Annotated in this window: 41 protein-coding genes, 1 pseudogene and 1 riboswitch; of the genes and pseudogenes, 8 read left to right on the forward strand and 34 right to left on the reverse strand. The window is 40.5% G+C overall.

The genetic code is table 11. The features are described from left to right. Positions 1-115 precede the first annotated feature (115 nt). The 19 genes and pseudogenes from H4683_RS17330 to H4683_RS17420 form a co-directional block, all read right to left on the reverse strand. Positions 116-250 (reverse strand): annotated as a pseudogene (locus H4683_RS17330) (DUF72 domain-containing protein); the annotation flags it as partial. Between the two features lie 328 nt (positions 251-578). Beyond that, a complete protein-coding gene (locus H4683_RS17335; RefSeq protein WP_192600090.1) occupies positions 579-1,157 on the reverse strand; it encodes a Fic/DOC family protein in 579 nt (192 codons plus the stop codon). Beyond that, positions 1,154-1,318 (reverse strand): Zn-dependent hydrolase, encoded by a 165-nt coding sequence (locus H4683_RS17340; RefSeq protein ID WP_192600091.1) that lies wholly within the window; start codon positions 1,316-1,318, stop codon positions 1,154-1,156. The genes H4683_RS17335 and H4683_RS17340 overlap by 4 nt, the downstream gene beginning before the upstream one ends. Before the next feature lie 165 nt (positions 1,319-1,483). Continuing rightward, on the reverse strand, positions 1,484-2,881 hold the full coding sequence (sufB, locus tag H4683_RS17345; protein WP_192600092.1) for a Fe-S cluster assembly protein SufB: 1,398 nt from the start codon (positions 2,879-2,881) through the stop codon (positions 1,484-1,486). A 15-nt stretch (positions 2,882-2,896) separates the two neighbouring features. Further along, positions 2,897-3,340, reverse strand: coding sequence for a Fe-S cluster assembly sulfur transfer protein SufU (gene sufU, locus H4683_RS17350; protein ID WP_192600093.1), 444 nt, complete (start codon positions 3,338-3,340; stop codon positions 2,897-2,899). Continuing rightward, the gene (locus tag H4683_RS17355; RefSeq protein WP_192600094.1) at positions 3,330-4,559 is read right to left on the reverse strand and encodes a cysteine desulfurase; all 1,230 of its coding nucleotides are present in this window, start codon (positions 4,557-4,559) and stop codon (positions 3,330-3,332) included. The genes sufU and H4683_RS17355 overlap by 11 nt, the downstream gene beginning before the upstream one ends. Continuing rightward, a complete protein-coding gene (gene sufD / locus H4683_RS17360; protein WP_192600095.1) occupies positions 4,559-5,866 on the reverse strand; it encodes a Fe-S cluster assembly protein SufD in 1,308 nt (435 codons plus the stop codon). The genes H4683_RS17355 and sufD overlap by 1 nt, the downstream gene beginning before the upstream one ends. 19 nt (positions 5,867-5,885) lie before the next feature. Next, entirely contained in the window at positions 5,886-6,665 is a 780-nt protein-coding gene (gene sufC, locus H4683_RS17365) for a Fe-S cluster assembly ATPase SufC (protein ID WP_225942183.1), read from the reverse strand. Positions 6,666-6,911: 246 nt separating this feature from the next. Next, positions 6,912-8,117, reverse strand: coding sequence for a dicarboxylate/amino acid:cation symporter (locus tag H4683_RS17370; RefSeq protein WP_192600096.1), 1,206 nt, complete (start codon positions 8,115-8,117; stop codon positions 6,912-6,914). 912 nt (positions 8,118-9,029) lie between these two features. Further along, the gene (locus H4683_RS17375) at positions 9,030-9,839 is read right to left on the reverse strand and encodes a MetQ/NlpA family ABC transporter substrate-binding protein (protein WP_192600097.1); all 810 of its coding nucleotides are present in this window, start codon (positions 9,837-9,839) and stop codon (positions 9,030-9,032) included. A gap of 73 nt (positions 9,840-9,912) precedes the next feature. Next, a complete protein-coding gene (locus H4683_RS17380; RefSeq protein WP_192600098.1) occupies positions 9,913-10,581 on the reverse strand; it encodes an ABC transporter permease subunit in 669 nt (222 codons plus the stop codon). Further along, positions 10,574-11,599: a methionine ABC transporter ATP-binding protein gene (locus H4683_RS17385; protein ID WP_192600099.1), complete on the reverse strand. Its 1,026-nt coding sequence runs from the start codon at positions 11,597-11,599 to the stop codon at positions 10,574-10,576. The genes H4683_RS17380 and H4683_RS17385 overlap by 8 nt, the downstream gene beginning before the upstream one ends. Before the next feature lie 638 nt (positions 11,600-12,237). After that, positions 12,238-12,343, reverse strand: a riboswitch (SAM riboswitch). A gap of 52 nt (positions 12,344-12,395) precedes the next feature. Then, positions 12,396-12,695, reverse strand: a complete 300-nt coding sequence (locus tag H4683_RS17390; RefSeq protein WP_192600100.1) for a thioredoxin family protein — start codon at positions 12,693-12,695, stop codon at positions 12,396-12,398. A 12-nt stretch (positions 12,696-12,707) separates the two neighbouring features. Then, a complete protein-coding gene (locus tag H4683_RS17395; RefSeq protein WP_192600101.1) occupies positions 12,708-13,049 on the reverse strand; it encodes a toprim domain-containing protein in 342 nt (113 codons plus the stop codon). Positions 13,050-13,131: 82 nt separating this feature from the next. Then, complete coding sequence (gcvH, locus tag H4683_RS17400; protein ID WP_192600102.1) at positions 13,132-13,515, reverse strand: glycine cleavage system protein GcvH; 384 nt, start codon at positions 13,513-13,515, stop codon at positions 13,132-13,134. Between the two features lie 75 nt (positions 13,516-13,590). After that, the gene (locus tag H4683_RS17405; RefSeq protein WP_192600103.1) at positions 13,591-13,950 is read right to left on the reverse strand and encodes an arsenate reductase family protein; all 360 of its coding nucleotides are present in this window, start codon (positions 13,948-13,950) and stop codon (positions 13,591-13,593) included. A gap of 77 nt (positions 13,951-14,027) precedes the next feature. Continuing rightward, positions 14,028-15,800: an acyl-CoA dehydrogenase family protein gene (locus H4683_RS17410; protein WP_192600104.1), complete on the reverse strand. Its 1,773-nt coding sequence runs from the start codon at positions 15,798-15,800 to the stop codon at positions 14,028-14,030. Positions 15,801-15,843: 43 nt separating this feature from the next. Beyond that, positions 15,844-17,019, reverse strand: coding sequence for an acetyl-CoA C-acetyltransferase (locus H4683_RS17415; protein ID WP_192600105.1), 1,176 nt, complete (start codon positions 17,017-17,019; stop codon positions 15,844-15,846). 27 nt (positions 17,020-17,046) lie between these two features. After that, a complete protein-coding gene (locus tag H4683_RS17420) occupies positions 17,047-19,431 on the reverse strand; it encodes a 3-hydroxyacyl-CoA dehydrogenase NAD-binding domain-containing protein (RefSeq protein ID WP_192600106.1) in 2,385 nt (794 codons plus the stop codon). Positions 19,432-19,653: 222 nt separating this feature from the next. Between H4683_RS17420 and H4683_RS17425 the strand changes: the two genes are divergently transcribed. Both H4683_RS17425 and H4683_RS17430 read left to right on the forward strand, forming a co-directional pair. Further along, positions 19,654-19,974 carry a thioredoxin family protein gene (locus tag H4683_RS17425; RefSeq protein WP_192600107.1) on the forward strand — a complete coding sequence of 107 codons (321 nt, stop codon included), beginning with the start codon at positions 19,654-19,656 and terminating at the stop codon, positions 19,972-19,974. Between the two features lie 75 nt (positions 19,975-20,049). Then, entirely contained in the window at positions 20,050-20,574 is a 525-nt protein-coding gene (locus H4683_RS17430; protein ID WP_192600108.1) for a C39 family peptidase, read from the forward strand. Between the two features lie 45 nt (positions 20,575-20,619). Here the strand turns inward: H4683_RS17430 and H4683_RS17435 are convergent, their stop codons facing one another. The 5 genes from H4683_RS17435 to H4683_RS17455 all read right to left on the reverse strand — a co-directional run bounded on the left by H4683_RS17435 (position 20,620) and on the right by H4683_RS17455 (position 25,764). After that, positions 20,620-21,504 (reverse strand): 5'-3' exonuclease, encoded by an 885-nt coding sequence (locus tag H4683_RS17435; protein ID WP_192600125.1) that lies wholly within the window; start codon positions 21,502-21,504, stop codon positions 20,620-20,622. Positions 21,505-21,823: 319 nt separating this feature from the next. Next, positions 21,824-22,855, reverse strand: coding sequence for a serine hydrolase (locus tag H4683_RS17440; protein WP_192600126.1), 1,032 nt, complete (start codon positions 22,853-22,855; stop codon positions 21,824-21,826). Between the two features lie 397 nt (positions 22,856-23,252). Further along, positions 23,253-23,756: an NUDIX hydrolase gene (locus H4683_RS17445; protein ID WP_192600109.1), complete on the reverse strand. Its 504-nt coding sequence runs from the start codon at positions 23,754-23,756 to the stop codon at positions 23,253-23,255. Positions 23,757-23,855: 99 nt separating this feature from the next. Further along, a complete protein-coding gene (locus tag H4683_RS17450; protein WP_192600110.1) occupies positions 23,856-24,299 on the reverse strand; it encodes an NUDIX hydrolase in 444 nt (147 codons plus the stop codon). A gap of 160 nt (positions 24,300-24,459) precedes the next feature. Then, positions 24,460-25,764 (reverse strand): serine hydrolase domain-containing protein, encoded by a 1,305-nt coding sequence (locus H4683_RS17455; RefSeq protein WP_225942185.1) that lies wholly within the window; start codon positions 25,762-25,764, stop codon positions 24,460-24,462. Positions 25,765-25,950: 186 nt separating this feature from the next. Here H4683_RS17455 and H4683_RS17460 point away from each other — a divergent pair, with 186 nt between their 5' ends. Together H4683_RS17460 and H4683_RS17465 are read left to right on the forward strand one after the other, a co-directional pair. Beyond that, positions 25,951-26,970, forward strand: a complete 1,020-nt coding sequence (locus H4683_RS17460) for an ankyrin repeat domain-containing protein (protein WP_192600111.1) — start codon at positions 25,951-25,953, stop codon at positions 26,968-26,970. Positions 26,971-27,138: 168 nt separating this feature from the next. Further along, a complete protein-coding gene (locus H4683_RS17465) occupies positions 27,139-27,528 on the forward strand; it encodes an AAA family ATPase (RefSeq protein ID WP_192600112.1) in 390 nt (129 codons plus the stop codon). A gap of 498 nt (positions 27,529-28,026) precedes the next feature. Here the strand turns inward: H4683_RS17465 and H4683_RS17470 are convergent, their stop codons facing one another. Both H4683_RS17470 and H4683_RS17475 read right to left on the reverse strand, forming a co-directional pair. Next, the gene (locus H4683_RS17470) at positions 28,027-28,305 is read right to left on the reverse strand and encodes a hypothetical protein (RefSeq protein WP_192600113.1); all 279 of its coding nucleotides are present in this window, start codon (positions 28,303-28,305) and stop codon (positions 28,027-28,029) included. A gap of 147 nt (positions 28,306-28,452) precedes the next feature. Beyond that, positions 28,453-28,797 (reverse strand): hypothetical protein, encoded by a 345-nt coding sequence (locus H4683_RS17475; protein ID WP_192600114.1) that lies wholly within the window; start codon positions 28,795-28,797, stop codon positions 28,453-28,455. A 636-nt stretch (positions 28,798-29,433) separates the two neighbouring features. Between H4683_RS17475 and H4683_RS17480 the strand changes: the two genes are divergently transcribed. The 3 genes from H4683_RS17480 (at position 29,434) to H4683_RS17490 (ending at position 36,074) form a co-directional block, all read left to right on the forward strand. Continuing rightward, on the forward strand, positions 29,434-31,785 hold the full coding sequence (locus H4683_RS17480) for an InlB B-repeat-containing protein (protein WP_192600115.1): 2,352 nt from the start codon (positions 29,434-29,436) through the stop codon (positions 31,783-31,785). 118 nt (positions 31,786-31,903) lie between these two features. After that, positions 31,904-34,981 (forward strand): sensor histidine kinase, encoded by a 3,078-nt coding sequence (locus tag H4683_RS17485; protein ID WP_192600116.1) that lies wholly within the window; start codon positions 31,904-31,906, stop codon positions 34,979-34,981. Beyond that, entirely contained in the window at positions 34,962-36,074 is a 1,113-nt protein-coding gene (locus H4683_RS17490) for a response regulator (protein ID WP_192600117.1), read from the forward strand. Before H4683_RS17485 ends, H4683_RS17490 begins: the two co-directional genes overlap by 20 nt. 101 nt (positions 36,075-36,175) lie before the next feature. Here H4683_RS17490 and hutH read toward each other — a convergent pair whose 3' ends face one another. From hutH to H4683_RS17515, 5 genes are all read right to left on the reverse strand, one after another. Further along, entirely contained in the window at positions 36,176-37,654 is a 1,479-nt protein-coding gene (hutH, locus tag H4683_RS17495; RefSeq protein WP_192600118.1) for a histidine ammonia-lyase, read from the reverse strand. 28 nt (positions 37,655-37,682) lie between these two features. Beyond that, positions 37,683-38,942 carry an imidazolonepropionase gene (hutI, locus tag H4683_RS17500; RefSeq protein WP_192600119.1) on the reverse strand — a complete coding sequence of 420 codons (1,260 nt, stop codon included), beginning with the start codon at positions 38,940-38,942 and terminating at the stop codon, positions 37,683-37,685. Next, positions 38,939-40,615 carry a urocanate hydratase gene (gene hutU / locus H4683_RS17505; RefSeq protein ID WP_192600120.1) on the reverse strand — a complete coding sequence of 559 codons (1,677 nt, stop codon included), beginning with the start codon at positions 40,613-40,615 and terminating at the stop codon, positions 38,939-38,941. The genes hutI and hutU overlap by 4 nt, the downstream gene beginning before the upstream one ends. 162 nt (positions 40,616-40,777) lie before the next feature. Next, the gene (locus tag H4683_RS17510; protein WP_192600121.1) at positions 40,778-42,106 is read right to left on the reverse strand and encodes a DUF5643 domain-containing protein; all 1,329 of its coding nucleotides are present in this window, start codon (positions 42,104-42,106) and stop codon (positions 40,778-40,780) included. After that, a complete protein-coding gene (locus tag H4683_RS17515) occupies positions 42,099-42,620 on the reverse strand; it encodes a sigma-70 family RNA polymerase sigma factor (RefSeq protein ID WP_225942187.1) in 522 nt (173 codons plus the stop codon). The genes H4683_RS17510 and H4683_RS17515 overlap by 8 nt, the downstream gene beginning before the upstream one ends. 250 nt (positions 42,621-42,870) lie before the next feature. Between H4683_RS17515 and H4683_RS22230 the strand changes: the two genes are divergently transcribed. Next, entirely contained in the window at positions 42,871-43,752 is an 882-nt protein-coding gene (locus H4683_RS22230; RefSeq protein ID WP_338062494.1) for a mediator complex subunit 15 domain-containing protein, read from the forward strand. Between the two features lie 343 nt (positions 43,753-44,095). Here the strand turns inward: H4683_RS22230 and galU are convergent, their stop codons facing one another. From galU to H4683_RS17535, 3 genes are all read right to left on the reverse strand, one after another. Further along, positions 44,096-44,986, reverse strand: a complete 891-nt coding sequence (gene galU, locus H4683_RS17525; protein WP_192600122.1) for a UTP--glucose-1-phosphate uridylyltransferase GalU — start codon at positions 44,984-44,986, stop codon at positions 44,096-44,098. 19 nt (positions 44,987-45,005) lie between these two features. Beyond that, on the reverse strand, positions 45,006-46,133 hold the full coding sequence (locus H4683_RS17530; protein ID WP_225942189.1) for a glycosyltransferase family 4 protein: 1,128 nt from the start codon (positions 46,131-46,133) through the stop codon (positions 45,006-45,008). A 193-nt stretch (positions 46,134-46,326) separates the two neighbouring features. Further along, positions 46,327-47,832, reverse strand: a complete 1,506-nt coding sequence (locus tag H4683_RS17535) for a lipopolysaccharide biosynthesis protein (protein WP_192600123.1) — start codon at positions 47,830-47,832, stop codon at positions 46,327-46,329. Positions 47,833-48,537: the final 705 nt, after the last annotated feature.

Below are 48,537 nucleotides of genomic sequence, written 5' to 3' on the forward strand. Positions count from 1 at the left end.
TTCAGTGGTAAACACGTTGGCAATGAGTGGTACAATTCGTGGCAATCGCTGGTACAAACTATGGCAGAAGTGGTACATTCTCTTGGCTGTAATCATTCTCCCATACCCAGGTGTACAATGCATAAAAGGTAGAATCTAATTCGACGATTGGAAAGTGGGCGCTATAATCAATCAACTTTTCTTTCGCTGATGAAGATGGATGGTACACATCCGGATGATCTCCCCAACCTGTCAATCCAATTTGAATCATACCCACTCCCCCTTTCTTATGCTATGATAGTACTATCATAGCATAAGAATCCTAACTATTTATTACTGTATTGCCTTACCAGTAACCTTCACGACACTAATCCAACCGATTTATTTCAAACAAAAAACCGACCATAAATGTCGGTTTTTCTTTATGTTTTTATCCAATAGAACCTTCCATCTCGAATTTAATGATTTTCATGTACGAAAACACTGATGAATATAAGGTTTCCGAAAAATCACTACCGATATCAAACGATTCACAGCGAAACGCAATAGGCAAAAAATAGGCACAGAATCATTGTCGAGAAAGTATAAGAAAATAACCATTAATGAGGATTCAATGTGTCTTCTAAAAGCTTTTTCAAGAGAGATTCATCTGTTACCGATTGAATCATTGCTTGCATATATATTCGTGGGTCTATATTTTGAAAATTCCAATCAAATCCGTGACTACGTGCAACTTCTCTGATCACGATACGGAGAGTTCTCCCGTTTCCTTCTCGAAACAGATGAATGATATTGAGTTCCGTTTTGTAGTATGTAAGACGTTCAGCAGCTTGTTCGATACTTTCCCATCTCTGTTCTTTTTGGAGTTGCTCTGTTAAAGCTTTTAAGTTAGATTCAATGTCCTCAGCTTGGCAAAATCGGGTGTGTCCCTTCATCAATTGAACATCCCGTATTTGTCCTGCAAAAGGATATACATCTTGAAATAAAAAGAAATGTAATTGCTTTATAGTTTTAGTTTTTAGGGGAAGTAACCATTCAAAACCGTCTACTTCAAGTTGTGAAGATCGAATAGAAAAAGCAACTGTTTCAAGTTGCTCTAATTGTTCGTGCGAAGTAGCACCAAATAAATTATGCTTTAGTAAATAATCTCCTTGATCCTCGGTATTATACTTACTCATCTTGAAATTAGCCCTTGAATCAATTCAGACGTTATTTTTTGTTTACTTTGAACCACCTCAACGACTTTATGTTGAAGTTCTAATGGGAGTGACATATTTTCTAAACGAAGATTATGCAGAATTTGTTGAAACTCTTTCGATTCTACTGATAATTTCAACATTCGAAGTCCTCCTCTTCTCTTGATTGTTAAGCTTATTATATCATATGTACCTTAGAGATAAATAAACAGATGACTTATTTTCATAGCAAAGTTGTTTTACCATTATCGATACTTCGAATGAAAATACCCCGTCACAAATATTGATGTGACGGGGTTTATTAATGTTTATCCAATAGAACCTTCCATCTCGAATTTAATGAGACGATTCATCTCTACTGCATATTCCATCGGTAATTCTTTTGTAAACGGTTCAATGAAGCCCATGACAATCATTTCAGTTGCTTCTAGTTCAGGAACACCACGGCTCATTAAATAGAAGAGTTGCTCCTCTGAAACTTTAGAAACTTTTGCTTCATGCTCAAGTGAAACGTTATTATTCAAGATTTCATTATACGGAATCGTATCAGATGTCGACAGATTATCCATGATCAACGTGTCGCACTCGATGTTGGCGCGTGCGCCGTCTGCTTTTCGTCCGAAATGAACGATACCGCGATACGTCACTTTTCCACCATGTTGAGAAATCGATTTCGATACGATTGTGGAAGACGTATTCGGAGCCAAGTGCATCATTTTCGCACCCGCGTCCTGATGTTGCCCTTTTCCAGCAAGTGCAATCGACAATGTCATTCCACGTGAGCCTTCCCCTTTAAGGATGACTGCAGGATACTTCATCGTCAATTTCGAACCGATGTTACCATCAATCCATTCCATCGTTGCATTCGCATCACATACTGCACGCTTCGTAACGAGATTATAGACGTTGTTCGCCCAGTTTTGGATTGTTGTATAGCGGCAATAAGCGTCTTTTTTGATAATGATTTCTACAACCGCACTATGAAGTGAGTTTGTCGTGTAAACAGGTGCCGTACATCCTTCGACGTAATGCACACTCGCTCCTTCATCGACAATAATCAGTGTACGTTCAAACTGACCCATGTTTTCCGAATTAATGCGGAAATAGGCTTGTAATGGTGTATCTACTTTTACGCCTGGTGGTACGTAAATGAATGATCCACCCGACCAAACAGCCGAGTTCAATGCAGAAAACTTGTTATCAGAATTCGGGATGATTGTACCAAAATACTTTTTGAATAACTCTTCATTTTCCTTAAGTGCCGAATCCGTATCCTTGAAGACAATCCCTAAGTCTGTAAGTTCTTGCTTCATATTATGATAAACAACTTCTGATTCATATTGAGCGGAAACGCCTGCAAGGTATTTTTGCTCTGCTTCTGGAATTCCGAGTTTATCAAACGTACGCTTGATTTCTTCCGGAACTTCATCCCACGACTTTTCTGTCGCTTCAGAAGGTTTTACATAATAAGTAATTTCGTCGAAATTGAGTGAGTTAAGATCTCCACCCCATTGTGGCATTGGCATTTTGTAGAACATTTCCAATGATTTTATACGGTAGTTGAACATCCATTCAGGCTCTTCTTTCATCCGTGAAATCGTTTCAACAATTTCACGCGTCAAGCCACGTTTGGAACGAAAAACAGATACGTCTTTGTCAGCAAAACCATATTTGTAATCGCCGATATCCGGCATTTTTTTAGCCATCACTATTCCTCCGTTCTATAGTTGTTCGGAGTCATTGGCGACCCCTTTTTCCATCGCTTTCCATGCAAGTGTCGCGCATTTGATGCGGGCTGGGAATTTGGCAACACCGGCTAGTGCTTCAATATCCCCAAGGTCGATGGAGTCATCATATTCTTTACTCAGCATCATATTAGATATTACAGTGGCAAGAGACTGTGCTTCTTCAACAGTACGCCCTTTAATCAACTGCGTCATCATCGATGCGGATGCCATGGAAATCGAACAGCCTTCCCCTTCGAATTTCGCATTGTGAACAATGCCATCTTCTACTTGAAGTGTTAAGTGAATAACATCTCCACATGTTGGGTTGTTCATATCGATTGTGACATTACTTTCATCGATAATACCCTTATTTCTCGGATTTTTATAATGATCCATAATAACCGAGCGATATAATTGATCTAGATTTTTAATAGACATCGTTGAAATACTCCTTTGCCATGCGGAGTCCGTCCATGAGGCTATCAACGTCCGCTTCCGTATTGTAAATATAGAAGCTAGCACGTGCCGTAGCTGATACGTCAAGCCACTTCATGAGCGGTTGTGCACAGTGGTGACCTGCTCTAACTGCGATACCGTTCATATCAAGTACAGTCGCAAGATCATGTGGATGGACGTCATTCAGGTTGAACGTGACAAGCCCCGCACGTTTTTCGGGATCGAGTGGACCGTAAATCGTCAGTCCGTCAATTTCTGACATTCTTTGCATAGCATACCCAGCAAGTTCATGTTCATGCCGCTCAATATGATCCAGACCGATTTCCTCAAGATAATCGATTGCAGCACCCAGACCAACCGCACCTGCGATAATCGGAGTGCCTCCTTCAAACTTCCACGGGAGCTCTTTCCATGTGGAATCATACAAGCCGACGAAGTCAATCATCTCGCCGCCGAACTCAATTGGCTCCATAACAGTAAGCAATTCTTTCTTCCCGTAAAGGACACCGATACCGGTCGGACCACACATCTTATGCCCAGAGAAAGCAAAAAAGTCACAGTTAAGCTTTTGCACATCTATTTTCAGATGGGGTGCAGCTTGAGCACCATCGACAACCATGACAGCTCCGTGGGCATGTGCAATTTCTGTGATTTCTTTGATTGGGTTCATTGTGCCAAGTACGTTAGAAACATACATCATAGCGACGATTTTCGTGCGGTCAGTAATGACTTCACGCACTTTATCAAGCGACAGTGTTCCATCTTCCTCAAGGTTGATGTATTTCAACACTGCCCCCTTTTCCTTCGCTAATTGCTGCCAAGGAATGATATTCGAATGGTGTTCCATATAGGTGATGACAATTTCATCGCCTTCGCCCACATTCGCTCGTCCGTAACTTTGAGCAACCATATTGAGTGCCGTAGTCGTCCCACGCATGAATATGATTTCTTCTGTAGACTTCGCGTTAATGAATTTACGCACTTTCTCGCGAGCGCCTTCATAAGCTTCTGTCGCTCGGTTTCCAAGTGTATGCACACCACGGTGGACGTTTGAATTATCCAAGTTGTAATAGTTGCTTATTGCTTCTATTACCTGCCGTGGCTTTTGAGAAGTTGCGGCACTATCGAGATAAACGAGTGGATGCCCGTTTATCTCCTGGTCAAGTATCGGAAAATGGTTGCGGATCTCTTTACTGAGCATTAGCGCACTTTCCTTTCGATGACCTCCGTCAACTGTTTCTTAACGCCCTCAATTGGTAATTTACTAACGACAGGCGCAAGGAAACCGTGGATGACGAGGCGTTCTGCTTCATGTTGTGAAATGCCGCGGCTCATTAAATAGAACAATTGCAGTGGATCTACACGACCTACAGAAGCTGCATGTCCCGCTGTAACATCATCCTCATCAATGAGAAGAATCGGGTTCGCATCCCCACGTGCTTTTTCACTCAACATAAGCACACGTGATTCTTGGACAGCATTCGATCTTGTTGCCCCTTTTGCAATTCTACCAATACCGTTGAAGATGGAAGATGCTTCATCTTTCACGACACCGTGCTTCAAAATGAAACCTTCTGTATCTTGTCCCCAATGGACGATTTCAGTCGTGAAGTTTTGGCGTTGTTTACCACGCCCCACTACAACTGTCTTCATATCACAATGTGAACCATTTCCAACAAGATGTGTAATGTTTTCAGAAATCGTATCACTATCATTCATCAAGCCGAGTGCCCAATCAAGCCGGCTATCTCGCCCAGCAATCCCGCGGCGATTTACATAAGTCGTAAATCCTTTCGCAAGTACATCTACCGCACCATAAGTGATCTGTGCGTTATCGCCTGTGAACACTTCAGAAATGATATTTGCTAAGCCGCTCGCTTCTTCCACAGTCGACAAGTAGTTTTCTACATATGTCACTGAACTATTCGCTTCAGCAACGATTAGAACGTGGTTGAAAAGGGATGCTTGCTCATTATCATGTAAAAAGAGGACTTGAAGTGGTTCCTCCACAACAACATTTTTCGGAATGTAAACGAAAACGCCGCCATTCATAAGTGCCGCATGAAGTGCAGTTAACTTATGCTCATCCACTTTCACACCATCTGTCATGAAATATTTTTTCACAAGGTCGCCATGTTCGCGTGACGCAGTGAAAATATCCGTCATGATAACACCTTGAGCTTTCAATTCATCTGCTAATGAAAGGTAGGCTGGCGTGTTGTTATGCTGTACATAAATGTTTTTTTGTTGAGCTGAGTCAACAAGTGCGCGTGCTTCTTCAGGAAGTTCATCTAATAAAGTATAAACTGCTGATTCTACCGCATGTATAGGGAAATTCGTGAAATTCCATTTGTTGATTTTGGTTTTATCAGGTTTTGGCAATGGTAACTGCTCTACTTTTAACAGTGCATCAGCACGAAAATCTGCCATCCAATTTGCTTCGTTCATCTTGGCGGAATAGGAGCGGACGTCCTGTTCGGTCAATGCCACTTTAGTTTCAACCGTCATTTTGAATCGTCCCCCTCTCTTAAGCTTCCTGCCCGACAGTCTCGTCTTCAATACCTAGTTCTTCTTTAATCCAGTCGTATCCTTGCTCTTCAAGTTTACGTGCTAATTCAGCACCACCTGATTTAACGACTTTCCCTTGCATCATTACATGTACATGGTCTGGCGTAATATAATCAAGAAGACGTTGATAGTGCGTGATAATCAAGCAGCCAAAGTCTTCCCCACGCATTTCATTGATGCCTTTTGAAACGATTTTCAATGCATCAATATCGAGACCAGAGTCAATTTCATCTAGGATTGCAAATTTAGGTTTTAACATAGTAAGCTGAAGAATTTCGTTACGCTTTTTCTCTCCGCCTGAAAAACCTTCATTCAAATAACGCGTTGCCATATCTTCGTCCATTTCAAGTATTTCCATTTTCTTGTCAAGTTCGCGGATGAATTTCATCAATGGAATTTCATCGCCTTCTTCACGTTGTGCATTAATAGCCGAACGCAAGAAATCAGCATTCGTAACACCTGTAATTTCACTTGGGTATTGCATTCCCAAGAAGATGCCGGCACGAGCACGCTCGTCCACAGCCATTTCAAGTACGTCTTCACCGTCAAGTGTAACCGTTCCTGCTGTCACTTCATATTTAGGATGCCCCATAATCGCTTGGGCGAGGGTAGATTTACCTGTACCGTTCGGACCCATGATCGCATGAATCTCATTCGTATTGATCGTCAAATTGACGCCTTTCAATATTTCCTTGCCTTCGATTTCGACATGAAGACCTTTAATGTCTAAAACTGTCATTCCAATACCTCCAATATGCTACAGATGAATGGAAATCCATTCTCAATTAGTATCATTCTAATCTTAGCTTATTAAACAGTGCCTTGCAAATCATTGAGAATCGCTTAAATTTGTCTGAACGCACTCACTCCAATACTTCTCACTACCTTTCCTATAATTTAAATTTATTTTCAATTATCTTTGGCTTATTGAGAATTAAGGCAATGTAAAAGCCGGCACACAAGGTACCGGCCTTTATTTATTCGTTTATTCTAGTTTTGGGTTACTACCCTTTTCTTCTTTTGTAAAGCTATCTACGACGATTGCAAGTGCTCCGTCGCCTGTCACGTTTGTTGCTGTGCCAAAACTATCTTGCGCCATGTATAGCGCAATCATAAGTGCAATCATTGTTTCATCGAAATCGAGCATTTTAGCAAGAAGACCCACTGCCGCTATAACCGCGCCACCGGGAACTCCTGGTGCCGCTATCATTGTAACGCCAAGCATCAGTATGAACGGTAAAAATTTGGTGAATTCAATCGGCACCCCATTCATGAGCATGACCCCAATTGAACAAGATATAAGCGTAATCGTACTTCCCGATAAGTGAATCGTCGCAAAAAGCGGAATTGTAAAACCAGACACCCTCTCAGATACACCCGCTTTACGAGCCTGCCTTAGTGTAACTGGAATCGTTGCGGCAGACGACTGCGTGCCGATTGCCGTCATATAAGCAGGAGCCATTGTCTTCATTAAAGAAAATGGATTCCGTTTGGATATAGAGCCAGCAATCGAATACTGAATCAGCAACATAATGAAATGGAGACCAATAATCATAATGAATACCATCGCAAATACGGAAAGAACTTTTGCAACCTGACCACTGTACGTCATGTTGAGGAATATTCCGAAGATATGGAACGGTAAAAGTGGAATAATAACAAATGATATCACTTTTTCAATCAATACATTAAATTCATCAAACACAGCAAGTAATGATTTACTGCCGATGGAAGCCATCCCAATTCCGAAAATAAATGCGAGTAATAACGCTGACATGACCCCCATAATCGGAGTCATTTCTAATTCGAAAAATGTTAGCGCAGGATTCCTTCCTGTATTTCCAACAATTGAATCCTTAACTCCCCCAACAAAATTCGGCAACAAGGTTGTTGCTGCAAGGTATGCAAGAATCCCTGCCGTAATTGTTGATATGTAAGCAAAAACTGTCGCAAGACCAAGAAGCTTCCCGGATCCTTTTCCGAGTTTAGCAATCCCGGGTGCGATGAACGCGATAATAATAAGGGGCACAACAAAGTTTAGAAATCCACCAAAAATCATATTGAATGTCGCAAAAAACCTAACAAATCCTTTTGCGAACCCTTCATGTATCTCCGGCACAAGTAATCCCAGTCCGACTGCCAGTGCGATAGCAATTACAATACGCCATATGAGGCCGATTTTGAACTTCATTCCATCATCCTCCTCATGATTCTTTTCTCATTTGTGAGACAACTCAACACTATCACAATGAATATACTATGTGAATGATAATTTTATTTTTCAGTGAATCTATTTCCTAACACAACTTGATTTTTTAATTGGTCGCTTGTCTGCTTAATTGGTCGCTCAGCTAGTGAAATCGGTCGCTTGTTTTCTTAATTGGTCGCTTCGCTAGCGGAATCAGTCGCTTGATTTCTTAATTGGTCGCTTCGCTAGTGGAATCAGTCGCTTGATTTCTTAATTGGTCGCTTCGCTAGTGGAATCAGTCGCTTGATTTTTTAATTGGTCGCTTCGCTAGTGGAATCAGTCGCTTGATTTTTTAATTGGTCGCTTCGCTAGTGGAATCAGTCGCTTGATTGCTTAATTGGTCGCTCAGCTAGTGAAATCGGTCGCTTGTTTTCTTAATTGGTCGCTTCGCTAGCGGAATCAGTCGCTTGATTTCTTAATTGGTCGCTTCGCTAGTGGAATCGGTCGCTTGATTTTTTAATTGGTCGCTTCGTTTGCGGAATCAGTCGCTTGATTTCTTAATTGGTCGCTTCGCTAGTGGAAACGGTCGCTTGATTTTTTAATTGGTCGCTTCGCTAGTGGAATCAGTCGCTTGATTGCTTAATTGGTCGCTTCGCTAGTGGAATCGGTCGCTTGTTTGCTTGATTGGTCGCTTCGCTAGCGGAATCAGTCACTTGCTTTTTTAATTGGTCGCTTCGCTAGCGGAATCAGTCGCTTGATTTTTTAATTGGTCGCTTCGCTAGTGGAATCAGTCACTTGATTGCTTAATTGGTCGCTTCGCTAGTGGAAACGGTCGCTTATACTACAAATTAATGGATTCTCGCAGACAAAAAAACTCCGACGATCAACTAACAATCGACGGAGCAGGCAGTATTATTATTTTACAGGAACAACCGAGCCGCCCCACTCTTCTAGGATGAAGTCTTGAATTTCTTTTGACCTCAACACTTCGACTAATGCTTTGATCGCATCGCTGTTTTCGTCGCCTTCTTTAACAGCAATGATGTTGACGTAGGGCGAGTCAGTATCTTCGATGGCGATCGAATCTTTGCGTGGATTCAAACCTGCGTCAATTGCATAGTTCGAATTGATTAATAGTGCATCGCCTTCGTCATTCTTGTAAAGCTGTGACATAAGGGCAGGGTCGTAGTTTGCATCGAATTTCAAGTTTTTTGGATTATCGACGATATCTTTCACTTCGGCTTTTACTTTATCTATTCCATCGGCTAGTTTAATAAGCCCTTTTGATTCAAGCATTGCTAAGACTCGTCCATGGTCAGCTACCGAGTTGCTGATTAGAATTACTGCTTCTTCAGGTAGTTCTTCAATCGATTTGTATTTTTTCGAATATAGACCAATTGGCTCAATATGGATAGCACCTGCATTTGCAAATTTATATCCATGATCTGCAATTTGTGCTTCAAAATACGGAATGTGCTGGAAAAAATTCGCTTCAATTTCTCCGGAGTCAAGATCCGGATTCAAAAAATTATAATCTGGGTATGACTTGATAACAAGCTCGATTCCTTTTTCCTTCAATAGTGGTTTTACTTTTTCAAGGATGATTGTGTGTGGTGTATATGAAGCACCTATGATAATTTTATCGTCGCTACCACTTTTCCCACCGCACGCCACTAATGCAAGTGCACTTACAGCCAATAAAATTCCAAATGTAAATTTCTTCATCTTATATACTCTCCTTTTCTAATAGCAAAATTTAATATTTTTTTTGGCAAACTCTGGAGTTAAAACCTTTTCATTATCTTTTATCGAATCTTTTTATCAAAACGTCCCCAATGAACTGGATAATGAAAACAATAATTAAGATGAGGATTGTTGCCATTATTGTTATGTCATTACGATTTCGTTGGAATCCCTCGAAATATGCAAGTGTGCCAAGTCCTCCTGCGCCAATTGCCCCTGCCATTGCCGTATACCCAACGAGTGCAATCGCCGTTACCGTGATACCCGAAAGTAGCGCAGGCATTGATTCAGCAAGCAGCACTTTAAAAATAATAGTCCTTGTCTTAGCTCCCATCGATTTAGCAGCTTCAATAACGCCTTTATCAATCTCTTGTAGCGCAATCAATACCATCCGAGCATAAAACGGTGCAGCACCAATAATCAATGCGGGTAAAGCTGCGTCAGGTCCCCGAATCGTACCAATTAAAAACTTCGTGAATGGGATAAGCAAAATAATTAAAATGATGAATGGAATCGACCGATAAACGTTGACAATCGCACCGATAATCACGTTGACGATTTTATTTGACCATAGTTGACGCGGTCCTGATAGGAAGAGCAGTACGCCGAGTGCAAGTCCAATAACAAAAGTAAAAAATGTCGAAACGGCCGTCATATACAACGTCTGTTGCGTCGCTTCCCACATTTTCTCCCAATCGACATGTGGGAAAAGGTTTTCAATCACTACCAATCACCTCCGTCTTAACATCTTCTTCATGAAGGTAATTGATTGCTTTGGCGATAACATCCGCATCCCCGACAAGCTGGAGAAGAAGCGTTCCGTATGCCCCACCGTGCGTGTGCGATATGTTCCCCTGTACGATATTAACATCGATATCGTATTTACGGATGAGGCTGGCAAGTACCGGTTGTTCCGTCCGTTCACCGACAAAGATGAGCTTTATCAGAGAGCCGGAAGGGTACTCTTCCTTGATATGCGCAATTGCCTGTCTCGTTTCCACCGGTTCCGTCACCTGTAAGACGAATCGTTTGGTGATTGCCTCTCGCGGAGCTTGGAATACATCTAGCACATTTCCGATTTCGACGACCTTACCCGCTTCCATAACAGCAACTCGATGACAAATCTTTCGTATGACATGCATTTCATGTGTGATCAATACGATTGTCAATCCGAGCCGTTCGTTGATGTCGGTCAAAAGATTGAGTATCGAATCCGTCGTTTCTGGATCGAGTGCAGATGTGGCTTCGTCGCAAAGGAGCACTTCTGGGTCATTTGCAAGTGCGCGGGCGATACCGACACGCTGTTTCTGACCACCCGACAATTCAGAAGGATAGGCATTTTCACGACCACTCAATCCAACAAGTTCAATCAGTTCAGCCACTTTCCGTTCACGCTCTACTTTTCGCACGCCGGCAATTTCAAGCGGAAACCCGATATTTTCTTTCACCGTGCGCGACCATAGTAAATTGAAGTGTTGGAAAATCATACTCACTTTTTGACGTGCTTCTCTCAACTCTCCGCCTCTGATGGCAGATATCTCACGACCACCGATTTTTACACTACCCGATGTCGGCATTTCGAGACCATTCAAGAGTCGTATCAAGGTACTTTTCCCAGCGCCACTGTAGCCGATGATACCGAATATTTCACCCTTGGCAATTTCAAGTGATACGCCCTCGACTGCCGATATACTTGTTGTTCCTATTCCAAATCGTTTATTGACATCCGATAAATGAATCATTTATATCACCTCTTATAGTAAATACTTGGGCATTCTGTTCATTGTCTTGAGCGGGCGCCTTTCGCTTTTCATTGTTGTCTAGCTACAGGCGCCAACCCCTCGAGTCGCTTCACCCCTGTTGATAAAGGCAAAGGAACGCCTTTTTCCTCAGGGCTTCCAGCGCTTTTCGGGGCTGAGCGGGCGGCTTTCGCTTTTCATTATTGTCTAGCTACAGCGGCCAGACGCTCAGGTCATAAGTCAGCCCAGTTATGCGGCAAAGGACGCCGCTTCACCGGTCCGTCTTATGCCGGTCGCATCTTGGCAGGCCGCTTTCGCTTTTCATTGTTGTCTAGCTACAGCGGCAGACGCTCGGGTCATAAGTCAGCCCAGTTATGCGGCAAAGGACGCCGCTTCACCGGTCCGTCTTATGCCGGTCGCATCTTGGCAGGCCGCTTTCGCTTTTCATTATTGTCTAGCTACAGGCGCCAACCCCTCGAGTCGCTTCACCCCTGTTGATAAAGGCAAAGGACGCCTTTTTCCTCAGGGCTTCCAGCGCTTTTCGGGGCTGAGCAGGCGCCTTTCGCTTTTCATTATAAAAAGCCTTCCCGCGGATAAGCAGAAAGGCTTGACGTTATCAAAAATAAGAACGTTCATCCGATCTCTCATCTTTCAAAGCATATGCTTTGTGTGACTTGGCACCATTTCACTTTCGTGACGGTTGCCGGGCTTCATAGGGCACTATCCCTCCACCTCTCTTAATAAGAGCGAGCTATTTAATTAATGTAAAATACAACCTATCATATGCACGTCCTGTCTGTCAACTTATTTTTTCAAGAAGATAGGGAACTGAGCGGAATGCATAGATTTTATCGGTAATAATTCCGTCCTTCTGAATAAGTAGGCAAGGGACGCTTTCTATCTCGTAGTTTCGCGCGATACTTTGGACATAATTCAAATCCGCCTTGCCAATCGGCAGTTCCGGCTTCATCGTATGAATAACTTCTACCATTTTAGACGCTACAGCACATGTCCCGCACATTGGTGTGTATAGATAGTACGCAGCTATGGGAGACTCTTTCAAAGTTGTTTCCCAATCTTCACGTGTCCATGTTTCCATTCAAATCATCCTTCAATGTAAAAATTCGGGACGGACTTTGAAATCCGCTCCAAGTAGTATAGTTGCAAGTACTTCATATGGAGTTGTTTCTACTTCCTTGTATACTTTTTCCGTATACAGATGGACGGCGGTAGGAAACTCCCTTTTGAATAAAGCACGAATTTTTTCTCCCGAAGCATCCGCATCCAAAAAAACGAAAAGATGCCATCCTTCATACGGCATAAGTAATTCTTCAAGTCTGTATGGGCTTACCGTACCATTCGTACAAATGATTTCGACAGACTCGGCAAGTATCCGACGAAGACGCTTCCTGTCCGAACCGCCCTCCACTATAATTAATCTTTCTTCACTCACAAGGATTTCACCTCGCAATGTCTACTATACTAGTTGATAGATTTAAAAAACGCCGGAGCTATACCGGCGTTTTTTTAAACAATTATTCTCCGACAGTCATCTTCTCGTATGCTTCCGAAGTCATGAGTGCATCGACTTCAGACTTATCAGAAGGCTCAACAACAATCATCCATGCTTTTTCATATGGCGATTCGTTAACGAATTCTGGATTGTCTTCAAGTTCTTCGTTCATTTCAATTACTTTACCGCTAATTGGTGCGTAAAGTTCAGAAACCGTTTTAACGGATTCAACGCTTCCGAAAGGCTCGTCCGCTTTAATGTCATCGCCAACTTGTGGCAGTTCAACGAAAACGATATCGCCAAGTTCAGATTGTGCAAAGTGTGTGATTCCGATGCGATAATTACCGCCTTCATCTTTTACCCATTCGTGCTCTTCAGAATAACGCAAGTCTTTTGGTGTGCTCATTCCGTACCCCTCCAAGAAATTAGTTTCATTCAATTCAATTTTGGCACATTTCATGTATAAAAACAAGGCAGGAAATCAGTTTTTCCATACGTTCTCGAAATCTTCCTCATTGAATCCAACAGTCACTTTTCCATCTCCATAGACAAGTGGTCTCTTAATCAGCATACCATCGGATGAAAGTAGACTGATCTTCTCTTCATCTGTCATTGTTAGCAGTTTATCTTTCAAGTTCATTTCCCTATATTTCGTCCCGCTGACGTTAAAAAACTTTTTTAATTCCAACCCAGACACGGCGATGATTTCACTTAGCACGTCTTCTGCCGGAGGGTTCTCTGTAATATTCACCTCTTCGAAATCTACGCCATTCATTTCAAGCCAATTCTTTGCTTTCCTGCATGTCCCACACTTCGGGTATGCGTAATATGTAAGTCCCATTTCTTCAGCACCTCCATTTTCCCCAGTATAACAAAAAAAACATCCGAATACCGCAAAGGCATCCGGATGTTCAATAATCAAACGATAAATTTCTCTGCTTCAATCAATTTCACTGAAGCTTCACGTTTTTTCATAATAATATTATACGGATTCGAACGAGTCAATTTGCGTAATGCGGACAGCATCATGCGCTGATTATCGCCGTCGACAGCTGCAAAAAGTGTTTCTTTCGCGTCTTTTTCAATCGCTTCGAATGCTTCTTGGCAGAAGATTTCTGTATAGAGAATCTTTTGTTGCGCTTTTTCTTCCCCGCTACGTGCAATCGCTTTTTCTGTACGAAGAAGCGCAGATTCCATTGCAAATACATTATTTGCGATATCCGCGATGTTTACAAGTACTTCTTGTTCAGTTTCAAGCTTTGTGCCAAAACGTTGTGCAGCAAGCCCAGCAACGAGAAGGCCTATTTTCTTAGCATTTTTCACAAGTACTTTCTCTTGTGCAAGTGCTTCATCGCCAATTTCTTCAGGCATCATCATTAGAAGCTCGTCTTGCAATGCTTGCGCTTGTTGAAGAAGTGGCAATTCACCTTTCATCGCTTTTTTCAGGAATGTTCCTGGAACGATCATGCGGTTTATTTCATTTGTTCCTTCAAAAATGCGGTTGATACGTGAATCACGATAAATGCGCTCGACTTCGTATTCTTGCATGAAGCCATATCCACCATGTAATTGAACAGCTTCGTCGACGATGTAATCCAATACTTCAGAACCAACGACTTTATTAATAGAGCATTCGATTGCGTATTCTGCGATAGCAGCGGCGATTGCTTTACCGTCTTTTTGCTCTTCAGGAGTCATTTGACTTTGACGTTCTTCAAAGTAGCCTACTGTACGGTAAATCAAGCTTTCTGTCGCATACAATTTAGATGCCATTGTCGACAACTTTTCTTTCGTCAAGTTGAATGAAGAAATGGGTGTTTTAAACTGTTGACGTTGGTTGGCATATGTAATCGCCAATTCAAGCGCACGTTTCGATCCGCCAATTGTACCCACACCCAATTTGTAACGGCCAATGTTCAAAATATTGAACGCAATGATATGACCGCGACCAATTTCACCTAATAGGTTTTCAACTGGAACTTCAGCATCTTGAAGGATAAGTGTACGAGTTGAAGAGGATTTAATACCCATCTTCTTCTCTTCTGCTCCAACAGAAACGCCTGGGAATTCTTTTTCTACGATGAAAGCTGAGAATTTATCGCCGTCAATTTTTGCATAAACAATAAATAAATCAGCAAATCCTGCGTTCGTAATCCATTGTTTTTCACCATTAAGGACATAATGTGTTCCAGCCGAATTTAGTTTAGCAGCTGTTTTTGCACCGAGAGCGTCAGAACCTGATCCTGGCTCAGTCAATGCGTATGCCGAGATTTTCTCTCCTGATACGGAGTTCGGCAAATACTTTTTCTTCTGTTCTTCATTACCGAAAAGAACAATTGGCAACGTACCGATACCGACGTGCGCGCCATGTGTAATCGAGAATCCACCTGCAACAGCCATCTTTTCAGCAATCAATGCAGATGAGATTTTATCGAGACCTAGACCATCATATTCTTCAGGTACGTCCGCACCAAGAAGTCCAAGGTCACCTGCAGATTTCAATAGTCTTACAGAGTGCTCAAATTCATGGTTTTCAAGATTTTCAACAACAGGAAGTACTTCGTTTTTCACATAGTCCTCTGTCGTTTTTGCAATCATTTTTTGTTCATCGGAAAAGTCCTCTGGTGTAAATACACGATCCAACTCGATATCTTCAACTAGGAATGCTCCACCTTTAATTAATTCAGTCATTATTTTTTCCTCCTCTTTCTCTACTAAACTTCAGGCTTTTCTTTTAAAGCATTTCAAACACACCAGCTGCACCCATGCCGCCGCCAATACACATTGTAACGACGCCGAACTGTTTACCTTGGCGTTTTAATTCATTCATCATACGGATTGTCAAAACGGAACCTGTCGCCCCAAGTGGATGCCCGAGAGCAATTGCTCCACCGTTGACGTTTACTTTGTCCATGTCAAGGCCTAAGTGTCGGATAACTTGCAGTGATTGGGAAGCGAATGCTTCGTTTAATTCCCAAAGGTCGATATCATCGATTGACAATCCCGCTAGTTTAAGAGCCTTCGGAACAGCCACGATTGGACCAATTCCCATCACTTCAGGTGGTACGCCGCCAACTGCAAACGAACGGAATTTCGCGATGGGTTTCAGACCTTGTGCCTCTGCTACTTCACGATCCATAACAAGTAACGCTCCTGCCCCGTCAGAAGTTTGTGACGAGTTCCCCGCAGTTACACTCCCTCGGACGTTAAATACTGGACGGAGTTTCGCAAGTCCTGCCATGCTCGTTCCATGACGGACACCTTCATCCATCGTGAACATGAATTTTTTCTCGCTATACTTACCGTTGTCATCCACGATACGTTTTACGACTTCGACAGGTACGATTTCATCATCGAATTTCCCTGCCGCAATTGCCGCGCCTGCTTTTTCATGTGAGCGGACTGCAAATGCATCCTGATCTTCACGGCTGACTCCGTATTTCACAGCAACCTGTTCAGCTGTATGCCCCATGCCCATATAGTACTCGGGTGCAGTTTCTGCTAAATGAGCGTTCGGCCTAATTGTATTCCCCATCATCGGCACCATGCTCATCGATTCCACTCCGCCCGCAATTATCGCTTGTGAATGCCCCAGCATAATACGCTCCGCTGCATATGCGATTGATTGGAGACCTGAAGAACAGAATCGGTTGACCGTAATTGCAGGTGTCGTATCTGGAAGTCCCGCAAGCGCTCCGATATTACGCGCTACGTTCATTCCTTGTTCCGCTTCCGGCATTGCGCAACCGATAATCAAATCATCAATTGCCCCGTCATACCCTCCAGCACGTTTCAATGTTTCTTTAATTGCCAATGCCCCTAAATCATCAGGACGAACTGATACAAGAGAGCCTCTGCCCGCTTTACCTACCGGCGTCCGAGCACCGGCTACTATGACTGCTTCACGCATTTGTCTTCCTCCTCTTCGTATATATGATTAGTTGCGTAGTGGTTTACCCTTCACAAGCATATGCTGCATACGTTGTTGTGACTTTGGTTCCGCCACAAGGCTAAGAAACGCCTCACGTTCAAGGTCAAGCATATATTGTTCATCGACAAGCGTTCCGTACGGTACTTTCCCGCCTGATAAAACAAATGCAAGCTTCCTCGCGATTTTCAGATCATGTTCACTAATGAAACCTGAGAGGAACATGCCTTCTGCTCCAAGAAGCATCGTTGCATAACCGGAATCACCTGTAACAGGGATTTTTTCGCGTTTAGGCGCTTTATAGCCATTGTTATACAATGCAAGTGCCACCTGTTTCGCATCGTAAATCAAGTGATCTGCATTCACACTGACACCATCAGCAAAATCAAGGAAGTTATTCTCGCGTGCCTCTTCACCAGAAGTTGACACCTTCGCCATTGCAATCGTTTCAAACACTTTGTTCGCAACATATTGATAGTCGACATGGACACCGTTCGGCAATCCTTTTAGATGCTTTGCATACAAGCCGACGTTACCGCCACCACCTGGTATCAAACCTACACCTGCTTCGACCAGTCCCAAATAAGTCTCCATTGAAGCTTGGATATGTGCTGCTGGCAGACAAACTTCTGCTCCGCCACCGAGTGTCATCCCGAATGGTGCCGCCACAACAGGCTTCGTGGAATATTTCATTTTCATCATTGCGTTTTGGAATGAACGGACCGTGAAATCAAGTTCGAAAATATTATCGTCCTGTGCTTCCATTAGAATCATGCCTAGGTTAGCACCTACACAGAAGTTTTTGCCTTGATTTCCGACGACAAGCCCTTTAAAGTTCTTCTCCACTTCATCAACAGCGAAATTAATCATCTGAACGATATCAGGACCAATCGCATTCGATTGTGAATGGAATTCAAGAAGCGCCACGCCATCGCCAAGGTCAATCAAGCTGGCACCTGTGTTCTTTTTAATGACACCCTGTTTTTTCTTATAACGCTTCAAGTCAATTGCTTTATCATTTACAGGAACCAGCTTGTAACCTTCCCCGTCGAAGAAATAAAGTTCGCTGTCTTCTTCTTTATAAAAAGATTCATAGCCCTTATCGAGCAAAATTTGAACGAAAGAAGGTATTTCTTCCCCTTCTTCTTTCATCAAGGTAACGGATTTCATAACGCCAATTGCATCCCAAATTTCAAACGGACCTTGCTGCCAACCGAAGCCCCATTTCATGGCATTATCAAGCGCAACGATATCATCTGCAATCTCACCATTCAGTTCTGCGGAATAACGCAGTGTCGGTGCAAGGATATTCCAAAGGATTTCTCCTGTCCGATCCTTCGCATAGACAAGTGATTTCACTTTGTTGGCAAGACCTTTTTGTTGCTTCGCCATTTCAATTGAAGGCGTTTTCAATTTCTTCGCCGGGCCATATTCAAATGTCGCTGGATCGAGTTCAAGGATCTCTTTATCTTTCTTCAAATAGAATCCTTGTTTCGCTTTGGCGCCAATCCATCCATTGTCGATCATTTTTTTCATGAAAGCTGGCAACTCAAATACTTTTTGTTCATCGCCCGTTGTTTTATCGTAAGCGTTTTTCGCAACATGCATGAACGTATCAAGGCCTACTACGTCAAGTGTGCGGAATGTCGCTGATTTCGGACGACCAATCAATGCCCCTGTCACAGAATCGACTTCCCCGATTGAATAACCGCGCTTCTCCATTTCACGAAGGGTAATCAGAAGCCCATACGTACCGATACGGTTTGCGATGAAGTTCGGTGTATCCTTTGCAATGACGACGCCTTTTCCCAGACGGTCCTCTCCGAAAGTAATCATAAAGTCGATAACTTCAGGTGCAGTTGTACTTGCTGGGATCACTTCAAGTAGTTTTAAATAACGTGGTGGGTTGAAAAAATGCGTTCCAAGAAAATGTTTTTGGAAGTCTTCAGAACGTCCTTCCGCCATCGCTTCGATACTTATTCCAGAAGTATTCGAGCTAATAATCGTACCCGGTTTGCGGACTGCATCGATTTTTTCATACAATCCTTTTTTCACAGCTAGATTTTCAACGATTACTTCAATGATCCAATCGACGTCTTTCAGTTTCCCCAAGTCGTCTTCAAAGTTTCCTGCTTCAATAAGCGAAAGATTACTTTTGGATGCTAGTGGTGCAGGCTTTTGTTTAAGTAATTTTTGTATTGAACCGGCCGCAATCTTGTTCCTTACTTGACCGTCTTCCATAGTGAGACCCTTCGCTACTTCATCGTCTGTTAGTTTTCCAGGGACAATATCCAATAGAAGGACCGGGATTCCGATATTTGCGAGATGGGCTGCGATACCTGATCCCATGACGCCTGAACCTAAAACTGCCGCTTTTTTAATTTGATAAGACACGAGCGAAACCTCCCTTTTCTTTTCTTGAATGAATACTCATTCATTATGTGAACAAAAAAAATAGAAACGCTTTCTATATCTCTTAGTGTAGAACATCCTTCACGTTTTCGCAATATTTAAATCGTAAATTTTTTTCCGGAGCTGATCTTTCAATCAGAACATTTTACTAGCAGCTGAAAGTAAATCCGTTGTACACTGACCATATAGAGGAGTGGATTATTTATGAAATCAATTACGACAGCAGAACAATTCAATAAAATTATTTCCGAGGACTCCAAAGCACTTATCAAATTCCAAGCAGGTTGGTGCCCTGATTGTACACGGATGGATATGTTTATCAGTCCGATCATTGAAAAATATGATATGTACACATGGTATGATGTAGACCGTGACGTGTTGCCTGAAATCGCTGAAAAATACGATGTCATGGGAATTCCTAGTTTGCTGATTTTCAAAGATGGTGAAAAACAAGCGCATCTACACAGTGCTAACGCTAAATCTCCACAGCAAGTAACTGAGTTTCTTGATGGTGTGAAAGCATAACTGAAAAATCAGCGTCAACAGGTAGATTCCATTCTAGTTGTTGACGCTATTTTTCTGTATTCCGGAGGTAATTGCATGAAATATCAATTGGATGTCAAAGGGAAATCGCAATTCGATAAGGATATTGATGAACGATATCAACCATCAGCATGTGGCCCTGTAACCGCATTCGTCATGATGCGCTACCTCTTCCCTAATGCATCTCCTTACAACATCAATGATTTGTATCGTCTTATGGGCGGAACGAAAATTGGTTTATTCAAATGGCGTTTCATCTATACTATGCGAAAAGTACTTGGTTCAAACTGGACTGTTGCGAAGTGCGGAATTGATGAAGTACAGCGGCAGATTAAAGAGGGACGACCGGTTGCGGCGAAGTTCGATAAATGGTTTTCATGCCGTTGGCGAGGGCGTTACGAATTTGATTATCATTGGGTGCCGGTGATTGGTTTTGAAGAGAATGGTGATGATATAGCGCTTATTGTTCATGATAACGGGGGGAGAAATCGGAAAAGTGGAATTCAATATGTGTCCTATGAGCAGAATCGGCAAGTGCTGTCCTTTGTGAAAATGGAACCTGTCGACGGTACACATCAATAAAAAACGCTTATCGAATCTTCTCGTAGAATTCGATGAGCGTTTATTTTATTTCAAAAACAGTGAATCCGCCTGTTTCACAATCATAGTATAGCCTTCTGCTTCAATTAGTCCCCTCATAACTTGATCATAAACAGGAATTTTTAATTCATCAATCGGATCATTCATTTCAATAGCACAATGGATTTCCGCAAGTTTTTTTGATAAAAATAGCATGTCCATATCGACTTCAATCTTTTTCCGTACGCCAGGCGCCAGTTCTTGCAGTGATTCGATTACACCTTCTACAGTCCCATATTCTTGAATGAGTTTGAGGGCTGTTTTAGGTCCAATCCCTTTCACTCCAGGATAGCCATCACTCGAATCACCTGTGAATGCCTTCTTATCTATGAATTGTTTCGGAGTAATTCCATACTCCTCGACGAATCTGTCATATGTATAAAAATCATAAACCGCATACCCTTTCTTCATGAATGCGATGCGCACTCCTGGCCTGAGTAGTTGGAGAAGGTCCTTATCTCCGGTAACAATCGTGATCTCCGATTTGCCATCCCATTCTCGAACCATCGAACCGATAAGATCATCCGCTTCCATGCCGGGAATTCCGTAATTCTTCCAGCCAATCATTTCCGACAGATTTCTCGTCATATCAAACTGCGGTACAAGTTCGGGAGCTGGCGCTGGACGATTCGCCTTGTAGCCATCGAACAAATCATTTCGAAACGTGTGCGCCCCCATATCCCAACAAACCGCCATATGAGATGGCTTGAATAAGGACATTGCCGTCATTGTGTGACGTGCAAATCCCTGAACGCCATTTGTTGGTACGCCTTCAGCATTCGGAAAGTAGTGTCCCATTGCCGATGTTGCAAAAAAAGAACGGAACAATAGAGCCATTCCATCGATAAGTAATAAATGCGGTTTTTCGTTCATTTCCATAGTAATTTCCTCCATCCATTTCCAAAAAAACTGGGATCATCCATATAACTATAAAAAAATAAGTACCGTTGTGTGTGCAAATACGATAATTTTTTTGCCATAACCTTTTTTCCATATCGTGTGAATAAAGACAGAATGAAAAAATATAAAACAACAATGAAATAGATGACGCTATATAAGTTGAACGAAAGATTCATCGGCCCATTTATACTTGAATAGTTGAAACAAACGCTTCAAACAAGCATATGTTGAATCAACAAAAATGTAAAACTTAAATTCTTATATAATATCAAATGCCTACTTATTTGATTTATTAATTAGCCCTCACCTTTGTCAATTCCTCTTCAATTCCGTTCATAATGTCAGATGCTCCCGCCGACTTATTTGAGCATACAACAACCTTGAGGGATGAATCAGGAAAAAAAGCAGAGTGAAAGCTGACTCCTGGGTCGTATCCCATTACATGATACTTAAGAATATTATTTCCACTTTTCTTAATCCAGATACCATAACCATAAAAGCTATCCTCTTTCACTAGAGTATGAGTTGTAAGTAACTTGTTGGTAAATGCTTCATTTAGTAGCTGATGGTTCATTAGGGCGTCCCATAACCTAACCATATCTTTAGCTGTTACAAATGCTCCGCCATCTGAACCGCCTTTCGCGGGTAACGAATAAATATTCGTTTTCCATGTGCCATCTGAATTATCTATGTACCCTAACGCTATCCTTTCCGGAAGAGAGTCAAACGCAAAGTACCCTGAATCTATCATTCCAGCTACTTTGAAAATACGTTCTTCTATGTAGTCAGTAAAGTCAAGCCCACTTGCTTGTTCAACTACTAAACCTAGCAAAATATAACCTGCATTATTGTAGTGGAACTGCTCTCCCACTGCGGATTTCATGCAATCATTTTGAAATAGTGGTAAGAAATCTCTTAAACATCTTATGTGATACATTGGATTTTTGACCCATAGCTCCTCAAAATCATCCATTACTTCCTCATCAAAATAATCCGGTATTCCTGAAGTATGCGTCAGTAAATGATGAATGGTTACTTTTTTGTCAAGGTACGGAAAATTTATATCAAGACATTCGCTCAAAGAAGAGTCAAAAGAAAGTTTTCCTTCTTCTACAAGCTGACAAATTGCTATCGAAGTGAAAAGCTTACATCCCGATGCAATACCATACCGAGTTGCTGCTTGATTTTTTAATTGTTCAGAACGATTTGCGTAACCATAGCTTACATCGACTAAAAGTCTTTCCCCATTTTCAATAAATGCCGTACCTGAGAATTGATTATTACTTTGAATAGTTGCAATTCGTTCTGTAATGGTTATATCCACTTTCAAGTTTGTTCCTCCAATCTCTTTGTCTTCGAAAATATATTTTCCTTGTTATCATTGAATTAAAGGGCTATTTTCCAATTTAGTCCTGCCTTTTCTGCTAAAATACACACTACCTTCCTTATCTTCCTGAACACTTCGAACACCCTCTCTATTTATAGTATAGTTCAAAAAACTCCAAAGATAAACAGATCTAGGTATTATTTTGACAATTCATAAAAAGTGAATTATAGTAACAACGTATGGAAATTATTGCCAGAGGCGAGAAATGAAATACTTCTATTCAATAAAATTTGTTTTCAAATTAATCTTTTCCAACCTACTGATTCCTTTAGTGTATGTAGCTCTATTAACCTATTCTGTTTTAGGATTCTATCTATACTCTATTGAAAAAAGCCTAGGAAGTGGGCTCTTTGGTATTTATGTGTTTTATGTTGTTAATGCTTTCCGATTTCCCTTCATTAGTTAACATCTCATATAATCCGTCTGGGACAAGCTTGAATTTTGGGTTATCCTTAAAATCAGCTAATCTCTTCCAAACTGCTATATATTTATTTTCTCCTTCAACACCCTGAATAACGTCTTGTTCATAAACATTGGTATAGAGTAATTTTGCTTCATAAATAAAATCAAACTCATGTCCAACTTCACCATTATAAGAGAATATGTTTTCAATGATTCCCAACAGTTTCGTGTCAATAATATCCTGATTGATTTCTTCCTTTACTTCACGAATCACAGCGGATTTACTGTCTTCGCCATATTCAATTGTTCCTCCAACTGGACGAAATGTAATAACTCCATGCTCGTCGGGAAACTGTTCCAACAATATTGAATCAGTCTTCCGAATGATACAAAGTGAAGAGGCCCTATACCTACGAATTTGATTAATACTAATCATTCCCTCTTAATTTTTTAAAAGAAATATGAGATACGTCTTCTTTAGTATTGCTATTTTACGAAGTTAAAGAGTTTGATTTTTATAGGAGTTGAACTGGCACTAGTAAGATTCAGGTCTGCCAGCTTTCCTAAGAATATATGGAACCGTAGTTTTACTTTTTATCAATCCTTCAAATCCACTTGATAGATGTATGTACTTTTCTGCCGCTTGGGCATTCATCCAAGTAATTTCCTCAATTTCTTCTGGAAATGAAATAGTTATTTCCCCACCGATTATTTTTCCATTGAAAGTAAAAAAGATCGCATGATGTCCTCTTTCTTTAAAAAATGCCTCACTCACCGTAAAAATACCATCTATTTGTACTTCTAATCCTGTTTCTTCTTTCACTTCACGAATGGCCGCTTCTTCAAGCGTTTCTCCCTTTTCTACCGCTCCGCCTGGGAGTGTATAGTAAGAAGGCCCTTCACCTTTATTTTTGACCATTAGTACATTCTTTCCTTGTTCATCCAATAGAAGTACATAGGCAACATCTACTCTTTTCATGTATGCTCCCCCCTTTTTAGTTGCTTAAGATGACGGTGTACGAGTAGATAAAAACCACATTGCTAATAAAATTATCATGCATAAAAAAATTAATTGAAAACGATTCGAAGATTTAAACTCTTCACCAAAAAATAAACAATCTTCCGAACTCTATGAGAACCTACCCAGCCTTATTCGTCCTACACCTTTTTCCATAACAGTCTATATACTGCACATATTCTATTGCCCCTGATGGTGAATAATAGAATACAAGTTGTTCATTAATCATCTCGGTTACAAAAGTTGTTTTGACAGAGTCGTGACTAACTGGGACAAGTTTGAATTTATACATTGCTCCGTACATCTTAGGGGCTGTAAGGTATAGTTCTTCATTTTTCACGGAAATGTCCAGAACTTTATATTCCTCATTTCCAATTAAATACTTACCCTCTATAGATTTTATTTTTGCAAATGGGATAGGTACAGCAGGAAACGGTAATGATACGTTTTCTCCAAAAATGATTTTCGCAATTTCCTGACTTAGATGGGTTACAGGTGTAACATTCATATTACTTAAAAAGATAATCGTAACTTGATCATCGACAAACCTAAGAAATTCGCTAGAAAAACCACTGATATCACCAAAATGATGCACACAGTTTCTATCCACTATTTCAGCTATCATCCAACCACATGCATAGGTACCTAGATTTGGAGTAAACATTTTCTGCGTTAGTTCCTTAGAGAGTATTTCAGACGATCTTAATGCCTTATCCCAAATAAATAGATCCTCTGTTGTAGAATATAAACCATATGCTCCTAATGGAAATGACATGTCCGCATATGCGGGATGAATCGGTTCTTCCCAGTATGAATAACCAGAAGCTAAACCTGGAACGACCTTTATTCCGTCATCACAGTCTGTATTATACATGCCCAGCGGATGACATATTTGCTCTTGTATATAATCTGTATAAGACATGCCTGTAACTTTTTCGATAATAGCCGTTAACAACGTGTAACCTGAGTTTGAATACCCAAAACTACTTCCCGGTTCGAAGTCTAATTCCTGTTCTTTAAATGAATCAATAAGCTGATTTAAAGTTGAAGGTAGTCTCATTGTACTAGACCAAAAATCAGCAAAATTTGTATAATTGGGAATACCCGAGCTATTGGTTAAGCAATGATATATCGTAATTCGATCACCGTTTGGATAATCGGGAAGATACTTACCTACATGATCGTTTATGTTCAACTTCTGCTTCTCATGTAATTGAAATATCCCCATGGCTGTAAAAGCCTTAGTAAGTGAGCCTATGCGAAATTTAGTTGTAGGCATATTAGGTATATTATATTCCCAATTCGCCATACCAAAACCTTTGTTTAAAAGGATTTTATCGTTAGAAGCGATTAATATGGAACCATTCAAATAGCCATTTTGATCGTATGACTCTACCCAGTAACTTATCCGCTCTTCTACTATCATATGTGTTTTTTCCTCTCTCTAACGTAGCGTTACTTTTGAATTTTATATCTACTATAAATTCAATGTATCTTTTCAACTATAAAATTCAAAATGTTCAATAAGAGATTAATTAAGTGGAATTCTGAATAACGTGGACTTTCCAATATGGCTACTGTAACATATTAGTAGATAGGAGGAGGTAAATAAATGTTAAAAAGATGTCTTTTCATGTGTTTTACGTTGCTACTAGTTTTGGCGTTTTCATCCCCAACGCAAGTAAATGCAATTGGGTTTACAGACGTTAATTTGTACAAAGAAGAAATTACTTACTTAGCCGATAAAGGGATAATACAAGGCTATCCTGATGGCACTTTCAAACCCACTCAAAACCTAACTCGTCTTCAAGCTGTCACAATGATCTTACGAGAAAAAAAGATTACTGAATACAGCGCACCCAATCCGAATTTCACAGATGTAAAGCCTGGGAGTCACGGCTACGAGATAATAGCAAAGGCCGTTGATTTAGGATTTATCTCTGGAAAAACGAATAAAGATGGCAGCAAATATTTTGACGCGTCATCGCCGGTAACTCGTGGTCAGATGGCCAAGATTCTCGTCAAGGGCTATCAGTTATCGAAAAAGGAAGACGTAAACTTTACAGACGTTGTAGCTACTAACTCCTTTAAGGATTATATCAGTGTATTATCCACAGAGAACATTACAAAAGGCTATTCCGATGGGTCATTTAAGCCGAATAATAATCTTTCACGTCAACATTTCGCTTTGTTCATGGCTCGATTGTTGGCCGATAGAGCGCCTAGCCAGGACCCTAATCCACCATTAATAAAAGCTACTAATGCCGGTGATTTTGAAAAAGTCAAAGCTTTACTTAAAAGTGGTGTGAATCCAAATGTAGTAGATAGGGATGGAAAAACAGCCCTATATGCTGCGACTTCAAACGTGGAAACAGATATAATGAGTTTGCTATTAGAATACGGAGCAGATCCGAACATTCAAGATAATTATGGTTATTACCCACTTATGGGCGCTATTTATCCACCCCATAATATTGAAATGATTCGTATGCTGTTAGAGGCTGGAGCTAATCCGACCATCAAAGATAATGATGGCCATGACGCATTTTATATGGCTAAAGAGAATGGAAATATACCAGAAGTAATAAAACTGCTTGAACAATTTTCAAAAATCAAGGGTGAGAACGACTGAATAGATGAGCAAACTTGTAGCTTTCATTGAATTCATTATCAAGCATATTGAACAACCACCTACTAAAGTAGGTGGAATCTATTTGGGCTAAAGCCCACTAAAGATAAAAATCAAAAATAAAGCTCAAAAACTAAAAGATAAGGCTAAAGCGTATACCGTCTAAAGACGGTGGTTTTTGACCACGCTTTTGAAAAGCAAAATGGTTCCGTTATTTTCATTGATGAGCTTGATACCAAACTACATCCATTGTTGCTAAGGTATGTCATTACGATGTTTCATGATGAAAAGACGAATCCGCATAATGCGCAATTGATTTATACGACGCATGATAATTACACTTTGACAAAGGATGTTTTTAGAAGGGATCAGATTTGGTTTGTTGAAAAACAGAAAGATTTGACTGCAGAATTGTATTCATTGGCTGAGTATAAATTAGATGATGATCGAAAAGTTCGAAATGACGCAAGCTATAATAAGGATTATTTATTGGGTAAGTATGGTGGAGTGCCTGTTTTGAAGGAATTTAACATGTGGGGTAATTCCAATGAGACAGAATGAACGCGAAAAAAGGAATTATAAGCGAAACCTATTCAAAGAAACAACGTATTTTTTATAATGATTTAAAAGATTTCACCAAAGAGGCTAGTAGGAGGAGTGACCGGCTGTTGGAAAGATATTACGAGGATGAAATTACCGTTCCGTCGAAAATGAATCCCGCGACTACTGTTCATAAATTATTGGCTAAGCTACTACCCTATCTTGAATAGAAGATGATGGAGTCTGAATATAGAATAGCTCCTTTCCCTCGTCTTGTACTTTATATTTTCCTACACATAAAAAAGCTAAAGCCCCAAATTCGGCTTTAGCTTTTTTTATGTCAACCGAGTAAATACCGAGCAATACCTTCGATATCCGGTGTAAAAATACGGTCTTCGTCAATTGGACGAACAACTTCACGCAGTTTATCGTACTTAACCCGTGTTTTCGGCGCCATGCCCTCTACTCCACAGATAAAACAGATTGTTCAGTTAGTTTAACTTTGTAAGTTCTCTGACCCTATTTTTGCTCCTGAACATGTTTTTTCAAGTCATTAAAAGCGTTTTTATTGTTGGTTACCCATTCCTTTATATTTTCAACACTTTCTTTTGCTTCTACTTTAGAACCTTTAGTTAATTCAATAACAGTTGGGAATAATTCTTCGTTACCGGATTCAACTTTTTCTAGGATGAATGGTATCGCAGGTGTCCCTAATTCCAAAAGAAGCTGTTCTTTTTCATTGGGGCTTAGTTTGGAACTAGAAGAAATTGCATCAACAGTAGCAGGAATGGAAGCCAAGTGTTCCTTCCATTTTAATTTAAATTCTTGTGCTGTTTCCCATTGAGAAGATTCTTTTTTCTTTAGATCTACCCTTGCGATACGTTCAATTGCGATTGCTAAAATGTATTCTTGCAGACCGCTATTTACACTTTGAGATAACCTTTTTTATAAGTGCGGCAGTGCATCATTACCTAGCGTGATTATTTCGTTAAAGTTCACATCATCCTGAATATAATCATGGGGATCCGAACTTGTAGATAACCCCGTTCCTAAAGCAAGTTCTTTATCAATTTTTTGAGCAATCAAAGAAAAATTAGTATCGATTCTTTTTTCCATAGCGACACTTGTTCTTTGACTAATAAATATTGATCCAATAAAACAGCAGATTAAAATCACCAAAAATAATTTTTTCACTATGACCACTCTTTCATTTTTATTGTTTAGCGTATTTTTTGTAGCATTACCATAGATACCGCAGGACTTGTAAGAATCCCAATCGCTGTATTTCAATAGCTCAGCCTGCCCTCATTTTGCTGTACTGACAGTGTATTTACTAATGCGAGCAAAATGATTAGTTTTATAAGATATTATTTCGTAAATTGCAGTATTCTTTAAGCATATAGAACTTTTTTGATTTCAACATAAATGTAATAGATATTAATTAATCATCTCTTTTTATATTTTCATTATTGGAATAATACACCACGAACCCTTGGTTGTTACAACAATTCTCCTGAAAAAATAATCCCCTTTATGATTCAACCCCAAAAGGAATGTCAGCTATTGTTACTATTTCATTTTTTAGTCTCGATTGAAAAACATGTTTTTTTAGTTGTCTAGATTTTGTCCAACCTGCTACTGATAGGATGGAATTGATATTTATGAAACTACTATAACAAAAAGGAGCAAATGCTGAGAACAAATAGCACACCGCTTACGATAAGCTTTTTACAACAGTCATAGCAATGGCAGAAAGGATCGATATAGCTAATACAGTTCGGAGCATTCGTTTCACTTATGTCTTAAATGAGTGAAAACCCGCATAGGAATAATCAATTTACTTATACTATGAAATTTTGAAAACGCATTTGCTCATTTATAGTTCTTTTATAAGTATCAAATAAAGATAAAGTTTGGGGTGTTTTTTTGAGAAAAAGTAGTCTATTACTAGTTATTTTCTTTTTACTAATGTCGCAATTTAGTGGTTTTTCTGTCTATGCCCTAAGTGAAAATGGTTTTGAGTATGATGTGAACAGTGATGGTATTAGTGTAACAATTACAGGCTATACAGATACAGCGACGGATGTTGTTATTCCAAACATGTTAGATGGAAAAACTGTGACGGGGATCGGGGACGATGCATTTAAGAGTAAAGGGTTAACAAGTGTAACGATGCAAGAAGATTTGATGACAATCGGGCGCCTTGCATTTCGTGATAACAAGTTAACGAGTGTGGTGATACCAAACAGTGTGACAGCGATTGGAGAATATGCATTTGCTTCTAATCTATTAGAGACTGTGGATATTCCAGATAATGTGACGACGATTCAAAGTTTTTCCTTTAACGGAAATAATTTATCGAGTGTTGTATTTCCGAGTAATGTGACCTTAATAAAACAAGCTGCATTTTCCGGCAATAAGTTAACAAGTATAGTATTGCCGAATAGCGTGATTGAGATTGGACAAACTGCATTTGGTTCTAATTTATTAACAAGTGTAACAATACCTGACAGCGTGACGACAATTGAACATTTTGCATTTGAGAACAATCAGTTGAGTAGTGTGATAATTCCAAGTAGTGTGACCAGGATTGGAGAAAAGGTATTTGATAGAAATACATTAAACAATGTGAAATTTGAGGGTACACCAACTACTAATCCGTCGTCCTTCACAGGTCAAACTAAACCATCCGCTGTATTTATTGAATGGTTTAACGAGCCTGAATTTAGCACGAATTGGAATAATACCGTCCCCCAGCCAATGACTATTTATGCGAAGTATAGCTATATGATCTCCTTTAACACAACTGGTGGAACAGTTGTGTTAGATCAAAGAATTCCGTCTAATGAAAAAGCACTAGAGCCCGTAGCCCCAACAAAAGTAGGACACACATTTGCAGGGTGGTACAAGGAAGCGGCCTTAACGACTGAATGGATTTTTACGACAGATACAGTAACAGCGGCTACAACGCTGCATGCGAAGTGGGATACAAATAGCTATACGCTCTCCTTTGAGGAAAATGGAGGGACTGCAGTAGCAAATCAAACCATTATGCAAAATGAAAAAGCGACAGCGCCCACACCGCCAACAAAATCTGGTCATACATTTGCAGGGTGGTACAAGGAAGCGGCTTTAACGAATGAATGGATTTTCACGACAGATACAGTAACAGCGGCCACAATGCTGCATGCGAAATGGAACACGAATAGCTATACACTCTCCTTTGAGGAAAATGGAGGGACAGCAGTAGCAAATCAAACCATTGTGCATAATGAAAAAGCCATAACGCCCACAGTACCAACAAAAGCAGGTCATACATTCGCAGGATGGTACAAGGAAACAGCTTTAACGAATGAATGGAAATTTGCATCCGATGTATTAACAGAAAACACAGCACTGTATGCAAAGTGGACAACTAATCATTCTCCCAGTGGAGGTGGCGGTTACATTAGTACCAATACATTAACCTTTAACACAAATGGAGGATCAACTGTAGCCGCACAAACCCTTGCATATAACGAAAAAGCAGCGAATCCCATAGTTCCAACAAAAGCAAATCATAAATTTGCGGGATGGTACAAGGAAGCAGCCTTAACGAATGAATGGCGTTTCGCGACAGATGTAGTGACAGAAAATTCCACACTGTACGCAAAGTGGACGATGAATCATTCTGCTGATGAAGAACCAGCGCCAATCCCGGTTCAGACACCCGAAGAAGTAGAGCGACCAGAAGAATCGACAGGACCAATGTGTACCATTAGATTTACGGATACCTCAACTCATTGGGCAAAGGAAATGATTGAAGATATCGCTAGTCGTTGTATAATAATAGGATATCCGGACGGGACATTTAGACCAAATGAACCTATCAAACGCCGGCATGTCGCCATCATGTTTACACGTGCATTTGAGCTAGCACCAATACGTAACTCGATTGCCTTTAGCGACGTGCCAACGAACCATTTCTACTACGCTGCCATCACCAAAGTCTATCAGGCGGGCATTTTCGATGGCGCATCAAACGGTAAATTCAATCCCGATGCGAATATGACACGTGCGCAAATGGCAAAGGTTCTTGTGTTAGCATTTGGATTAGAGTCAAATGGAACAAGTGCAAATTTATTCCGGGACGTGCCTTCAACGCATTGGGCAAAGGATTATATTTCAACGCTTGCGGACAATCGCATTGCATTGGGAGATAACGGGGACTTCAAGCCAGATGAACCCGTAACACGCGCCCAATTTGTCTCCTTTATATACCGAGCATTGAACCTATAAAACAAACCACCTGCAAAGTTGTTTTAAAAGCCTTTGTAGGTGGTTTATTTAGTTGTCACGGGATAGAATTTACATACATAAAAATTTATTTTCCCAAAAAAACTAAGGAGGTATGATAATGAAAAAGAATAGTGGCATTACTGTGACCATTATCATGCTATTTACGGTTGTGTTTTTTCTTGGAAATCAAGAGTACTTTCGAACAGATAGCCGGCCCATTGTACAAGATGGCGTCACGACCATTGATAATGGACAACTACAGCAACAGTCTATTTTAAAATTGGACGGAGAGTGGTCGTTTTATCCAAACGTATTGATTCCACCTAGTGCATCGATTGATGCGTATGAACAACAGCGTATTCCCATTGAAGTGCCTGCTAAATGGGATGACTTTGTCGAACCAAATGAGGAAGGTCTTTCCATCGGGACCTATCATATCACGGTGAAGGTACCTGTTGAGGGACAATACGGCTTATATATTCGGACAATACGACAAGCAAATCGCATATTTATTAACGGAGAAGATGTTGGCGCGGTGGGAAATCCAAGTGATACACTTCAAGCTTTTCGTTTTGAAAATGCCGATAAATATACGGTTTTTGCTAAAAGTAAAAATAAAGAGCTAGATATAATCATTCATGTGGGAAATCGCAATTATTCAAAGGCAGGTATTCTCTTCCACGTCGAATTCGGTAAAAAGGAATCCATTCAAAAATATTATCGTAAGAAAGTATTGGTAGATGCCTTTGTGTCAATTGGCTATATGGTATTTGGACTCATTTATTTGATTTCATACAGTCAGAATCGGAAGCGGAAAGAGGAATTATTTCTTGCTTTATTCACTATATTATTAGGTCTTTACATGTCATTCATCAATCAAAAAGTGTTCTTCCTTATTATGCCCCCGATAGATACTTCGGGACAAGTTCGTTTACAATTAGGCATTTTACCACTTGTGATTGCTTGTTTAACCTACTTTATTTATTATATATATCCCGAATTTATAAAGAAAAAGGCAATCTATAGTATTAGTTTTTTACTTGGTATACTTTTTTTCATATATGCAATTTATGATCCATTCACAAACAATGGTATGGCGATAGGGACAGCTTCTTTACTATTGTTACAACTAGTATTTGTAGTCACTATACTTCCGGTGGTACTTTATAATTTATTTATCCTTTTACGCGTGCTCATGAAAAATGTAGAGGGTGCACATTATATTTTAATTTTCTTAGTATCGCTTTGCTGCCATGCACTATTGATGGTAGTTAAATTTTTATTTGATGTGCCGATGAATTATAGTGAACTACTATTGTTTATTCTCGTATTATATAGTTTTGCGTCACTTCTCAGTTTTAGGGCAAATGCCTCCTTTAAAAAAGTACAAGCATTATCGGAAGAGCTATTGTTACATAATCAATTGAAGGATGAGTTTCTATTAAAAACGTCCCATGAATTACGTACGCCTTTAAATGGTATTTTGAATTTATCGAAATCATTAATGGAAGGTGCACAGGGTCCTTTAAAGCGTGAGCAGCAAGAAAATGTTATTTTAATTCATAACGTCACGCAACGCTTAGGTTATTTAGTAGAAGATTTATTATTTTCATCGAATCATATGTCGAAGGAAGTACGCGTCACGCAGCGTGCTGTGCCAATCACCGTTATAAATGAAGTCATAGCAGAAATACACAGCCTATTGCCTGATGATGCAACAGTACAGCTTATTAGTACCGTCGATCATGATTTACCAGCGATGTATACAGATGAATTGCGCTTCAAGCAGGTGCTTTATAATTTATTATATAATGCGCTACAGCATACATCACAAGGGCAAATCACCGTTATGGCAAATATCTGCGAAGAACAAATGAAAATACAAGTAAGTGATACAGGAACTGGCATATCCTCACAAGATGTAGAGCGTATTTTTAATTCTTTTTATCAAGTGAAGAAAGAATACGATAGTGGAGGCCTCGGTTTAGGATTAAGCATTGCGAAGAATATAATAGAAAAATTAAATGGTGAAATTTACGTCAAGAGTACACTCGGTGTCGGAACAATTTTCACCTTCACAATGCCACTTGTAAATGCGGAAAAAATAGCTAGCGAGAAACATCAGCGAGCAGGTGTGCATAGAACAGATAGTACAGTACTTCAATTAGATCTACCGCTTTTTCATAAAGGAAATGATAAAACAATTTTAGTTGTCGATGACGATCATGTGAATATTAAGGTGCTAGCAGATGCTTTAACACAAAGGGGTTATACGTTTATTGCGGTTGACAACGGCTTTGATGCGATGGAATATTTAAAAACGCATAAGGTGGATTGTATGTTAATCGATTTAATGATGGGCGGCATGTCAGGCTATGATTTATGTAAAAGGGTACGGAAGCAGCACGATATGCTAGAGTTGCCAATTATTGTTTTAACAGCGATTATGCAACATTCCGATTTAGTGTTATCCCTACAGGTTGGGGCAAATGATTATTTACAAAAACCGATTGCAATGGATGAGTTATTAGTGCGTATCCAATCCCTACTGGCTGTTCGTCAATCTTCCGTCGATGCAATTGAGGATGAAATGAATTTTTTATATGCACAGGTGACACCTCATTTTGTTTACAACACCCTTAATACGATTATCGGGTTAAGTTATACAGATATAGAGAATACGCGTGAGGCGCTATACTATTTATCTACTTATTTTCGTGCCAAGCTGAATGTTCATTATCGGAATAGTATGGTTACTTTAGACGAGGAAATTGAACTTGTAAAAGCATATCTTTATATTGAAAAAATGCGTTTTGATGATCGCCTTACAGTGATCTATGATATAGACGAATCGATTGACTTAATGATTCCTGCATTATCCATTCAGCCGTTAGTTGAAAATGCAATTTTTCATGGGGTATCCAAGAAAAAAGAAGGCGGTACGATTGAAGTAAGCGTGCAACGAGAAGGTCAGTTGGTACGCATTAAAATTGATGATAGTGGTGTAGGCATCCCTGAAGATAAATTGCAGCAATTAGTGAACGAGGAAAATCCGCGTATCGGTTTTACGAATCCATTAAAAAAATTTAAGCTCATTAAAAATGCCAGTTTTCGTTTGTACAGTGAAGAAGGAAAAGGGACAACGGTTATTATTTTATTACCAGGAGGTGACGCATATGAACATCGTCATCATTGATGATGAAAAGTGGGCAATTAATGTGTTGAGCATTATTTTAAATAAACTAACACAGTTTTCAATTTGTATTAAAGGTACGTTTACAGATGCCAAGGATGCATTTGCACTTTTGGAAAAAGAACGGATTGATATTGTTTTTTTGGATATGGAAATGGTTGATATTCACGGCTTGGATGTTGCCAAGAAACTATTAACGAGCTACCCTTATGTGCAAATTATTTTTGTGACAGCTCATGCACAGTTTGCAGTGGATGCTTTTGATGTTGAAGCTACAGATTATTTGTTAAAGCCAGTCCGAGAGAATCGTTTAATAACAGCGTTGAAAAAAGCACAGAAAATCTATGAAAATGGTAAAGAAACACAGACCCCAAAAAAGGAATTGAACTTGTATGCCTATACATTTGGAAGCTTTCAGCTACTAGATGTGCGACAGGACACTGTAAAATGGCGTACAAAAAAAGTGAGAGAACTATTCTTGTATTTATGGTTTTATCAAAAAAAACCCTTATTAAATACGGTTATTATGGAAGATTTATGGCCGGAAATAGAGTTAGAAAAAGCGGGAACTACCCTTCATACGTCTGTCTATCATTTACGAAAAATGCTTAAGCAAAATGGGAGTGAGTATCCTATTTTACTCGTCAATAATCACTATCAGTTAACTAGTGAGATTGATAGTGATTACCGGGAACTTTTGCAGTTAGTAGAAGGACAGCAACATAATGAGCAGTCGATTCAACAGCTGTTAAATTGCTATGAAGGTGATTTTTTAGCAGAGGAAGAATATCCTTGGGCGATTCAAATACGGATACGCCTAAAACAAGATGTCTTACACTTGCTTGAAACATATATTACCGATACAAAAGATATGAACCCATTACTAAAATTAAATTGCCTACAAAAAATGCTAGAGCTAGATGAATTTAATGAGCAGTATATGTTTTTGCTCTTGCAATTTTTAATCGGACAAAATAAAAAACAAGCTTGTATGCAATGTTATGAAGCTATTCAGAAAAAGTTACAAGAAGAGTTAAGCGTACCAGTGCCTGAAAAAATTAATAAACTATACGCCGAATATATGATGCGGGTATAGTGCATTGTAAGAAAAGCCCTTTCCCCTCGTCTTGTACTATGTATTTTCCTACACAGAAAAAAAGCTAAAGCCCAAAATTCCGGCTTCAGCTTTTTCCAATATCATCCCAATAAATACCGAGCAATACCTTCGATATCCGGTGTGAAAATACGGTCTTCGTCAATTGGACGAACAACTTCACGCAGTTCATCGTACTTAACCCGCGTTTTCGGCGCCATGCCCTCTACTCCACGAATCGTACAACCTGTCATCGCACAGAGTGCTTCGATTGCGAGGACGTTGCGCGCGTTTTTGATGATTGCATGTGCATGCCTTGCGCCAATCGTTCCCATCGATACATGGTCTTCCTGGTTGCCGGATGACGGAATAGAATCGACGGATGCTGGGTGTGCTAAGGTTTTATTCTCAGAGACAAGACTTGCCGCCGAATATTGTAAAATCATTGCACCTGACTGCAATCCGGGTTCTGGACTGAGAAATGGTGGTAATCCTTCGTTCAGTTGTGGATTAACGAGTCGTTCGATGCGTCGCTCGGAAATGTTGGCCAATTCTGCCACTCCGATTTTCAAGAAATCCATCGCGAATGCAATCGGTTGACCGTGGAAGTTTCCACCTGATACAACCGTGTCGCCATCGTCAAAAATGAGTGGGTTATCTGTTGCGGCATTCATCTCAATTTCAAGTTTCTCTTTCACATAGCCAAGCACTTGCCAGCTTGCACCATGCACTTGCGGGATGCAACGGATTGAATAGGCGTCTTGGACACGCTTTTCCCCCTGTACGGTTGTATAATTACTGCCATCCAACCAGTCTAGCATTCTTACCGCCACATCAATTTGTTCCGGATAACCACGTGCTTCATGGATTGCGGGATGGAATGCGTCCGTGATGCTATACAATGCTTCCATCGTCATTGCCGCAATCCATTCACTATCAAAAGCGAGTGACTCCGCCTCTAAATAATTGACGACACCTTGTGCAGTCATTGCTTGGGTACCGTTAATGAGCGCAAGCCCTTCTTTCGCTTCAAGCACAATAGGTTCCATTCCATGCTCTTTCCAAATATCCGCCGCCGGAATATGCTTGCCATCCTGCCAAACAAATCCTTCACCGAGCAACACGAGTGCGAGATGCGATAAAGGCGCAAGATCTCCTGACGCTCCAAGGGATCCCTGTTGCGGAATGACCGGGTGGATTCGGTTGTTCACCATGTAGGCAAACCGTTCAAGTACTTCAACTCGAATTCCCGAGAATCCTTTCAATAATGCATTCAACCGTAGTACAACCATTGCCCTTGAAACTGATTCTGGAAATGGTTCCCCGACGCCACATGAATGGGATCGAATAAGATGTAATTGTAATGCTTTCGTATCTTTTTCATCGATTTTCACATCGCTAAACTTACCGAAACCAGTATTAATGCCGTAAACCGTTCGATCTTCTCGTACAATTCTTTCTACTGCTGCACGACTTTTCTTGACACGTTCCAATGCTTCTTTGTCCAATGAAATAGCGGACCCTTTATATAGAATTTCCTTTATCATTTCAAGTGTAAGAGACGAACCTGTTAAATTGATCATGACACCCATCCTTTATTCACAAAATTGCTTATCCGACGACTTTGACACCCTTTTTCCAGACGGATTTCACATGATTTACACCAAACAAATATTGCAGTTCCTGGTAGTTAGAGATTTCCCAAAGGACGACATCCCCTTGTTTTCCTGGTTCGAGTGAGCCAGTTTTTTCCTCCATATGAATGGCACACGCCGCATTATACGTTGCTGCAGTTAGTGCTTCCGCTGGCGTCAAGCGCATCAAGATGCATGCAAGGTTCATGACAAGCGGCATTGATGTTGTCGGTGATGAACCCGGATTGCAATCTGTCGAAATTGCGACAGGTACACCCGCATCAATCATTTTCCGACCTTGCGCTGCTTGTTCTCTAAGGAATAAAGCGGTTGCAGGAAGTAAACACGCAATCGTTCCAGCGGCAGCCATTGCTTCGATTCCTTCATCAGATGCCTTCAGTAAATGCTCTGCCGAAATCGCACCGATTTTTGCAGCCAGTTCAGCCCCTTGATAGGGTTCGATTTCATCTGCATGGATTTTAGGAATCAAGCCATATTTTTTCCCTGCTTCCAAAATCCGTTCAGACTGTTCGGGAGTAAACACACCCACTTCACAGAACACATCGTTGAAGACTGCAAGTTTTTCATTGGCAACAGCCGGAAGCATTTCATTGATGATGAGATTGACATAGTCTTCTTCACGACCTTTATAGTCGGTCGGAACTGCATGTGCACCCATGAATGTGGGAACTAAGTCAATCGGATGCTCCTCTTGTAATCGTTTCATGACGCGGAGCTGTTTCAGTTCTGTCTCAACATCTAGACCATAACCACTTTTCCCTTCGACTGTCGTAACACCATGTTTCAGAAAGGAATTGAGGCGCTTTTTCGCTTGTTCGACGAGTTGGTCTTCCGTCGCTTCACGCGTCATTCGGGTTGTTGCGTGAATGCCGCCGCCCGCATTCATGATTTCCATATAGGTCGCGCCTTCAAGACGCATTTCAAATTCACGCTCACGGCTTCCACCATAAGCGACATGCGTATGCGGATCGACTAGTCCGGGTGTGACAAGATAGCCTGCCGCATCCGTAATTTCGGCTTCGTGCACTCGATCTTTGAACTGTTTTTCGATTTCAGCTGTCGTTCCAACAGCTTGGATGATCCCATTTTCAATCCATACACTACCGTCTTCAATGATTGCTAAATCGCTCATTGCTTCTTTAATGCGCGGTCCTTTGTTGCCATGCGCCATCGTGATAAGTTGCGTCGCATGTTTGATCCAAACAATTGTTTTCATTCCATATTCGCCTCTTTTGCCATCATCGGGATGTTGACGCCTTTTTCGCGTGCCGTCTTCTCCGCAATTTCATACCCTGCGTCGACATGACGAACAATGCCCATTCCCGGATCTGTCGTTAGTACGCGCTCAATACGCGCTTCCGCTTCTTTCGTCCCGTCTGCAACGATAACCATTCCTGCATGGATGGAGTAACCCATTCCAACTCCGCCACCGTGGTGAACAGAAACCCAAGTTGCCCCGCCGACTGCATTGATCATCGCGTTTAGAATCGGCCAATCCGCTACCGCATCAGAACCGTCTTTCATTGCTTCTGTTTCGCGGTTTGGCGAAGCAACGGAACCTGAATCGAGGTGATCACGACCGATAACGATCGGCGCTTTTAATTCACCTGAAGCGACCATATCATTGATGATTTTTCCGAACCGTGCACGTTCTCCGTAGCCCAGCCAACAAATACGTGACGGCAAACCTTGGAATTGGATTTTCTCCTGCGCCATCCGAATCCAGTTGCATAAATGCGTGTTATAGCTGAATTCACGTAAAATGACTTCATCCGTCTTGTAAATATCTTCAGGGTCTCCCGACAATGCTACCCAACGGAAAGGCCCTTTTCCTTCACAAAACTGCGGACGAATATAAGCCGGAACAAATCCAGGGAAATCAAATGCGCGAGTGACGCCTTCGTCTTTCGCCACTTGCCGAATGTTGTTACCATAATCGAATGTAATCGCACCTTTATCCATCATGTCAATCATTGCTTCAACGTGTTTTGCCATCGATGCTTTTGATCGTTTTACATAGTCAGTTGGATTTTCTGCACGAAGTTTTGCTGCCTCTTCCAATGACATCCCCGACGGAATATACCCATTCAATGGATCATGCGCCGATGTCTGATCTGTGAGGACATCTGGAATGAATCCGCGTGCGATCATTTCTGGTAACACGTCAGCCGCATTGCCAATCAGTCCGATTGACAGGGCTTCCCCTTTTGCTTTTGCTTCTTCCGCAAGACGAATTGCCTCATCAAGCGAATCGGTTTTCACATCTGTGTAGCGTGTCTCAATTCGACGGTCGATACGCGTTTCATCGACCTCGATACCGATGCAGACGCCGCCCGTCATTGTCACTGCTAACGGTTGCGCGCCACCCATTCCGCCAAGCCCTGCTGTCAACGTAATTGTACCTTTTAGCGACTCATCAAAATGTTGCTTCGCAAGTTCTGCAAACGTTTCATAAGTTCCTTGCACGATTCCTTGTGAGCCGATGTAAATCCAGCTTCCCGCCGTCATTTGACCGTACATCATGAGACCTTTTTTATCGAGCTCATGAAACGTCTCCCAGTTGGCATAGGCTGGAACAAGATTCGAGTTCGCAATCAGTACTTTCGGTGCGTCTGTATGTGATTTGAAAATAGCGACCGGTTTTCCCGATTGTACTAGTAATGTTTCATCATTTTCAAGTTCTTTCAACGAGCGAACAATCGCGTCAAACGACTCCCAATTACGTGCCGCTTTTCCGATTCCACCATAGACAACCAATTCATCTGGATGCTCCGCCACTTCTGCGTCCAAATTATTCATGAGCATACGAAGTGCCGCTTCTTGCTGCCACCCCTTCGTATTCAGTTCCGTTCCCCGGTACCGGATAACGCGTTCAGATGCTTTTCCCAAAATGAACCCCTCCTTAGTAATCTACAGTTATCGTACACGATGTAAGCGCTTTTTTGTCAATAATTCCGAAAACTTGTTCCGTGCTAATAAGGTACTGTTTTAGCGGAGTGAAGCATTAAAAAAGTTCCACGGCATTTTACAATACCGCAGAACTTTTAACAGTTATTTAATTTTAATCTTGACGTCTCCTTCAATCCATTGTGGATATCCGTATAAAGGTAGTTTAATCGGATTTACAAAGGATTCATACGGAAAACTTGCAGTAATTTCAACAGTTTCATCTTCACTACGTGAAAAACCACCACTTGTAAAATTAATTTCTTTTCCTTCAGCATCAATAAAGGAATTGAATGGTCCTGTATGGTACCCTTTTTCAGCCTTTAAGAGGAATTCAAAATATCCTTTTTTCATTTGTAAAACTGAATACCTTTGATCTGCCGGTTGCTCCAAGATAACTCTCTTATCCGTATCAATTAATAAATGCGCCTCAACTTTATCAAGCGCCATCAGCTTGTTAAATACAAGACTTAAACCATCAACTTGTTCAAAATAGTTACTTTCTAAATGATAGATAACTTCATCATCATCTAAACTACCGCTGGATGCTATTCCGTTCGTAATGATTGCCCATGTTTCGCCTTTATCGTCTACTAAACGTAAATCCTCAAATCTGAAAATTTTCTTTGTATTCGCCGGATCTAAACCGATATGGACATTGACCTTTATCGGAGAGATCTCAATTTGTTTAATTGTGATGTTTTGACCTTCTATCGACACAGTTTCATTGATCGGATATCGGATCGTCGGCATTTTTTCTTTCGCAAGTGTAAAAGGAATTTCATAATCGATTGACCGCTTATCAGCTTGTAATGTGACTTTTAATACAAATTCATTTACAGTGACACCTTTTTCAAATTTCAAATTCGTTCTTGCTGTTTGTTCGATATTATTTCCTTTACTGGTAAAATCAGAACCAGGTATTGTTGATGTATCTCTTGCCACTCTATTCCCTTCACCATCCAACACATCTAGAGAAGCTAACCGAAAGCGTTCTTCTCCTTCGGTATTTGCAATACTGTAGAAAATCGTCATTTCCTGCTCATCTGCAATTGCTCCAAGAAGCGTGAATGTTACCCCATCGATTTCTGACGAATTATTCAGTTCTTGGTAATATTCATTCGCAACCACACTCGAGATACCTTTATCGTCCTGGATTAAATCTACAATCTTTTCCATACCGGGTAACGACGCAATCATACTTGCAAAAGCAGGGGAGACGCGAATGGATGTAACGAAAGTAAGCAACAGAATTGCAGCTACTACAACAGACCAAACACTACGTTTATAATACCTGCGCTTGTTCTTTGATTGCACATTTTTCGCACGTCCGAATCCATCTTTAATCGCTTGTTCTAGCCGTATATCCGGTACTTCCTTCTTTTCAATTTCATCTTTCCACTTCTCCAACTTTTCTTCCTCATCTCTAAACACGGCGGACCTCCCCTTTCTCATCGAAATATGAACGGAGTGACTTGAGCGCTTTGTAAAGTCTCGTTTTTACTGTACTTTCTGGTGTGGCTGTCATGTCGGCAATATCCTTAATTTTAACATCGTGTAAATATTTCAAATGGACCAGCTCGCGTTGAGCCTCCGTCAGTTGTGCGAGTGCTTCTTCGACTTCCAGATAGGTATAATTTTCACTGATTCCGTGTTGTGATAGAGCTTCTTTATTGAATGTGAACTGTTTCTGTTTATGCAAAACGTCACGACAGTAATTCATCATAATTCGGATAAGCCATGTTTTTGCGTACTCAGGTTTTCGTAATGAATGAATTTTTTCATATGCTCGAAAAGTAACTTCCTGAACCGCTTCAAGCGCATCTTCTTCATTTTTCAAGTAAGCAAGCGCTGTTCTGAATAAAGCATCTTTAGTTGCGTACATCAACAACAGAAAAGCATCATCATCTCCAGCAATCGCTTTCACTGCCAATTCTAAATCGGTCAAAACCCCACCTCCATCCCTCTTATACATTAGACCTGTATGTACGAAAAAAGTTTGAATAAATAAAAGCGCAGGGCGCCGCCCAGACGCGACAGGCATAAGATGGTTTGACAAAGCGACGTCCTTTACCGCAAAGCTGAAACAACCCATAACCCGAGCGACTGGCGCCCGAAGCCTGGATAGTGATTAAAATCCGCGCCCTTTGTTCTATTGTTGCATAGGATAGGAAGAATCGCTTGGAAGGAGTGAACGGATGGTAAATATGCAACCGGGTAATAACGGAGAGCAACAATGGTACCCCCAATTACCTGAAGGATTTGAAAAACAACAGGCACAAAGAATGGCGGAACATGAAACCGCTGGATGGTCACCAGGAATGGATATGCAAGGCTATGGAATGCAAGAACAAAATATGACCGACTTCGCACCACAAGGATTTCAGCAGGAGGCTATGGGGCAACAACAGGGGCCTATGGGATTCCAACAGGGACCTATGGTGTTCCAACAGGAGGGTATGGGATTCCAACAAGAGCCTATGGGACAACAACAGGAGCCTATGGGATTCCAACAAGGGCCTATGGGACAACAGCAGGAGGCTATGGGATTCCAACAGGGGCCTATGGGACAACAACAGGAGGCTATGGGATTCCAACAGGGGCCTATGGGACAACAACAGGAGGCTATGGGATTCCAACAGGGGCCTATGGGATTCCAACAGGGGCCTATGATGCCAAACTTTGGACCGCCACCAGGATTTCCGCCTGGGCAAGGGATGCCTGATTTCGGACCACCGCCTGGGAATCAACAGTGGCAATCCGATCCTGGCATGCCATGGTTCGGTCCTCCAGGGACGCAGGGACAACAGGGGCAGCAAGGACCACAAGGACCACCGCCGAACTTCTCACCTCCCTATCCCGCTGGTGGCGCCCAGTTATTAAGGGTAGATCCCGGTGCAATCAGCGGATGCTTACACCGCTTTACGTACGTCTGGTTATCAAGAAGGCAAGGGTTCTGGTTTTTCCCAACATTCGTCGGAAGAACATCCGTCGCTGGATACAGATGGCGTAGCAGACAGAGAAGATGGGAATATTTTGGCATCGACTTGAACCGAATCGACTCATTCTCCTGCTTTTAAATGAAGTCTAAGAATGGAATCAGTCGATGGACGGCTTAATTGGTCGCTTCGCTAGTGGAATCAGTCGCTCAATTTCTTTATTGGTCGCTTCGCTAGCGGAATCAGTCGCTCAATTTCTTAATTGGTCGCTTCGCTAGCAGAATCAGTCGCTCAATTTCTTTATTGGTCGCTTCGCTAGTGGAATCAGTCGCTCAATCGCTTAATTGGTCGCTTCGCTAGTGGAATCAGTCGCTTGATCTCTTGAATTTTTTATCAAAAAATAAAAAACTCCCTCTATCGAATTTAGTTTTAGTAACTAAATTGATAGAGGGGGTGTTTTTTATGAATTTCATTTAAACGTTTTTTATCTCAAGATACCCTCATATTCTTGTTGTTCAAGAAAGTTCTTCATTATCTCAACCACTTCTACTTTCAACTTCGGTCTATCAAGAGCAAATGCTAACGTCGTTTCAATAAAACCCAATAGCTCACCGACGTCATACCTCTTTCCTTCAATTTGATAAGCATATACATTCTGAATAAGATTCAGCCTTTGAATCGCATCAGTAAGTTGGATTTCTCCCCCTGTTCCAATGCGCTTCTCACCGAGAAAAGGAAATATCTCTGGAGTTAAAATATACCGTCCAACAATCGCCAAGTTCGAAGGTGCATGTTCTTTAGACGGCTTTTCAATAAGATCTCTTATTTGAATCAAATCTGATTTTTGCGGCATGAAATCAATCACACCATATCTATGAATCGTGTCAGCATCGACTTGTTGCACACCTATAACACTCGAACCGATTTCTTCATATTGCTCGATTAATTGTTTCATAGCAGGGATTTCCCCTCTAATAATATCATCTCCAAGCATGACACCAAAAGGCTCTGTCCCTATGAATTTTCGTGCACACCAAATTGCATGTCCTAACCCCAGTGGCTCTTTCTGCCGAATATAATGAATATCTACTGATGCCGGTTCCAACACCTTTTCAAGAAGTTCGAACTTCTCCTTTGCAATTAGATTTGCTTCAAGTTCAAAGGCATTGTCAAAATGATCCTCTATGGCCCGTTTCCCTTTTCCCGTAACAATGATAATATCCTCTATTCCTGCTAAAATTGCCTCTTCAACGATATATTGAATGGTCGGTTTATCAACAATTGGAAGCATTTCTTTCGGCATCGCTTTTGTTGCAGGCAAAAAACGGGTCCCTAAACCTGCAGCTGGAATGATGACTTTTTTAACTTTTGCCAATAGAAGGGATTCCCCTTTCTTACGTCAAATAACGAGAGTAAATAGTATCCATTTCATGTAAGACATTTTTCAAACTGTAATCTTGAATTTTCCGCTGTCCTTGTTTACCAAAATCAATTCTCATTTGTTCATTTCCTAGCAACTTTATAAAGCTTTTCACAAGATTTTCATTATCATTAAGCTCGACTGTCATTCCGCTTTTACCATGCTCGACCAAGTCTGTAGAACCACGGACATTAGACGTAATAATCGTTTTACCACAAGCCATTGCTTCCATTAGACATCTCGGAAGTCCCTCATGTTTAGATAAAAGCGTTACAATATCCGAAGATGCAATGAGCTTAGGTACATCTCCCCTAAAACCTAGCACATGCACATTTTTTAATCCTTGCTGTTCAATAATAGTATTAATCTTATTCTCGGCCTTCCCGTTTCCAGCAAAAACTACATGGACATTGGGATATTTTTCAATGATTGCCTTCCAATTCTGTAATAAAAACTCGTGATTTTTCCGGGCACTTAGCTCAGCGATACAGCTTATTATAAGCGTATCCTTATCTAAATCTAGCTCCTGACGAATGTCCACCTCTTCACTTACTGCATTTGTTTTGAACTCAGATAAATCTACCCCAACTCCGTGTACTTTAAATACATTTTCATTCTCTTGATAGCCTAACTTTTTAGCTAATTGAAAATCTTCTTTGTTCATAACAACTAGTCCATCTGTCCACTTAACAGCGATTTTTTCAGCCGTATAATAAAATAACCAGTTCTTCACAGGAGCCCCCGCAAAAAAATGAAAACCGTGAGCCGTGTATAGTATTTTTCCCTGTTTTTTCTTGGAAGCTACATACCTTGTAATAAAAGCAGCAATAGGCGTATGGACATGAATTAAATCAAAATAAATATTTTCAAATAACCAATTAAGTTCTTTGATTGTTGATCTATTTTTACTTGAGAAAGGCGTCTTATCGAATTCTATATCGTGACAAATAATTCCTAGTTCAATAAGTTCATCTTTCCGCCCCATAGAATTACTGCCAATTGCATGTACTTCAAATCCTTTTTCTTGAAATAATGCCATGAACGGTTTATGGAAGGAAGAGAGGTGGTGATAAACGGTCGCAGCAAATAGGATTTTTTTCAACTTTTCCCCTCCACTACTAATTTTCGAACTGCATTTACTAACCTAGTGCTTTCGTTATTTCGATTGGCAACTTCGAGCCACATTGGCTAATCACCGAATAAATATCTGTTACCATACCCATCTACCCCTTGTACAACTTCTTGTTAATCAGAACTGTATGAGCGGAGATGAAATCGCCTCGAAATCCCATCACTTAGTCTATTCGATTTACCATACTTTTAGTATTATTTAGTGCAGATTTTATTTTCATCACTAATGCCCATATCATTCGATAGACTGTATTCAACTCTTGCACCCTTGCTAATTTACAAGCTGATATATATATGACAACCCCAATGCTCACTTGACAAAACAACTCCACATAAGGGTTACTAGGCAAAACTTCTCCAACCATATATACCACAATGCCCATAGAGATCGAGATTAAATAGATAGGCAAAAGATCCATCAATTGCTCTTTTCCCGTATAGGCTATTTCTCTTGCCGAAAAATATGCGTTTATACATAAATTTATATACGTACTTAATACCGCCGCTCCAATTAAACCGATAATCCCTAACTCAAACCATAATGATAGGACTATAAGTATGGTTAAAATTGTTTTTGATATTATTTCTATTAATAAAAATAAATCTGATCTCCCTTTTACTTTAAGAATGTCTAGGTTTATTGCATTAATTGGATATAACATTCCTGCTACACAGAGAAGTTGAAAATAGATAACGGATGGTATCCATTTCTCACCAAGAAGTAAAGTGAATAGTGGATTTGCAACTGCTATTAACCCTGTCGTTATAGGAAAGGTTATAAAAGCAGTTGTCTTCATAATTTTTCTAAATCCAGACTTCAGCCATTTCTGATCTTCCCGAATGCTACTAAGAACTGGATAAGTCACACGTTGAACCGAAATAAGTATTGCCAAAGAAGCATTATCCCTTAATTTAGAAGCATTTGAATAAAACCCGAGTTGAGTTACGGAATAAGACTTCCCGATTATTACAAAAAATAAATTATTATAAAAAGTATCGATAAGCCCTGATAATAGTAGCTTGTATCCAAACCTAAAGAACTTTTTGAAGGACTGTCTGTTAAATGTTTTCTTGGGTAACCATTTATTGAAGAACCACAGCAATGTCGTTTGAATAAATTGCATTGATAATATATTAATAACAAGACTCCATACACCGAACCCCAGTAATGCAAAGACAATCGTTATACTTCCTGAAATAATGGCAGCTATAATACCTGTTTTAGTTATTGTCTTGAAGTCAATGCTCTTTATCAGCATCACTCTTTGAATTAATCCTAAAGAATTGATGATTAGCACCAAGGAAAGTACCCTTATTATTTTTATCAACTGTGGCTCTCCAAAGAAAGTACTAATTACATTGGAAGATATAAATAATATCCCATATATCACTAAAGCAATAAATAAGTTAAAGTAAAAGATGGTAGAGTAGTCCTCTTGACTCGTATTTTGATCCCGAATCAATGCCTGAGAAAAACCACTGTCTACTATCGAATTCGAAATGGCGATTAGTATAATAATCATCCCAATAATCCCAAAGTGTTCAGGTAACAATAACCTCGCAAGGATAATCTGAATAATAAATTGTATGCCGTGATTTGCCATTAAGTCAGCTAAACTCCAAAACAAACCTGTCATCGTTTTATCTTTTAATGAGTCCACATGCTGCATCAGCTCTCTCCTACTCTTAAACCTTGAAGCGAGGTTCTTATAACGCACAGAAAGTACTAATGCCTACGTTGCCGAGGCTAGCAGAAACCAAATTATGCAGACATTGCGGATACGAAGTTGTGCATTTAGACTGCCTTCTTCTATCGTGGCTACCTTAGTTGTCTTGCCTGTTTGTTATGGATAAAAATCACAGTTAATTATTCTGGTATTTTCAAACTCTTGAACTAAAAGCCCTTTATCTACTATATAAGTTGAACGAAAGATCAACGGCCCATTTATACTTGAATAGTTGAAACATACGCGTCAAACAAGCATATGTAGAATCAATAAAAGGGTAAAACTTAAATTCAACTCCCTCTATAAATGTTGATGTATCAACGGTTCAGACCGATGTAAGGGTGTCAAAAAAATATTTTTCAACACGATGATTAACAGTACTTTTTAAATGTGTAAGTTTTTAACAGTTTATAGGTACGCTACGCGGTCACTGCTGGATAATACTGGTTGCAGTGATGTTTCATTATACGATGCACTATGGATCTCCGCGCTACTTATGATGACGTACCCTCCCATGTCTCTTGGCGTCTGATGCACCTACATTCCTTCGTTTGGTCTAGTCATAAGGCGGAGGCTGGCGAAGCTTATATAGGGACTCAAGGGTCGAATATTGAAAATTATGCCGGCTTCTCCGTGTCATCCAGTTGT

It is taken from the genome of Sporosarcina limicola (assembly GCF_014873855.1).
Classification (GTDB): domain Bacteria; phylum Bacillota; class Bacilli; order Bacillales_A; family Planococcaceae; genus Sporosarcina; species Sporosarcina limicola.

Excerpts from the sequence above, each read along its gene's own strand:
- H4683_RS17335 (WP_192600090.1), bottom strand. The coding sequence starts at position 1,157 with ATGAGTAAGTATAATACCGAGGATCAAGGAGATTATTTACTAAAGCAT.
- H4683_RS17340 (WP_192600091.1), bottom strand. The coding sequence starts at position 1,318 with ATGTTGAAATTATCAGTAGAATCGAAAGAGTTTCAACAAATTCTGCAT.
- sufB (WP_192600092.1), bottom strand. The coding sequence starts at position 2,881 with ATGGCTAAAAAAATGCCGGATATCGGCGATTACAAATATGGTTTTGCT.
- sufU (WP_192600093.1), bottom strand. The coding sequence starts at position 3,340 with ATGTCTATTAAAAATCTAGATCAATTATATCGCTCGGTTATTATGGAT.
- H4683_RS17355 (WP_192600094.1), bottom strand. The coding sequence starts at position 4,559 with ATGCTCAGTAAAGAGATCCGCAACCATTTTCCGATACTTGACCAGGAG.
- sufD (WP_192600095.1), bottom strand. The coding sequence starts at position 5,866 with ATGACGGTTGAAACTAAAGTGGCATTGACCGAACAGGACGTCCGCTCC.
- sufC (WP_225942183.1), bottom strand. The coding sequence starts at position 6,665 with ATGACAGTTTTAGACATTAAAGGTCTTCATGTCGAAATCGAAGGCAAG.
- H4683_RS17370 (WP_192600096.1), bottom strand. The coding sequence starts at position 8,117 with ATGAAGTTCAAAATCGGCCTCATATGGCGTATTGTAATTGCTATCGCA.
- H4683_RS17375 (WP_192600097.1), bottom strand. The coding sequence starts at position 9,839 with ATGAAGAAATTTACATTTGGAATTTTATTGGCTGTAAGTGCACTTGCA.
- H4683_RS17385 (WP_192600099.1), bottom strand. The coding sequence starts at position 11,599 with ATGATTCATTTATCGGATGTCAATAAACGATTTGGAATAGGAACAACA.
- H4683_RS17390 (WP_192600100.1), bottom strand. The coding sequence starts at position 12,695 with ATGGAAACATGGACACGTGAAGATTGGGAAACAACTTTGAAAGAGTCT.
- gcvH (WP_192600102.1), bottom strand. The coding sequence starts at position 13,515 with ATGAGCACACCAAAAGACTTGCGTTATTCTGAAGAGCACGAATGGGTA.
- H4683_RS17405 (WP_192600103.1), bottom strand. The coding sequence starts at position 13,950 with ATGGGACTTACATATTACGCATACCCGAAGTGTGGGACATGCAGGAAA.
- H4683_RS17410 (WP_192600104.1), bottom strand. The coding sequence starts at position 15,800 with ATGACTGAATTAATTAAAGGTGGAGCATTCCTAGTTGAAGATATCGAG.
- H4683_RS17415 (WP_192600105.1), bottom strand. The coding sequence starts at position 17,019 with ATGCGTGAAGCAGTCATAGTAGCCGGTGCTCGGACGCCGGTAGGTAAA.
- H4683_RS17425 (WP_192600107.1), top strand. The coding sequence starts at position 19,654 with ATGAAATCAATTACGACAGCAGAACAATTCAATAAAATTATTTCCGAG.
- H4683_RS17430 (WP_192600108.1), top strand. The coding sequence starts at position 20,050 with ATGAAATATCAATTGGATGTCAAAGGGAAATCGCAATTCGATAAGGAT.
- H4683_RS17435 (WP_192600125.1), bottom strand. The coding sequence starts at position 21,504 with ATGAACGAAAAACCGCATTTATTACTTATCGATGGAATGGCTCTATTG.
- H4683_RS17445 (WP_192600109.1), bottom strand. The coding sequence starts at position 23,756 with ATGATTAGTATTAATCAAATTCGTAGGTATAGGGCCTCTTCACTTTGT.
- H4683_RS17450 (WP_192600110.1), bottom strand. The coding sequence starts at position 24,299 with ATGAAAAGAGTAGATGTTGCCTATGTACTTCTATTGGATGAACAAGGA.
- H4683_RS17455 (WP_225942185.1), bottom strand. The coding sequence starts at position 25,764 with ATGATAGTAGAAGAGCGGATAAGTTACTGGGTAGAGTCATACGATCAA.
- H4683_RS17460 (WP_192600111.1), top strand. The coding sequence starts at position 25,951 with ATGTTAAAAAGATGTCTTTTCATGTGTTTTACGTTGCTACTAGTTTTG.
- H4683_RS17485 (WP_192600116.1), top strand. The coding sequence starts at position 31,904 with ATGAAAAAGAATAGTGGCATTACTGTGACCATTATCATGCTATTTACG.
- H4683_RS17490 (WP_192600117.1), top strand. The coding sequence starts at position 34,962 with ATGAACATCGTCATCATTGATGATGAAAAGTGGGCAATTAATGTGTTG.
- hutH (WP_192600118.1), bottom strand. The coding sequence starts at position 37,654 with ATGATCAATTTAACAGGTTCGTCTCTTACACTTGAAATGATAAAGGAA.
- hutI (WP_192600119.1), bottom strand. The coding sequence starts at position 38,942 with ATGAAAACAATTGTTTGGATCAAACATGCGACGCAACTTATCACGATG.
- H4683_RS22230 (WP_338062494.1), top strand. The coding sequence starts at position 42,871 with ATGGTAAATATGCAACCGGGTAATAACGGAGAGCAACAATGGTACCCC.
- H4683_RS17535 (WP_192600123.1), bottom strand. The coding sequence starts at position 47,832 with ATGCAGCATGTGGACTCATTAAAAGATAAAACGATGACAGGTTTGTTT.